The sequence below is a fragment of the Polynucleobacter meluiroseus genome (assembly GCF_900205755.1).
GTDB lineage: Bacteria > Pseudomonadota > Gammaproteobacteria > Burkholderiales > Burkholderiaceae > Polynucleobacter > Polynucleobacter meluiroseus.
The window spans coordinates 280,405-338,075 of sequence record NZ_OANS01000001.1; the positions used below are offsets into that span (position 1 = coordinate 280,405).

Below are 57,671 nucleotides of genomic sequence, written 5' to 3' on the forward strand. Positions count from 1 at the left end.
GGAGCAATTATGGGAAAAATTATCGGAATTGACTTAGGAACCACGAATTCGTGCGTTTCCGTTGTTGAAAACAATGCACCTAAGGTTGTTGAGAACGCCGAGGGCGCGCGTACAACCCCATCCATCATTGCCTATGTGGAAGATGGCGAAGTCTTAGTGGGTGCTCCTGCTAAGCGTCAATCAGTCACCAATCCACGCAACACCATTTACGCCGTCAAGCGTTTGATGGGTCGTAAATTTACTGATGCAGAAGTGCAAAAAGACATCGGTCTCATGCCTTATAAAATTATTCAAGCTGACAATGGCGACGCTTGGGTTGAGGCGCGCGATAAAAAAATGGCGCCACAGCAGGTTTCCGCTGAAATTTTGCGCAAAATGAAAAAAACCGCTGAAGACTACCTCGGCGAAGAAGTAACAGAAGCCGTGATTACGGTTCCAGCTTACTTCAATGACAGTCAGCGCCAAGCTACCAAAGATGCTGGCCGTATCGCTGGTTTAGATGTCAAGCGAATCATCAATGAGCCAACTGCTGCTGCTTTGGCTTTTGGCTTGGACAAGCAAGACAAGGTTGATCGCAAGATTGCAGTCTATGACTTGGGTGGCGGTACATTCGACGTATCCATTATTGAGATTGCTAACGTGGATGGCGAGAAGCAGTTTGAAGTGCTCTCCACCAACGGCGATACCTTCTTGGGCGGTGAGGATTTTGACCAACGCATCATCGATTGGATCATTGCAGAGTTCAAAAAAGAACAAGGTGTTGATCTGAGTAAAGACGTATTGGCCTTACAGCGTCTGAAAGATGCCGCCGAGAAAGCCAAGATTGAACTGTCTTCAGCACAGCAAACAGAAATTAACTTGCCTTATGTGACTGCAGATGCAAGCGGTCCTAAGCATTTAAATTTGAAGCTGACGCGTGCCAAGCTCGAGTCTTTGGTAGAAGAGTTGATCAAGCGTACTGCTGGTCCTTGCCTTACAGCCATTAAAGATGCGGGTGTGAACGTTGCCGATATCGACGACGTCATTTTGGTTGGTGGTCAAACACGTATGCCCGCAGTGCAGGACAAAGTAAAAGAGATTTTTGGTAAAGAGCCACGTAAGGACGTGAATCCTGATGAAGCCGTTGCAGTGGGTGCAGCAATTCAAGGATCCGTTTTATCAGGTGATCGCAAAGACGTATTGCTTTTGGATGTAACACCATTGTCCTTGGGTATCGAAACCTTGGGCGGTGTCATGACCAAGATGATTCCAAAGAACACGACTATTCCTACTAAGCATTCACAGGTGTATTCCACTGCGGAAGATAATCAGCCTGCAGTCACGATTAAGTGCTTTCAGGGTGAGCGTGAGATGGCTGCTGCCAACAAGCTACTGGGCGAGTTCAATCTAGAAGGAATTGCCCCTGCCCAACGCGGTATGCCACAAATTGAAGTAACTTTTGATATTGACGCCAATGGCATTTTGCATGTCACCGCAAAAGATAAAACCACTGGTAAAGAAAACAAAATTACGATCAAGGCCAATTCAGGTTTAACCGAAGAAGAAATCCAGCGCATGGTGAAGGATGCCGAAGCCAATGCGGATGAGGATAAGAAAGCTTTGGAATTGGTTACCGCTCGCAATATTGCCGATGCCTTAGCGCACTCTACTAAGAAGACATTGGAAGAGCATGGCGCTACCTTGGACGCCTCTGAAAAAGAAGCGATTGAGGCTGCCTTGAAAGAACTTGACGAGACCATCAAAGGCAACGATAAGTCGGCAATTGAAGCCAAGACCGAAGCCTTGGGTAAAGTCAGTCAGAAGCTAGGCGAAAAGGCTATGGCTGCTGAGCAAGCTAAAGCAGGTGGCGGTGCCGCACCTGGTGGCGCTCAAGCTGCTGCGCCAGATGCTGATGTAGTGGATGCCGACTTTAAAGAGGTTAATGACAAGAAGTAATCGGTATTATCTGAAAAGTTAGTTTTTGCAGTAATTTCACAACAAGTCGGCCACGTGCCGACTTGTGTCATTGAGGTGGTTGAGAGGAATAGTTGTGGCTAAAGGTAAACGCGATTTTTACGAAGTGCTTGGGGTTGCTAAAAGTGCAAGCGATGTTGAGCTAAAAGCAGCCTATCGGAAGCTGGCCATGAAATACCATCCCGATCGCAATCCTGACAGCAAAGATGCCGAAGCGCAATTTAAAGAAGTCAAAGAGGCCTATGAAACACTGACCGATGCAAATAAGCGCGCAGCTTATGACCAGTACGGCCATTCCGGGGTCGATCCTTCCATGGGGGGATTTGGTGGCGGAGGCGGATTTGCCGATGCTTTCGGTGACATCTTTGGTGATATTTTCGGACAAGGCGGCGGCCGCCAGGCTGGTCCACAGGTTTATAAGGGCGCTGACCTGCGCTACAACATGGACATTAGCTTAGAGCAGGCTGCTGAGGGCTATACCACCCAGATTCGTGTGCCGAGTTGGAGTAATTGCAAGCCATGTGCCGGTAGCGGTGCTGAGGCGGGAACCAAGGTAGAAAGATGCGGTACCTGCGATGGCCATGGCCAAGTCCGAGTGCAGCAAGGTTTCTTCTCGATGCAACAAACTTGTCCTAAGTGCCGTGGCACGGGCGAGCATATTCCAAAACCCTGCAAAACTTGTCACGGCAGCGGAAAATTAAAAGAGCAAAAAACATTAGAGATCAAGATTCCTGCTGGCATAGACGATGGCATGCGTGTGCGCTCGGTAGGTAATGGAGAGCCAGGAATTAATGGCGGGCCGTCGGGCGATCTATATGTTGAGGTTAGAGTGAAGCCGCACCCAGTTTTTGAGCGCGACGGTAGCGATCTCCATGTGCAAATGCCCATTTCATTCGCTACGGCAACGATTGGTGGAGATATTGAGGTACCAACTCTAACGGGTCGAGTGGAATTCCCTATTCCTGAGGGTACTCAGACCGGTAAAACTTTCCGTCTGCGCAACAAGGGTATTAAAGGTTTACGTTCAGCCGTGATTGGCGATCTCTTGGTGCATGTCGTGGTTGAAACCCCAATCAAGCTGACCGACGAGCAAAAAAATCTATTGAGTAAATTTGATGAGAGTTTGAAAGTGGGGGGTGGCAAACACAACCCTCAGCAAAAAGGTTGGTTTGAGGGAGTAAAAAGCTTCTTTCATTAACCAGCGAAGCAATGTTCTGGGCTAGGAAATTTTCCGGACTTGACAGAGCGAATGTAAGTTTTAATTGCGGATTCTATGGAGGGACTGCCATCCAAAAAGTTTTTTACAAACTTGGGAGGCTTGCCTGGGCTAATGCCGAGCATATCTGGCAACACCAAAACTTGACCAGAGCAATCTGGGCCTGCCCCAATGCCGATGGTAGGAATGGATAGTGACTCAGTAATTTGCTTACCCAGCGAAGACGGAATGGCTTCCAAGACTAGCATTTGTGCGCCAGCCGCTTCGCAAGCGAATGCCTGCTCTCGCATTACGGTGGCCGCATCTTTGGACTTACCCTGCACATGGTAGCCACCTAAGAGATGAACTGATTGGGGTAATAAGCCGAGGTGTGCACACACAGGGACACTCCGTTTTACTAAGTAATGAATAATCTCGGTTTGCCATTCGCCGCCACCCTCAAGCTTCACCATATCGGCGCCGGCACGCATTAACTCTGCCGCAGAATCTAATGCTTGCACGGGATCGCCATAACTCGCAAAAGGTAGATCCGCAATCAAAAAGGAAGCGGTATTGGCGCGCGCAACACAACTGGTGTGATAAACCATTTGCTCAATAGTGACGGGAGTAGTACTGCTATGACCCTGAATGACATTACCTAGAGAGTCGCCAATGAGAATGACATCGATGCCGCAGCGATTTAAAAGAGCCGACATAGTCGAGTCATATGCCGTCAACATGGTAATTTTTTCGCTCTCCGCATGCATGGAGAGGAGCTTAGAAATAGTGATTGGCTTTTCGCCTTGCAGATAACCCATACGCAGAGTGTAATGAATTACTGTGGTGCTTGGCTATAAGCCTTTTTCTCAGTAGAGGCGCAATTTCGGCAATTGAGAACTTCGATGCGCTGGTGAGCCACTTTAGGTAAATAGCTTTTCAGTTCGCCGAAATGAGGTAAAAAGAAATCTGGGGCGATTTCAAGAAGCGGTAGCAGCACAAAAGAGCGCTCCGTCATGCGGGGGTGCGGAAGGGTCAATTCGGTATCGTCCTGAGATACGCCTTCAAAATACAGAATATCTAGGTCTAGCGTGCGGGGTGCGTTGGCATAAGGGCGCTCACGGCCAAACTCTTGCTCTACGGCCTGGCAAACATGTAAAAGGCCGTAAGGGCTTAATTGAGTCTCAATTTCGATTACGGAGTTGATGTAGTCACCCCCCAAAGCATCGACAGGGGCACTTTGATAGAAGCAGCTCTTAGCAATAATCTGCAACTCGCAGCGGAGTGCAAGACAGACGATTGCGTCAGTGATGAGTTGTCGCGTATCGCCAATGTTGCCACCGAAACCAATAAAAGCTTGAGCCATGAACTATCCAAATCAAAAAAAGAACTCTATTTGCGTACTTTACTGAATATTCCTCGAGTCTGCTTAGCTCGATGCCCTTTCAGGGGGCGTCACTATTTTGGCTTTTCTGCGCCGCCGTCTTTTCGGGGCCGAACTCGGAATACTAGTGTCATTTTTGATCGAGGCCATTAAGGCATCTTGCCCGGCAGTATCAGATTCGATAAAGTCGGTCCACCACTCGCCTAAGGCAGGAATCTGCTCACCTGTGGCGCAGCGCAGTAATAAAAAGTCGTAACCTGCCCTAAAGCGGGGGGACTCAATCAAGCGATAAGGGTAGCGCCCCACGCGTCTTTCAAAACGCGGTTGCATTGCCCAGATTTCTCGCATATCACTTTCAAAACGGCGCTGAATGACCATGCCCTTGCTTTGGGTGGCAATTGTGGTATCCATCGCGTCCTGTAAAGCGGGAATATTAGCCATTCCCTTAGCCATATTCTTTTTCCAGTTGAGTAAGAGGTCTGGCCACAATAGGCTGGCAAATAGGAAGCCGGCCGAAACACTTTTACCTGCCTGAATGCGTTGATCCGTATTAGAGAGCGCTATTCGAACAAAGTCATTCGCTGCTTTAGAGTCGGAATGGCTATCTAAAATATGGTCTAGTAGAGGCAGGACACCGTGGTGAAGACCAGCATTTCTCAAACCTTGAATTGCCGACCAGGAATAGCCTGACATCAGCAGCTTGAGCATTTCATCAAAAAGACGTGCCGTAGGTACATCATGAATTAATTGACCTAGTTGGGCGATAGGCTCTTGTGTCGCGGCATCCAAAGCAAACCCCGTTTTAGCGGCAAAACGAATGGCTCGTAACATGCGTATTGGATCCTCACGATACCGCTTGCTTGGATCACCGATCATTCTTAAAACCTTTTTTTGCATGTCGGCCATGCCACCGTGATAGTCAAGCACCGTTTCTGAAGCGGGGTCGTAATACATGGCATTAATACTGAAATCGCGCCGCGCCGCATCTTCATGTTGAGTGCCCCAAACATTATCGCGCAGAATGCGGCCAGTTTCGGCTAGATGCTCACCAGCATTTTCAAGCAGGGCCCTAAATGTAGACACTTCGATAATTTCAGGAGCGCCTTTGCCAAAAAAGGTCACGTGAACAATTTGAAAGCGACGGCCGATGAGGCGGGCTTTGCGAAAGAGTTTTTGTACTTGCTCGGGGGTGGCATTAGTTGCGACATCGAAATCTTTTGGGCTAATACCCAAGGCTAAATCGCGCACCGCACCCCCCACGATAAAGGCTTCGTAGCCTGCCTGCTGTAGGGTTTGCGTTACCTTGACAGCATTTTTGGAAAGTAATTCCGGATTGATTCTGTGCGCCTTTTTGAGGATGCGCTTGGGAGCATGGAGATTGTGAGCCTGACCATGGCGCGCCATGGGGTCCCGACGCAAAATTCGATGTATCAACTTAGCGATCATGCAAATAGTTCCAAAATGGGCCAACGACGCTTAACCGCTTCGGCGCGGAGTTGCGGATCAGGATTGGTGGCAATCGGATTACTTACCTTTTCTAGTAGCGATAGGTCGTTCATTGAGTCAGAGTAAAAATAACTACAAGAAAGCTGCTCCAAGGACAGATTTTGTGTCTGCAACCAATCATTCACCCGAGCTATTTTTCCTTCGCGAAAACTAGGTAGGCCCGTAACTTCGCCAGTAAAGTCGGCAAAAGGATCATTTCCCAGGGTTGCGGGTTCAGTCGCTACCAAGTGGACTATGCCAAAACTCTCGACAATGGGTCGCGTGACAAAACTATTGGTAGCCGTCACTACGCAGCAAAGGTCACCTGCATCTTGGTGGCGTTTAACTAGATCTAAGGCTTGGGGGCGTATTTGTCCTGTTATCACTTCTTTCATAAATGCATCATGCCACTCTTTGAGTTGAGCGCGAGAATGCTCTGAAAGAGGTTTTAAAGCAAAGCGTAAGAACTCATCAATATTGAGCTTGCCATCTTTATATTCTTGATAAAAACGGGCATTTTGTTCGGCATAAAATTGGCCATCAACCACCCCAATTCGAGCCAAAAATTGCCCCCACTCATAATCACTGTCGCAGGGTAGGAGGGTTTGATCAAGATCAAAAAGTGCTAATTGGGTCATTAAATGTATTTTATTTGGGTTGTAAAAGCTCACGCACCAGCGGTAAGGTTACTGCCCGCTTGGTTTCTAGTGAATAGGCATCTAAAGCATCGATTAAAGCCATTAAATTGGGCATATCACGATGAAAGCGGTTAAGTAGCCAAGGTAAAACATCCGGAGAGAGCATCAGGCCACGCGCTAGCGCCGCGTGCTCAAGCGCTTGTATTTTCTCATCATCTTCTAAAAGATGGGTTTGAAAGACTAAGCCCCAGCCCAATCTTGTGCGGACATCTTCTCGTAATTGCAAGGCGCTAGGAGCGGCATTGCCAGCGATAAAAAGATGGAGATTTTGACTGGCCACCACCACATTGAAAATACGAAATAGTGACGCTACTTGTGCTTCGCTGATGCCATCAACATCATCAATCGTAATGATGGCACTCATTTTGTTTGAGCTTAGAGTCGCCAAACTCTGTTCCAAATCTTCCCACGAGTTCGTCTCGGCAGGTGTCAAAGCATAGTGCTCAAGACCGGCTTCTGCAGCTGCATTAGTCAATGCGTTCAAAAGATGAGAGCGGCCGGACCCTTCCGGACCCCACCAGTAAAAGCAGCGTTGATTTAGGGGATTATCTGCAGCGCTGGCATCTTTAGGCATTGTCCAGTTGCTCACTAAGGTTTGCAGTGTGCCGTGCAAAGCTCGGTCATTACCAGGCAGGAAATTGTCTAAACTCGCTTTGGGTGTGCAAGTCAAGTCGAGCGCAAGTTGCCTCGGAAGCAAGGAGTTATTCATTCATACCTGATGATTATTTTTTATACCAGACGCTTTGGGTATAGCACGACCATGAGTACTTAATTAGAACCAAACTAATGGCGCTGAAAGGAAGTGCAAGTAACACTCCAAAGAAGCCAAACAGCTTACCAAATAATAATAGGGCGAAGATGAGTGCAACCGGGTGAATACCAATTCGCCCTCCGACCAATTGGGGCGTTAAGTAAAAGCCTTCAATTAACTGTCCAAGGCCATACACAATCAAAACGCCTACTATGTGAATGTCAAAACCAAACTGCAGGATCGCAGCCAAAAAAGCTAAAGAGAAACCTAACGCAATACCGATGTAAGGAACCAAGATCATGATTGCCGTAAACACCCCGATGGCAACCCCTCCTTTAATGCCCACCAGAATCATACCAACACCATAAAAAACGGACATGATCGAGATCACAATTAATTCCCCGCGCAGATATTGCGAGAGGAGATCATCCGTTTGTAGCGCTAACCGTTGCAATGTTGCTTGAGCACGTAGGGGCGCCAAAGTTTTTACCAATCGAAAAAATACATCCCACTCAATCAGTAAGTAAAACATCGCGAACAGAATCACTACTGAATTTGCGAAGACTCCGAGAATGGAGTTACCTGATTGCAATACGGTATCGAAAGCGGATGAGAATAAAGAGTCGGCATTGTCATTAATGTGCTCAGTAATTTTTTCAGTTGCGCCTGTCTTGAGCGTTTCCCAGTCTAAGTGGAGGTGAAATTGCTCTAATTGAGGCCCTAACCAAGTTTGGATTGTTTCAATCCAGATGGGTAATTGAGTTTTAAAGAGCGGAATCTCCGTTTTGAGAAGGCCAATAAAGAGGCTTAGGATGCCAAAAAAAACGCCCAACCCAATAACCATGGCAATTACCGCTGCCGCCTCAGGGGGTAGGCGACGCCTCTCAAGCCATACGCAAAAAGGGCGTAAGACGTAAGCCAGAATGAAGGCAAATAGAAAAGGAGTAAAAATTTCGGTCATTTCTCTGTGATCCTCTAGAATTCAATGATTCTACTGATCCAGCATTACTTTTACTAATCTTCGAAATTTTCCATGACCTCATCCATTAATCCCCCTTCCTCAGGACTCTCCTATCGCGACGCGGGCGTCGATATTGACGCTGGTGACGATCTAGTCGACCGCATTAAGCCATTAGCTAAGAAAACCATGCGTGAGGGGGTTTTAGCAGGAATTGGGGGGTTTGGAGCTCTTTTTGAGGTGCCTAAGCGTTTCAAAGAGCCAGTTCTGGTCTCGGGTACTGACGGAGTGGGAACCAAGCTCAGATTGGCTTTTGAGTGGAATCGCCACGATACGATCGGCCAAGATCTAGTGGCAATGAGTGTGAATGACATTTTGGTGCAGGGTGCCGAACCCCTGTTCTTCTTGGATTATTTTGCTTGTGGCAAATTGAGTGTCGATACCGCGGCTACGGTAATTAGCGGTATTGCCCGAGGTTGTGAGTTGGCGGGTTGCGCCTTAATTGGTGGCGAGACAGCAGAAATGCCCGGCATGTATCCCCCTGGTGAATACGATTTAGCGGGATTTGCGGTGGGTGCGGTAGAGAAGTCCCAAATCATCAATGGCGCATCGATTGTTCCAGGTGATGTAGTGGTGGCGATTGGCTCTAGTGGTGCTCACTCCAATGGCTACTCTTTGGTGCGAAAAGTCATTGAGCGTGCTGGCGCTAAGCCCAGCGATGACCTGGGCGGTCGTCCCCTTGGCGACGTTGTGATGGCACCCACAGAAATTTATGTCAAACCGATCCTGAAATTAATTTCTCAAATTTCGGTTAAGGGCATGGCGCACATTACGGGCGGTGGTTTAGTGGACAACGTGCCTCGGGTACTTCCTGAAAATATTCAGGCCGTATTGCACCGTGATAGCTGGGAAATGCCAGAGCTATTTCGTTGGCTGCAAATGAAGGGCGGAGTTGCTTACGCAGAAATGATTCGCGTCTTTAACTGCGGCATTGGTATGGTAGTGATTGTTGCTGCTGATCAGGCTGAGGCTACTGCCCAACTCTTGAAGGCTGAGGGATTGAGCGCTTGGACAGTGGGTGAGGTTGTTGAGCGTCCCGAAGGAGCTCCTCAAACCATCGTCATTTAAGTGCTGCGACCTGCTCCTGCAGGCACAGCTTGCAATGTTCTAATGCAGCTTGTAATTCAGAAGGGTCAAAGGGGTCGAAGATATTGCGACCAGCGATTGCTCTGAGCCAAGTTAACTGTCTTTTGCCTAACTGACGGGTTGCAGCTAAGGCCTTGTAACGCATCTGTTCCAGGTTGGTATCGCCTGCGAGATACTCCCATACTTGCCGGTACCCAACCGCCCGAATTGCGGGCAAATCGGCGTTGAGCTTGGTATTAGTGCGCAGCTTTTCTACTTCTTCAAGCAAGCCACCAGATAGCATTTCATCAAAGCGATTCTCTAGTTGCAGATGTAATCTTGCGCGATCATTTGGTTCTAATGAAACCAAATTAATCCACTCGGGAATCGCTGAGCCCTCTCTGCCATCTGCGCTAGGCGAGGCTGCGAATAAACTCGACATCGGTTTGCCAGTGATTTCATAGACTTCTAGGGCGCGTTGCACACGCTGGGAGTCATTAGGCATCAAGCGTTCAGCCGTGATGGGGTCGACTTGGGCCAACAGGGTATGCATCGCAGGCCAACCCACTTTTTTTCCTTCATCGTCTAAGCGCGCACGAATCTGTGGGTTAGCTGGGGGCAAAGAAGATAGACCGTGTACCCAGGCGCGCCAATACAGCATGGTGCCTCCAACGACTACGGGGATATGGCCCCGAGCCCGAATTTCAGCGCAGAGACGATTGGCATCAATAGCAAAGCGCGCGGCGGAGAAGCTTTCATGCGGCTCTAAGATGTCTATTAAATGATGTTTGACCGCGTTTTGTTCGGCGGAACTCGGTTTGGCACTCCCAATATCTAACCCGCGGTAAACGAGCGCGGAGTCCATGCTAATTAATTCTACTATCGTGCCAAGGGATTTAGCGTGCTCAGCCACTAACATAGCAAGTTGGGTTTTACCCGCCCCTGTAGGCCCCACAATGCAGAGGATTGGAGGACTGTTAAGGAGATCGGTTAGCCCTTGCGAGGATTCTGAATGCATCCTCTCATTATAAGAAGCAAAAGTTTCAAACCTTGGTATTGAGCCTGTTAATATCTTTGCAACTTACAAATGGAGTCTCAGTTGATTGATACCCTGACGCAATTCGGTGATCTTCTATTACACCTTGATCACCATCTCGATGTTGTGATTCAACAATATGGTTATTGGGCTTACGGTTTGTTATTTGCAATCGTCTTTGCTGAGACAGGATTGGTGGTTGCACCTTTCTTGCCCGGTGATTCGTTGCTGTTTATTGCGGGCGCATATTGTGCAACTGAGCAGTTTAATTTTTGGACTCTATGTATCGGGTTGTTAATTGCCGCTGTCGCTGGTAATACCTTAAATTATTTCATTGGGCGTTGGATCGGAGTACGAATTTTCGCGAGTCAATCTCGCTGGATTGATCAAGCAGGACTACGTAAAACTCACGCTTTTTACGAAAGACATGGCGGCAAAACAATTATTGCAGCCCGCTTCTTGCCAATCATTCGTACCTTTGCTCCATTTGTGGCGGGTATCTCTGAGATGAATTTTTCTCGCTTTCAATTCTTTAACATCACGGGCGCTGCGCTGTGGGTCTTTGGCTTGGTGACCGCTGGATACTTTTTTGGCAATATGCCGTTGATTCGCCAAAACCTGAATGTGATTGTTTTGGTGGGAGTTGGTGCGGCAGCGCTGCCAATCGTTTTGGCTGGCTTATACAAGGTCATCCGAGGCAAGCAGAAGTAATTTACCCACCAAGTGCAGTCGATTTAGTGGAGCTTGGTTTGACTTTCTAGAGTGGCGATATGCTCACGAATTTCAGCAGCGTCTTCTGCCCCCGGCACCTCTTTAAGATACTGCAACATATCGGCGATAGCGGGGCGTACATATTCCAGTTGAGCGAAGATCAAGCCGCGATCACGAATCTCTTCAAATGAATTGGGGAGCAATATCACCAAGCGTTCCTGCACCCCTAGCAGACGATCCCAACGCTCGTGCTCCGAGTAAATCATTTTCAAATTTCTCATAAAGCGCGAAAGAATTTCACGTGGGCTCGAGGCTCGCAAGAAAATGTTCAGCGGCAGACTCAGTTCACCACGATAGCCTTTAGCATCGAGGTAGGGATCAAGCATTTCCTGTAATTGATTTTTGGAGAGCGACTCACCAGTCAGGGGATCCATAATGATTTCACCCTGTTGTAAAGAGATCCGCATCATAAAGTGGTTCGGAAAGGAGACGCCACGAATTGGCAGATTGATTTGTTGCCCCAATTCCATCATGAGTATCGCTAAGGAGATTGGTATACCGCGACGATTTTCCAGCATTTGATGAAGGTAGGAGTTGTCGGGGTCATAAAAATCATTCTGATTAGGCCCAAATCCCAATTCGGTATAAAAGAAGTGCCTCAGCATTTGCAGGCGCTGCATTGGCGAAGTGTCTGGCGTGATCCGCTCCTTCAACTTATTGCTTAATTGATCTATTCGATCTAGTACACCTTGCACATCTAAGCTAGGGTAAGCATGCTGGGCGACAGCGATTGCCGCCTCAGTTAAGGGGAAGTGGTCATCCTCAGCTACTAGGGAGGTAAAGTAATCAAGTTGTTGTGTTGGCATACTGACTATTTTGCATGACGCAGAAATTTTTGCCAGCGAATTCCAACTAAATAAAGGGCGGAAAAGTAAATTATTGCGCCCGCACCCAGCCAAGCGGCTAAAAGGCCAATGCGCAGCCAAGGCGTCGCTTGCAATGCAATCCAGTCAGAGGCACTAGCCGCATAAAACAGAAGAAGTGAAAAGGGAATTAGGGCTAAAAAAAGCTGCCCTAAATATTTTGCCCAAGCGGCATTGGGTAGTGCACCGCGCTGGTGTAACCCGATCCAAAGTAAAGCTGCATTTAGGCAGGCCCCGACTCCAATAGATAGAGCGAGTCCAGCGTGCCCTAGCCAAGGCACAAAAATAAGATTGGCTAATTGCGTAGCTACTAATACAAATAAACCAATTTTGACAGGCGTACGAATATCTTGTCTTGAATAAAAGCCGGGCGCCAAAATTTTGACCAGAATCAAGCCAACCAAACCAACGCCATAGGCGGCTAATGCACGCTGTGTCATCAATACATCTAGCGCGGTAAATTTGCCATAGTGGTAGAGCACGGCCGCAAGAGGTTCGCCAAAGATAAATAGCGCTATGGCGCAAGGCGCGGCAAGCAAGAATGTCAGTTGCAAACCCCAAATCAAGAGCTCTCCCGCATGCACCAAATCATTTTTAGCATTGGCTTTGCTGAGGCTGGGAAGTAGAACGGTCCCAAGCGCTACCCCCAATAGCGCCGTCGGAAATTCCATGAGTCGATCTGCGTACGCTAACCAAGAAACGCTCCCGGCAGGTAGTCGTGAAGCGATATTGGTATTAATAATGAGGGAAATTTGCGCTACTGAAACAGCAAAAACCGCAGGACCCATGAGACGCATGACCCGTCTCGCATCAGGATTATGAATTGCTGATTTGATGGCGCCAGGTAATAGGCCAACTTTAGGTAGGTAGCCTAAGCGTGCCAGTACCGGAATTTGAATCACTAGCTGCAATACCCCGCCTACGAGCACACCAACACTAAGCGCATAAATAGGTTGATCTAGATGGGGCGCTAAAAAGATGGCGCTTACGATCAAGGCTAAATTGAGTAAAACCGGGGTAAACGCGGGCAAAGCAAAGCGCTGGAAAGTATTTAGAATCCCCGCCGAGAGGGAAACCATCGAAATCAAGCCAATATAGGGAAACATGATCCGTGTCATCACCACGCTGGCGTCGTAGGCAGGTCCACCCTTAAAACCTGTGGCAATCACCAGAATAAGCAGGGGCGCGCCGATAATGCCTAGGAGTACTGTCAGTAATAAAGCCCAAAATAAGAGGGTGGCGACCGCATTAATGAGGATTTGGGACTGTTTGTGGTTACCGGTAGTGGAAATTTCTCCCAAAATGGGCACAAAAGCCTGGGAAAAGGCCCCTTCAGCGAAGAGTCGCCTCAACAGATTAGGGATTCGAAAGGCGACGTTAAAGGCATCAGTCCACTCAGAAGCACCAAAACTACGGGCAATTAAGGTTTCCCGCAGTAAGCCCGTAATACGGGAGAGCATGGTTAGGGCGCTAATCTTGGCGGCAGCAGAAAGCAGGTTCATGGGCTAATTTTCCCCTATTTATCAAGCGACTGGGCTTTTTCGGTCCTTTAATGTAAAATCTTGTGTTTTGGTGAGTCGAAACACTTCTGTGGCGTTCTCACGCAGATTTTTATTTAATCGTATTTTGTTAATTTATAGAACAAGGTTTAAAGATGGCCAATACCGCACAAGCGCGTAAACGCGCACGGCAGGCAGTAAAACAAAACGAGCACAACTCCAGTTTGCGTTCAAAGCTCCGCACCTCCATTAAGGCGGTACGTAAGGCGATTGAAACTGGCGACAAGGATGCAGCCGCTAAAGTTTTCGCAGCTACGCAAGCCACTATCGACAAAATTGCCGATAAAAAAATTGCTCACAAAAATACTGCAGCTCGTCAGAAATCACGTCTGTCAGCAGCAATTAAGTCGATGGCAGCATAAGACGTTTTTTTGATTTAGGCGGGTTATTCATTAAACCGCTTAAGCCCGCTCCTTAGAGCGGGTTTTTGTTTGTAGATCTAGGTAAGTGGTTTGGGGTCATACTCACACGCTTCTTCGATAGCGAGCTGGTTATCTTTGGCGAAGTTCATCACAAAGTCCAGTGCCCGCGGATCAAGATCCCCTAATCTAGTATCGACAACAACGCATTTCACATTAGCAATGAGTACTGGTCTAACATAGGGCGAGTAGGTAAAGCGGGGGTCACCATCATCATCTGATGGTCGAAATGAGGACATTACTCCACATAGACGCTCAGACCAATCGCTGGGCCTGAAGGTCTTGCCAGAAGTGGTAACACCTTGAATGAAAAGTGTTTTATGGTTCAAGTGGTTGTAAAAAATCGCGGTATTAGAGAATAATTACTAAGCTTAACAGCGTAGGAAGGCCCTAATATGAATATTAGTTTCAATCTCATGCATTGAATGGCGCAAACAGACATGCAGGCTAACACTTTCGAAAAAAACGAACTATGACGTCTTTAGCAAAGCCTCAGGTGCCAGGCCAGATTAAGCATTACTTAGAGTTTGCCGACCTCACTCGTGAAGAATATGACTATCTTCTGAACAGGTCCGTATGGCTTAAGAACCAGTTCAAGCGCTATGAAACTTGGCATCCACTACACGATCGCACTTTAGCGATGATCTTTGAAAAGCATTCCACTCGGACGCGTCTCTCGTTTGAAGCGGGCATACACCAGCTGGGCGGCCATGCAGTTTATCTAAACACCAGAGATACCCAACTGGGGCGTGGCGAGCCAGTGGAAGATGCTGCGCAGGTCATCTCACGGATGACCGACATTATCATGATCCGCACGTTTGGACAGGAGATTATTGAGCGCTTTGCGGCCCATTCACGAGTTCCCGTAATTAATGGCCTCACTAATGAGTACCACCCCTGCCAGGTGCTGGCAGATATCTTTACCTTTGTTGAGGCACGCGGACCCATACAGGGTAAGACGGTGGCTTGGGTTGGGGATGCCAATAATATGGCCTATACCTGGATACAAGCCGCTGAAACTTTAGACTTCCAGCTGCACTTTTCCGCTCCCGAAGGTTATCAGTTAGACAACGCGCGCTTATCGCCCGCAGCCTTAAACCATTTGACGATTTACGCTGACCCTAAAGCCGCTTGCAAAGACGCCGACTTGGTTTCAACTGACGTGTGGACCAGTATGGGTTACGAAGCTGAAAATGCTTCTCGCATGACTGCCTTTAAGGATTGGATGGTGTCTGAGGAGTTGATGGCATTAGCTAAGCCCAATGCCCTTTTTATGCATTGCTTACCAGCGCACCGCGGCGAAGAGGTTTCTGCTGGGGTAATAGATGGCCCGCAAAGCATTGTGTGGGATGAGGCCGAAAACCGCTTACACGTCCAAAAAGCCTTAATGGAATACCTGCTGTGTGGGCGAATAGATTAATTTGTTTGATTGCATCTTTAACTAAATAGAAACTATGTCTGATATCAATAAAGTAGTACTAGCGTATTCTGGCGGCCTTGACACTAGCGTCATTCTGAAGTGGTTACAAGATACTTACCAATGTGACATCGTCACCTTTACCGCTGACCTTGGTCAGGGTGAGGAACTTGAGCCAGCCCGGGCCAAAGCGCTGCAGTTTGGCATCAAGCCAGAGAATATTTATATCGATGATTTACGCGAAGAGTTTGTGCGTGATTTTGTATTTCCGATGTTTCGCGCCAATACGATTTACGAAGGTGAATATCTTTTAGGCACCTCCATTGCACGGCCTCTGATCGCCAAGCGCCAAATTGAAATTGCTCGCCTTACTGGTGCTGATTCTGTCTCGCACGGTGCAACTGGCAAAGGCAATGACCAAGTCCGTTTTGAATTAGGTTATTACGCCTTAGAGCCTGGAATTAAAGTGATTGCCCCTTGGCGTGAATGGGATTTGCTCTCCCGCGAAAAATTAATGGCCTACGCTGAAAAGCACGGCATCCCAGTGGAGATGAAGCATAAGCAGGGTGGATCACCCTACTCAATGGATGCCAATCTGTTGCACATTAGCTATGAAGGCCGTCATTTAGAAAATCCCAACGCAGAAGCCGAAGAGTCTATGTGGCGTTGGACCGTTGCACCCGAACAAGCTCCAAATACCCCGGAAATTATTGAAATTGAATTTCGCGCTGGTGATCCTGTAGCGATCAATGGCAAAGCCTATAAACCGCATGAGCTCTTGGCTGAGCTCAATCGTATCGGTGGCATGCATGGCATCGGCCGTTTAGACTTAGTAGAAAATCGCTTCGTTGGTATGAAAAGCCGTGGCTGTTACGAAACGCCAGGCGGCACCATTTTGCTTAAAGCACATCGCGGCATTGAGAGTATTACCTTAGATCGTGAAGTGGCGCATTTAAAAGATGACTTGATGCCCCGCTATGCCAGCCTGATTTACAACGGCTACTGGTGGGCCCCTGAGCGCGTGGCATTACAAACCTTAATTGACCATACACAGCAAGCAGTAAATGGTACGGTGCGTTTGAAGCTTTACAAGGGATCAGTCGCAGTAATTTCTCGCGACTCAGCAAACACCTTGTTCGATCAAAACATCGCAACCTTCGATGATGATGGCGGCGCGTACAACCAAGCTGATGCTGGCGGATTCATTAAGCTCAATGCCCTGCGTATGCGCATTGCGGAAACAGCCAGACGCAAGCGCGCTAAATAATCTATTTAACAGAAAGACAACACATGCAATTTGATAACGTATCTGTAGGCAAAAAAGCCAATGTATTTTTTGACGGTAAGTGCATTTCTCATACTGTGACTTTGCCTGACGGCACCCGTAAATCTGTTGGCGTGGTGTTGCCCAGCACCTTAAGATTCGATCTCAGCACCAAAGAGATCATGGAAGTGGTTGATGGAAATGCCTTCGTTAGCATCAATGGAGCCCCTGAGCAGGAATTTAATGCAGGGCAAAGTTGGGAAGTAGAAAAAGGCGGATACTTTATTATTCGCGCTGAATTACCTGTGCATTACGTTTGCCACTTCGAGTAAACCTTGGCAACTTAGTAGTTACTAAACCACCTTCGGGTGGTTTTTTATTTCCTAGGCAAGCCTTGAATAATCATCCCAGGTACGATCACGCGCTCGGAGAACCACCGTTTATTCATCTCTAAGGCAAAGCGGATTGGGGCTTGAGGACAGTGATTGGTAGTGGTCTCTGACTGCATTTCATCAACATTAACTATCTTGCCATCGTCAGCAATAAAGGCAATCGATAATGGAATCTTGGTGTTATTCATCCAAAAGCAATGGCCAGCTTTTTGCTCAAAGACAAATAACATCCCTGAATTCACGGGCATGGTTGTTCGATTCATGAGGCCCACTTCGCGAGCCTTCGGTGTGTCAGCTAACTCGGCTTGAATGCGGTAAATTCCGGTCTTTAGCTCGATGGTAGGAAGCCCACTATTTTGCTGGGCAATTGCCAAACTGGAAAATAGACCGAGGATTGCGGCAATGAAAAAAGTGCAATATTTAAAGTTTGCTGAAGGCATAGTGGCGAAGAAAATTAGTAAAGATTAAAAGTGAGACTTTAAAGAGTCGACATTGATTCTAAGATAAGGCGAAATTGCAGACGAAAAAAAACCCAGGAACAAATCCTGGGTTTTTTACGATGATCTAGTATCGATCAAGCACCTTGGATATTGGTAGCTTGTTTGCCCTTAGGACCTTGGGTAATATCAAACGTTACCTTTTGGTTTTCTTTGAGGGTTTTGAACCCAGGCATTGTAATTGCGCTGAAATGCGCAAACAACTCTTCTTCACCATCATCAGGTTTGATAAAGCCAAAACCTTTTGCATCATTGAACCACTTTACAATTCCGGTCGCCATGCGAACTCCATTACATAAACTTAAAACAACCGTGATGAGGGTGAATACTTTTTAATCAGTCTCGCTCTACAACACGCCTAAATATAGGCCTTAAGAAAGACCTATCACTTCATTGTTAGCCGTTTATTGCTAGGTGTCAAGGGGTCGCATACCGATAGATACCCTAAAGAACCCTTTTTTTATGGAAAATTGCCCCAATATAGGATGGATAGCCCTTAGTTGATGGTTTTTCACAACAAGACCCCAAAAACCAAGTTTACTTATCTGTGTTTAGAATGTTTAGCATGAGTCGCGCAATTAAACCCCCCTTAGTCGGTAATCCAAATAACCCCCAAATTGAAGACACCATTCTTCTCGAGAAGCAGGCCGAGAAAACTAAGGCGCCTTCGATGCACAAGGTTTTGTTATTAAATGATGATTACACCCCAATGGAGTTTGTTGTTATGGTGATTCAAGAGTATTTTAATAAGGACCAAGAGACCGCAACAAGAATCATGTTGCAAGTTCATTTGGTTGGTAAAGGAGTGTGCGGAATATTCACGCGCGATGTGGCTTCAACAAAAGTGCATCAAGTTATCGAGCTTTCCCGCCAAGCGGGTCATCCACTACAGTGCACTATGGAGGAAGTATGATTGCCCAGGAATTAGAAGTAAGTTTACATATGGCCTTTGTTGACGCAAGAGCCGCGCGTCATGAATTCATTACGGTAGAGCATTTGCTCTCCGCCTTGTTAGATAACGCAACGGCTGTCGAAGTGCTTAAGGCATGTGCGGTCAATATTGCCGAGCTACGCACTCAGCTTAAAAACTTCATCAACGACAACACCCCGGTAGTCCCCGGTAATGAGGAAGTGGATACGCAGCCTACATTGGGCTTTCAGCGGGTAATTCAACGCGCCATCATGCATGTGCAATCGACATCCAATGGTAAGAAAGAGGTTACGGGCGCAAATGTGCTCGTGGCAATTTTTGGCGAAAAAGATTCGCACGCAGTGTATTTCTTGCAACAACAAGGCGTTACGCGTTTAGATGTAGTGAACTTTATTAGTCACGGTGTTCGTAAGGACCAAGCTGAGCAGGTCAAGCCTGTAGACCCAGCGCAAGAGACCGAAGAAGCGGCGGCTGGTGGTAAAGAGAGTCCTCTTGAGCAATACACCCAGAATCTTAATGTGTTGGCTAAACAGGGCAAGATTGATCCATTGATTGGCCGAGACGGCGAGGTAGAACGTGTCATTCAGGTGCTTTGTCGTCGCCGTAAGAACAATCCATTGCTGGTCGGTGAAGCTGGAGTGGGTAAAACCGCGATTGCTGAGGGACTTGCTTGGCGTATCGTCAAAGGAGATGTTCCTGAAATTTTGGCCGATGCTACCGTCTACTCTTTAGATATGGGCGCCTTACTTGCGGGTACAAAATATCGAGGCGACTTTGAGCAGCGCTTAAAGAGTGTTTTGAAGTCGTTAAAAGACCATGCCCATGGCGTGTTATTCATTGATGAAATCCATACCTTGATTGGCGCAGGCGCTGCATCGGGTGGAACTTTGGATGCGAGCAACTTACTTAAACCCGCCTTATCCAATGGTCAACTGAAATGTATTGGAGCAACAACGTTTACGGAGTATCGCGGTATCTTCGAAAAAGATGCGGCGCTGTCACGCCGTTTCCAAAAGATCGACGTTGTTGAGCCTACTGTTGACCAGACCGTGCAAATTCTGCGCGGCCTAAAATCCCGCTTTGAAGAGCACCACAGTGTGAAGTATGCGGCCGCTGCTTTAGTCGCCGCCGCTGAATTGTCGGCAAGATACATTAACGATCGCCATTTGCCTGATAAAGCGATTGATGTCATCGATGAAGCGGGTGCTGCGCAACGCATTCTGCCCAAGTCTAAACAGAAGAAAACCATTGGACGTCCAGAGATCGAAGAGATTGTGGCAAAAATTGCGCGTATACCGCCCCAATCAGTTACGGTGGACGACCGCAGCAAATTGCAAACTTTGGATCGCGATATTAAGAGCGTTGTCTTTGGTCAAGATCCCGCTATTGAAGCCTTGGCTAGCGCCATTAAGATGACGCGTGCAGGGCTTGGCAAAATTGACCGCCCAATTGGCTCGTTCTTATTCTCAGGCCCTACTGGTGTTGGTAAGACCGAAGTAGCTAAGCAGTTGGCTTATATTTTGGGAATCGAGCTTTTGCGTTTTGATATGTCTGAGTATATGGAGCGTCATGCCGTGAGCCGTTTAATTGGGGCGCCTCCCGGCTATGTTGGCTTTGATCAAGGGGGCTTGCTTACTGAGGCCGTTAACAAGAAACCGCATTGCGTTCTTTTGCTCGACGAAATTGAAAAAGCGCATCCAGATATCTTCAATATTCTCTTGCAGGTAATGGATCATGGCACCTTGACGGACAACAATGGCCGTAAGACTGATTTCCGGAATGTCATCATTATCATGACTACGAATGCGGGTGCTGAAGCCATGCAGAAGTCCACTATGGGCTTCACCAATGTTCGTGAGTCTGGCGATGAAATGGCGGATATTAAGAAGTTCTTTACTCCTGAGTTCCGCAATCGTTTGGATGCGATTGTCTCGTTCAAAGCCTTGGATGAAACCATCATCATGCGGGTGGTCGATAAGTTCCTCATGCAACTTGAAGAGCAGTTACATGAGAAGAAAGTCGACGCCACCTTCAGCACTGCCTTACGCGCGCATCTAGCAAAACATGGCTTTGATCCGCTGATGGGCGCTAGACCAATGCAACGCATTATTCAAGATACGGTTCGTAAAGCTTTAGCTGATGAATTGCTGTTTGGTAAGTTAGCGCAAGGTGGATCGGTTGCTGTAGACATTGATTCTGATGGCAAGGTGAAGTTGGATTTTCATGGAGTTCCACCGGCCAGCGACGTGAAGAAAATTGATGTCGCTCCAGCTGAGGAAATCTAATTTTTAAGGCGTATAGAAGGGAAATAAAAAACCAGCCTCGGCTGGTTTTTTATTGATCTCATGCCCTGCCGGTGCTCCCAAATCCTCCGGCACCCCGGCTGCTCTCAGTAAATTCTTCGACGACTTTAAGCTCAACTTGTTGCACTGGCATAACCACTAGCTGAGCCAAGCGTTCCATCGGTTCAAGCCTAAAGGAAGTGCTGCCTCGATTCCACGTGCTCACCATGAGTTGACCTTGATAGTCGGAGTCAATTAGGCCGACTAAGTTGCCCAAGACAATACCGTGCTTGTGGCCTAGACCAGAGCGGGGCAGGATAAATGCCGCGTAGCTGGGATCCTCAACGTAAATTGCCAGACCGGTAGGCACCAGAATAGTTTGGCCTGGGGCAATTTCGATGGCTTCATCAATACAGGCGCGCAAATCCAGCCCTGCACTACCGGGGGTGCCATAACTAGGGAGCTGATCACGCATACGCTCATCGAGAATTTTGACTTGAAGTGCTTGCATCACGTTTTCCTAATACAGTTTGAATGTAGTTTATATTTTTTTAGCTACCAGCTGAATCAGCTGGCGTGCTAGTTCAAGCTTTTGCGCCTGCGCAAATTTCTTGCTACCGCGTTCATCAATGACGAGTAATTGATTGAGATCGCTTCCAAAGGTATCGGGACCAATGTTGCCAACGATCATTGGAATGCCCTTACGCTGGCGCTTCTCATCGGCATAATTTGCAAGGTTGTCCGATTCAGCAGCAAAGCCAACGCAATAGGGATGAGGTTTGCCAGACTTTACTTTGGCGGTTTTGGCCACATCAAACAAAATATCTGGATTAGCCACAAATTCCAGTGTTGGGGCTTTAGTGCCTTGGCGTTTTATTTTTTCTTTAGCGGGCTTGGCAATACCCCAATCAGCCACTGCCGCTACAGCAAAGAAGATATCGCAATCGGTTGCACCCAAAGCAGCAGCATGCATTTCTTGCGCACTCACGACATTGGTGCGGATAATGTTTCCAGTTGCCTCAAGGGGGGTGGGTAAATCACATGGACCTGCTATCAAATGAACCTGTGCGCCCGCCTCTAGAGCTGCACGGGCAATGGCAAAGCCCATTTTTCCGGAGCTAAGGTTGGTAATTCCGCGCACTGGATCGATTGCCTCGTAGGTAGGTCCAGCAGTAATTAAAACGCGCTTTCCAGCTAATATTTTCTTCTGAAAAAAGGCAATCACCTGCTCCAGAATTTCTGCCGGCTCTAGCATGCGGCCAAGACCAATTTCTCCACACGCCTGAAAACCACTAGCAGGGCCCAGCAAGGCAACTCCGTCGGAAGTTAAGCGTTGCACACTTCTTTGGGTGGCAGCATGGTCCCACATCTGCTTATTCATGGCAGGAGCCAGCATTAAGGGGCAATCTCTAGCGAGGCAGAGGGTCGTTAATAAATCGTCAGCCAAACCTAAGGATAGTTTTGCCATCATGTCAGCGCTGGCAGGGGCAATCAGTATGGCATCGGCGGCTCTAGAGAGCTCGATATGCGCCATATTGTTAGCAATGCTCTTATCCCACTGACTCGTGTAGACCGGATGACCTGTGAGGGCCTGCATCGTCACGGGTGTCACAAATTGCTGGGCAGCTTCGGTCATAACGACTTGTACGCTGGCACCCTCTTGAATGAATAAGCGCGCTAGCTCAGCTGATTTATAGGCAGCAATGCCCCCAGAAATGCCAAGGACGAGTTTCTTATTTAAGAGTGATTGCATACGGCTAGATTAATCGGGTTGAGGCGATTTGCCAAATGACTTGCGCACTTCAATCAAAATAATCAGCGCAGCCCCAACGCTAATAGCGCTATCAGCGATGTTGAAGGCTGGCCAGTGCCAATTGCCATAATGAACGTCAATAAAGTCTACTACCGCCCCGTAAAGAATGCGATCCAAGACGTTGCCAAGGGCTCCCCCCAAGATCAGGCTAAGAGCCCAAGTGAGTATTGAGTCATTTTGATTTTTGCGCAAAAGATACAGGATATAAACCGACGCACCTAGACCGAGGAGTGTAAAAAACCAGCGCTGCCAGCCTGAACCCTGGGCTAAGAATGAGAAAGCAGCCCCAGGATTAAATAACAATAACCAGTTTAAAAATGGTAAGACCACTTCAGGAGTACCGTACTGCAAATGGCTTAATGCCCACCATTTGGTCAGTTGATCCAAAAAGAGTACCGACGAAGCTAGCAATAATGGGCGTATAAATAAGCGATTCATTAGCAGCGGCAACTTTCTTTTTAGGCGAACAAGCGATGTTCACCATCGCCAAATAGGTTGCTCACGCAGCGCCCACACAATTCGGAATGCTGCGCATTACTCCCGACATCCTTTGCGTGGTGCCAGCAGCGAACGCATTTTTTAAACTGGCTAGCGCGTACCGCAACTTCTAATGCGCCTGTACTTTCAGCTACTGAAGCGCTTGAAGTGATCGTGACAAAGCGTAAATCATCCCCTAAAGACTTAAGTAATGCAAAGTCTGCCTTGGGCAATTTGATTATCAACTCGGCCTGTAAAGAGGAGCCAACGTGACCCGCTTCACGTTCAATTTCAATCGCCTTCGTTACTTCAGAGCGCATCTCCCGGATGCGCTGCCATTTAGCGAGCAAGTCCGCTGCGTGAGGAATTTCTGGGAAGAGGCCGAATTCTTCCATGAAGATCGATTCAGATATTTTCTCGTTTGCGCCTTGTGATAGATCTTGCCACGCTTCTTCAGCAGTAAAGGAGAGGAAGGGAGCCAACCACTTTAAGAGATTACGGGTGATGTAAAACAGGGCGCTCTGTGCTGCTCGACGCTCGGCTGAGTTAGGGGCGCTGGTGTACAGGCGATCTTTAAGAATATCTAAATAAAAGCCACCTAAATCCTCAGAGCAGAATGACAGAATGCGTGCAACAGCAGGCTGAAATTCGTAAGTCTCATAGTGGGCCTTAAGCTCGCCTTGCAATTGATTTGCTAAAGCTACAGCATAACGATCAATCTCTAACCATTGATCAACAGGAACGGTATCTTTGCTAGGATCAAAGTCAGAAAGATTGGCTAATAAAAAGCGCAAAGTATTGCGAATCCGACGATAGCTCTCTACTACACGTTTCAAAATCTCATCGGAGATGGTCATCTCGCCAGAGTAGTCCGTAGAGGCGACCCACAGGCGAATAATTTCAGCGCCTAATTTGTCGGCAACTTGCTGAGGAGCAATCACGTTACCGACGGACTTGCTCATCTTGCGACCTTGCCCATCCACGGTAAAGCCATGGGTCAAGAGTGCTTTATAAGGGGGCTTGCCATCAAGCATTGAGCCAGTGAGTAGAGAAGAATGAAACCAGCCACGATGCTGATCAGAGCCCTCTAAATACAAGTCGGCCAAACGCCCCTCAGGAAGTTCAGACTCCGCCCTGAAAAGCTCATGCCGATGAGAGCCTCGAATCACATGCCAATGAGTAGTTCCTGAATCAAACCACACATCAAGGGTGTCACGATTCTTTTCATACTGAGAAGCTTCATCGCCGATCAGCTCACTCACTTCCAGCTTTTGCCAAGCCTCGATGCCATTTTCCTCAACTCGTTTAGCTATTTCTTCGAGTAACTCTTGGGTGCGAGGGTGGGGCTCACCACTTTCTTTGTGCACTAAGAAAGCCATCGGTACACCCCATTGGCGTTGACGTGACAAGGTCCAATCAGGTCGATTGACAATCATGCTGCGTAAACGTTGTTGGCCCCAGGCAGGAAAAAACTCGGTCTTTTCAATTCCAGCTAAAGCAGTCTCACGCAGTGAGGCACTACCGTCGGTGGGCTTTTTATCCATGCTCGCAAACCATTGCGAAGTCGCGCGATAAATAATCGGCGTCTTATGGCGCCAGCAATGCATATAGGAGTGGCTGTAGGATTTATCCCGTAACAAACTACCTGCTTCACGCATTGCAGCGACAATTTTTGGATTGGCTTTCCAAATAAATTCATTAGCGAATAACGGTAGCCACGATGCATACACGCCATTGCCCATAACGGGATTAAGAATGTCCTTATCAGCAAGTTGATTTGCCTTGCAAGACTTAAAGTCTTCCTCACCATAGGCGGGCGCCGAATGCACAATGCCCGTGCCGGTATCGAGTGTCACGTAATCCGCGGTGTAAACGGGTGATAAGCGTTTGTAGCCGTCATGCAATGGCGCTAGAGGGTGCCAAAAGGAAATGTTAGCCAATTGACTGCCTAGACAGGTAGCAAGGACAGTTCCCTCAAAACCATAGTCACTCAAGCAAGTAGCCACGCGGTCTTGCGCCAATAGGAGCAGCTGGTCACCAACATCAACCAAGGCATAACTGAGTTCTGGATGAACGTTTAAGGCTTGGTTAGCTGGAATGGTCCAAGGTGTCGTGGTCCAGATCACGATCTTTCCAGGCTTGGCTGGTAACGCACTTAATCCAAATGCGGTTGCTAGCTGAGGAAGCTGGGCTTCATCAAACGCAAAACCTACGTCGATCGCTAAATCGGTTTTGTCTTGGTATTCCACTTCGGCTTCAGCGAGTGCAGAACCACAATCAAAACACCAGTTCACGGGTTTTAATCCCCTAAAGACATAACCTTTGTCCCAAATTTTTCCAAGGGCCCGAATCTCATCGGCCTCATTTTGAAAATTCATAGTGAGGTAAGGGTTCTGCCAATCGCCGAGCACGCCTAAACGCTCAAAATCTTTTTTCTGTTTCTCGATTTGTACCAAGGCATAAGCACGCGCCTTTGCTTGCACTTCTTGAGTAGATAAATTCTTTCCAAATTCTTTTTCAATCTGAATCTCAATTGGCATGCCATGGCAGTCCCAGCCTGGGACGTATACAGAGTCAAAGCCCATAAGCCAGCGGGACTTCACAATCATGTCCTTCAGAATTTTATTCACAGCGTGACCAATATGAATGTCACCGTTGGCATAAGGAGGGCCATCGTGCAAAATAAACTTTGGCTGATGAGCATGTGTGGCACGAATCTTTTCGTAGAGCTTATTTTTTTGCCATTGCGCTACCCACTGCGGCTCGCGCTTAGCTAGGTCTCCACGCATTGGAAAGGGGGTCTCTAAAAGATTGACGGGGTAGTTATTTACTTTTTCAGACATATTCTTTTTTCTTGAAATAATTTCTAGCATGCGCCGCATCAGATGCAATCGCTTGAGTGAGCGTGTCGAGGTCAGCGTATTTCGCCTCATCACGAATTTTTTCCAATAACTCTACGGTAATAATTTTTCCATAGACCTCTTGGTTGAAGTCAAAGAGATGGGTTTCCAAAAGGACGCGACCTTGGTCTTCCACGGTAGGCCTGACTCCCAAGCTAGCCACAGCAGGAAGAGGGTTCTCACTTAAGCCAATGACTTGGGCAGTAAAAATCCCGCTCGTAGCAGGTTTGCGATGGTGTAGATGGTTGGCAACGGCTAGGTTTAGAGTGGGAAAGCCCAGTTGTCGCCCCAGTTTTTGTCCGTGAATCACATGCCCTGAAATTCCATAAGGGCGTCCTAGCAACTTGGTCACTAGTTCCATGTTGCCATTTGCGAGAGCATCGCGTAAGGCAGAGCTAGAAATGCGTTCACCATCTTCAAGAACGGTATCAATGCTGGAAACCTCAAAGCCATATTGTTCACCGGCTGCTTTGAGACTGGCGAAATTACCCACTCGTTTTGCGCCATAGCAAAAATCATCACCGATCAAGACCCACTTAGCATTGAGTTGCTTTACTAAAATTTCGGATACGAATTCATCGGCACTCAATCGTGCGAAAGCGGAATTGAAATGCTCCACCACTACGCGATCGATACCGACTTTGGCAAAGGCGGCTAATTTATCGCGTAAATTCAGAATGCGGGGAGGGGCTTGCTCTGCCGAGAAAAACTCCTTGGGGTGGGGTTCAAATGTGAGAACGCAACTCTCCAAGCCTCTTTCTTGTGCCCCAGACTGAAGTTGTTTTAAAAGAGTGCGGTGACCCCTGTGCACGCCATCGAAATTACCGATGCTTAGGGCACAAGCAGGTCTTACGGAAAACTGGGTGGAGCCACGGAATACGTTCACTAATCGCTTTCAGGATAGCCATCAATTATATTGTGGACATGCAATCTATCGTCACCTTAATCTCCGGCCGCGGAACTAATTTCGAGGCAATCGTCAAAACAGCTCAAAAAGAGCAATGGCCAGTCCAATTTGCGGGGGTCATTGCGAACCGCGCTGCGGCTGCAGGCCTTGATTTTGCTCGCTCGCAGGGCATACCTGCTTTCTTTATCGAGCACCAAGACTTTGCTACGCGGGAGTTGTTCGATGCAGCCCTAATCGAGAAAATCGATGAACTAGGGGCTGATTTGGTCGTTTTGGCTGGTTTTATGCGAATTTTGACGCCTCACTTCATTCGCCATTACGCCGGTCGCTTGATCAACATCCACCCAGCGCTGCTTCCCGCTTTCCCTGGTTTACACACCCATGAACGCGCTTTAGAGGCTGGAGTGACCGAGCATGGGGCCACCGTACACTTTGTAACCGAAGGTGTCGACGAGGGCCCAATCATCTGCCAAGCCTCTGTTCCTGTGCTTGCAGGGGATAATGCAGACACGCTCGCGGCCCGTGTTTTAGCCGCAGAGCATCAGATTTACCCGCGGGCCGTAAAATGGTTCCTTGATGGACGATTGCGAATAGAAGGTAAGCAAGCGAAGCTTTTTCCCGAAGAGCCGCAATTAATAAAATTATGAGTAAAGAACGTTCACCCCGTGGCGCCAATGCTGGCTCCAAAACAACTACCCGCTTAGCGCCACACAAAAGCTATGCGGCCAAAACTAAAGACCCTTTGCGCCGTCCCGAGCGTCGCAACGCTAGCGGCAATTTAATTGCCCCAGTAGGGCAAAAAAACTTTTCCAATGCGAAGGCATTACCCCAGCACGCCCTTCATCTAGAGCGTTTGCTTCCCGAATTGCTGAGCTTTGAGCAGCCGGCTGACCGCGTGGTGAGCCGCTACTTTCGTGCTGAACCGCAGTTGGGTAATCGCGACCGTGCACTCATTGCTGAAAGCGCTTTTGCTATTTTGCGTCGTAAAAATGAGTTCTCTCAGTTTGCTTCCAGTGGGGAAGGCTCTCAGCCGAGACGCTTAGCCCTATTGGGTTTGCTGTCGGCCCTTTCTGAGGGTGGACTGGGATCTGCTAACCGCATGGAAAGCGCGATTGCAGACTTAGCCCACGTCCTCAAGCCAGGCGAGTATGAATGGCTTCAGCGTTTTGCCACGATTGATCCAGCGACTTTAAGTCCGCTCGTGCGCAACAACTTACCGGAGTGGTTATGGGATGCGTTTGGCACCTATCCCGGTGAAGACTCACGTGAAGCACTAGCAAAATGCCTGATGCGCCCCGCATTATTAGATTTGCGCGCCAATACGATGAAGACCACGCGCGAGCAATTACTTGCCGAGATGAATGCCCTCGGAGGTCGTTATCAAGCAATTCCAACGCCGTATTCACCAGATGGCGTGCGCATTATGGGTAAGCCTGCCTTACAAAATACGGTAGGTTTCAAGGCAGGTATGTTTGAGGTGCAAGATGAGGGCAGTCAGCTGCTATCCTACTTGCTAGCCCCCAAGCGCGGCGAAATGGTAGTGGATTTTTGTGCTGGTGCTGGTGGCAAGACTTTGGCGATTGGGGCGCTCATGCGCTCTACAGGACGCCTGTATGCATTAGATACATCAGAGCGTCGCTTAGCCAATTTGAAGCCAAGGCAGGCCCGTAGCGGCCTCTCCAATGTCCATCCGGTATGGATTGATAGTGAGAATGATGCCAAGATCAAGCGTTTGGCTGGCAAGATAGACCGAGTGTTAGTAGATGCCCCTTGCAGCGGCATGGGAACACTGCGTCGTAACCCAGATCTGAAATGGCGTCAGACTCCTACGGGAATTTTGGAGCTGAACGAAAAGCAAACCAATATTTTGGCCTCTGCTAGCAGGCTCCTTAAGCCGGGTGGCCGCCTGGTTTATGCCACTTGCAGTTTGATGCCTCAAGAAAACCAAGCGATTGCAGAGGATTTTCTGGCAAAACACCCTGATTTTGAGGTGATACCAGCGGCACAGGCTCTTAAGTCCCTGTTTCCTAAGGATGTATTGCCTTTGGGATGCAGCCCGGACAATCCTTGGTGGCAGTTGTGGCCCCATATTCACGATACCGATGGCTTCTTTGGAGCGATCTTTCAAAGAAAAGCAGCCGTCATAGAAAAAAAGCTACCGGCTGAAGAATGCGCGCCCGATGCAGAGAAGCCCAAAAAGACCAAGAAAGCCCTAAAATAGCGGTTTACCCCTGTTTAGGAATTTCTTTTGAATGCAGCTTTGAGTTTTAGCATTGACCCTTTTGTGAGTTGGTTGGCCAACGGTTATTTAGCTTGGTCTTGGTGGCAAATTTTGGTCTACACCCTAGTGGTGACCCATATTACGATCGCCGCAGTGACAATCTACCTGCACCGATGCCAAGCGCACCGCGCTTTAGAGTTGCACTCGATACCTTCGCACTTCTTCCGCTTTTGGCTTTGGCTAACTACCGGAATGGTGACAAAAGAATGGGCAGCTATTCATCGCAAGCATCACGCTAAGTGTGAGACTGTAGATGATCCCCATAGCCCTCAAGTGCTGGGTATTCATACCGTCCTCTCACGCGGCGCTGAACTCTATAAAACGGAGTCCCGCAACCTAGAAACTTTATCGAAGTTTGGGCATGGCACACCATCAGATTGGTTAGAGCGCAATCTGTATTCTCGGTTTACTTGGCAAGGCGTGGCTCTGATGCTGATTGTGGATGTCTTTCTGTTTGGTGCCATTGGCTTAACTGTTTGGGCAGTGCAAATGTTGTGGATCCCGATTACCGCCGCTGGCGTGATCAATGGGATTGGACATTTCTGGGGCTACCGAAATTACGATTGTGAAGATGCCTCTAGAAATATTGTTCCTTGGGGAATTTTGATTGGCGGCGAGGAGCTCCATAACAATCATCACACCTTCGCTACCAGCGCAAAGCTATCTAACAAATGGTACGAATTTGATATTGGCTGGTTTTATATTCAAACCTTGAGCCTGGTCGGATTGGCTAAGGTCAAGAAGACTCAGCCTAAACCAGTTCTAGCTCATTTACGCCCAGCCGATCAAAACACGCTGGAAGCAATCATTGCCAACCGCTACGAAATCATGGCGCGCTACAGCAAGACCTTACGTGATTTCTTTAGCCACGAGGCGCAGCATATGCAAGTCTTGGCTGCCCACTTGAACGATGCGCGTACTTGGCTTTGTAAAGACGAGTCTCGTCTAAGTGAGGAAGAAAAACTCAAGCTTGAAGAGTTGATTGCTACGAATGCCCAACTGCGTAAGATGGTAGAAATGCGCCGCGACTTGCAAGCCATTTGGGGGCGCTCCAACGCGTCTGGTGAGCAATTGCTAGCTCAGTTGCACACTTGGTGCCAACAAGCCGAGGATAGCGGTTTAAATAGTTTGAAAGAGTTTTCGCTCAGATTGCGACGCTACGCATAAGTAAGCAAGAACAGGCAATAAAAAACGCGCTGATGTAGCGGGTTTTTTATTAGCAAAGTAAATAAATTACTTTAGCTTCGTTTCTTTGTAAGCAACGTGCTTGCGAATAGTGGGATCAAACTTCATGATCTCCATTTTCTCAGGCTTGGTACGCTTGTTTTTGGATGTGGTGTAAAAGTGACCAGTACCAGCTGATGACTCTAATTTGATTTTCTCTCTACCGCCCTTAGCCATTTCAATGCTCCTTAAATTTCGCCGCGTGCACGGAGATCGGTCAATACGGCATCAATACCGTTTTTGTCGATAACGCGCAAACCAGCATTGGTTAAGCGCAAGCTAATCCAACGGTTTTCAGATTCAACCCAGAAACGGCGATTTTGCAAATTAGGCAAAAACCGACGCTTCGTTTTATTGTTTGCATGGGATACATTGTTGCCAACCATCGGCTTCTTCCCAGTGACTTGGCAAACTTTTGCCATGACGTGACTCCATTAATTGCGAAAAAAGAAGATTGTATCAGGCGTAAGCTATTTTGGGCTAGTCCTTATTCACTTACTTCTAGATGATTTTATCTTTTAGAGCGTCGGAGGGTGAAAAATATTGCATTAAGTAAGTGATTACTCATCCGTATAACTATCATTCATAAGCCCAGCCTCTAAAAAAGAGAAAAAACCGCTGCCACTAACGATGCAGTGGTCTAGAAGTGGGATATCGACTAATTGAAGCGCAGAACTCAATGTTTTGGTTAATTCCTGATCCGCTCTGCTGGGCAGTGGGCTGCCACTGGGGTGATTGTGGGCGACGATCAGGGCACTTGCATTCCTAGAGAGTGCTTCTTTTAAGATCTCTCTGGGATAAACCGCGGTTTGGGTAATGGATCCCCTAAAGAGCTCCTGACACTCAATTAAGCGAAAGCGGGAATCTAGGTAGAGACAAAGGAAGACCTCGTGCGGTAGCCGCCCAATTTTGGCTTGCAAGTACTCTTTTACTTTGGCCGGGGAGGAGAAAATCGAATCCTGCGCAAGACCCTCTTCTAAGCTGCGCTTGACCAATTCATAAGCCGCTTGAATTTGTGCCCATTTCGATAGGCCCATTCCTTGAATGCTCACAAACTCTTCGGGTGTACACGACATCAGCCTGGGAAGGCTGCCAAATTGATGAATGAGGTCCTTTGCCAATGCCACGGCTGTTTTGCCTTTGATGCCCACCCGCAGGAAGATGGCTAACAACTCGGCATCAGTGAGTGCTTGAGCCCCTAAAGCACGTAATTTTTCTCTTGGCTGCTCCATTTTTGGCCAGGCTGTTATGGGGGAATGCACGCTAGCGTCAGGCCTAGATACAATAAGCTTATGACTACGCTTACGGTTTTGCCCAACTCCTTCTTGACCTTGAACTACCGCCTGACTTTGCCCAGCGGGGAGGACTACATCAACACGTTTATTGATCGACCTGCTACGGTCTTGATAGGGTCTGGACAATTTGCGCCTTGTTTTGAGAAAGTATTGATTGGTTTAGCGGTAGGTGAAAAAAAGAGCGCATTACTTTCGCCCAAAGAGAGTTTTGGCGAGCGCAAAGAGGATTTAGTCCAATGGGTCTCCCTGAAAGCGCTCAAAGAAGGGCGCGACGAGGATACGGAATTTCATCCCGGTGATGTCATCGAATTTAATGCGCCTAGTGGCGCTCAGTACGCTGGCGTGCTGCAGTCGATTGACGATGAGGGTGCGTGGTTTGATTTCAATCACCCTCTGGCTGGAAGGGCTGTTACCTTCGAAGCTGAAATTGTGGCTATTCTTTAAATCATGAGCAATCCAAATCCAGTAGCAGATCCAGCTGAAATCTTGATGGCGCAGCCGCGGGGCTTTTGTGCGGGCGTTGATCGAGCTATCAACATTGTTAATGAGGCCCTCATTCGTTTTGGTGCACCAATTTATGTGCGCCATGAAATTGTTCACAACGCCTACGTAGTGAATGAATTGCGTGAAAAGGGCGCAGTGTTTGTTGATGAGCTCGAGCAAGTTCCTAAAGGGGGCATTGTGGTGTTTAGTGCCCACGGGGTGTCTCAAGAGGTGCGCAAGGATGCCGAAGAACGTGGCCTGCAGGTCTATGACGCGACGTGCCCCTTGGTCACCAAAGTGCATCTGGAAGTGGTAAAGATGTGCAAAGAAGGCTTTACTGTACTGATGATTGGACATGCTGGACACCCGGAAGTCGAGGGTACGATGGGCCAAGTCCAAGCAGGTATTCACCTGATTGAAAAAATTGCCGACATCAACGATTTGCCGTTTGCTGCGCATGAAAAAATTGCCTTTGTTACGCAAACCACCCTCTCAGTAGATGAAACTAAAGAAATCGTTGAGGCACTAACGCAGAAGTTTCCGAATATTGTTCAGCCCCGCAAACAAGATATTTGTTACGCCACGCAAAATCGCCAAGATGCAGTGAAATTTATGGCGCCTCAGGTTGAGGTAGTTATTGTGGTGGGAAGTAAGGCGAGCTCGAACTCGAATCGCTTGCGAGAATTGGCTGAAAAGCTTGGTGTACCTGCTTACATGGTCGATGCCCCAGAGCAACTGCAGGCGGAATGGTTTGTCGGTAAGAAAAGAGTCGGCTTAACTGCGGGCGCTTCAGCCCCCGAAAGTCTTGCGCTTTCGATCGTTGAAAAAATTCAAGAGTTTGGTCCTCGGCAGATTCGCAATCTTGAAGGCATCGTTGAAGATGTCACCTTTTCTCTCCCAAAGAACTTGGTTAGTTAATAAAAAAGGGGCCTCTAAGAGCCCCTTTTACTAAACTGCCTGCTTGAGAAGTTCTCTCAACATGCCGCTCATTTGACGAATTTCATCATCCTCAACATTGAGCGCGGGCATAAAGCGCAATAAATTTGGTCTTGGCGAGTTCAGCAAGACGCCATCAGGGCTGCGATTTCGGCCTAGCTCGACTAACTTAGCGCCGATATCTTTACCTAGAATGAGGGCGCGTAGCAAGCCCATACCGCGCTCTCCACCAAGGCCAAACTCTTGGGAAATGGCCAAAAGTTCAGAGCGCAGTAATTCACCTTTGGCTTGTACAGCTTCTAAAAATCCCGGAGCAATGAGTTGCTCAATCACGCTGGCACCCACCGCAGTCATCAGTGGGTTACCGTTATAAGTACCTCCTTGATCGCCTGGCACAAAGCAGGCCGCTGCCTCTGTTGCCAATAAAGCAGCTAGGGGAACGCCACCACCGATGCCTTTACCTAAGGACATGATGTCTGGTTCAATACCAAAGTTTTGGTAGGCAAAGAGTTTGCCAGTGCGACCACAGCCTGCCTGGACTTCATCCACGATGAGAAGAATATTGTTTTCTTTAGTGAACTTGCGTAATGCCTGCATAAATTCTGTTGTTGCTGGGATCACGCCACCTTCGCCTTGAACGGGCTCCAACATCACGGCCACAGTTCTTTTGGTGACCAGTTTTTGCACCGATTCCAGATCATTCAAGTCGGCCTTAAGAAATCCAGGCACTTGAGGGGCAAACATCGTGTCCCAACCTTCCTTACCCGAGGCGCTCATGGTGGCTAAGGTGCGACCATGAAAGCTGTGATCAAAGGTGATGATTTCAAAGGCGCCAGACTTGTTAATTTGACCCCATTTACGGGCTAACTTGATCGCGCCTTCATTCGCTTCAGCGCCGCTATTGGCAAAGAAGACCTTCTGAAAGCAACTATTGTCTGTCAATAAATTAGATAAACGAATCATCGGTTCGTTGTAAAAAGCCGGACTTGGACTAATCAGCTGATGGGCTTGGCTATTAAGCGCTGCAATCATTCCAGGATTGCAGTGGCCTAGACAATTCACAGCCCAACCTTGCAGAAAATCCAAATAGCGCTTGCCGTTATTGTCGGTTAACCAAGAGCCTTTGCCCTCGACCATAATGAGTTCTGGCCGTGGGGTGATGTACATGACTGAATGGGAGTCTACGTTGTGGGCTGGCTGGTTCATGGCAGTAGGCAAAGTAATGAATGTGGAGGTTTGATTATCGTGCTTTGTGAAGGAATGGGTTTAATTGGCAACGAGATCCGCGGCACTGGTAAACGAGTCCGCAAAAAACTCGTCCTCAGGCAGGCGGCAGATTGACGAGAAATCCTGGCGGGCTGCATTGACCATGATGGGGGCGCCACAGCTATAAACCTGAAAACTTGCCATGTCAGGGTGATCCGCCATTGCAGCCAAGTGAACAAACCCACTGCGACCAGACCAGTGATCTTCAGGTAAGGCATCAGATAAGACGGGAATGTAAGTCAGGTTAGGCATTTCAGCTTCCCACAAGCGGCACAACTCATCCATGTAGAGGTCACTTGAACGTCGGCCACCCCAGTAAAGATGAATGCTGCGATCGATTTGCTTAAGGCGCATTTGCTCAATGATTGCCTTGATAGGGGCAAAGCCAGTGCCAGCCGCTACAAAAATGATGGGTTTCTTAGAGTCTTCTCTTAGAAAAAAACTCCCCATTGGACCTTCAAAACGCAATATGTCTTTTTCCTTGAGTGACGGCTCCACGGCGCCAAAGACAAAATCGGTGAAGATGCCGCCGGGGGTGTGTCTGACATGCAGTTCTAGTGGACCCTCTTGGTCCGGCGCGGTTGCAATGGAATACGCCCGTCGTTGACCATCTTTTAATAGAAACTCAATATATTGACCAGCTAGAAACTGAAAGCGTTCAGAAGCTGGTAGCTGCAACTTGAGAATAGCGACATCGCTACTGGGCTTCAGAATGGTATTTACTCGGCAAGGCACCTTCCGAATGGCAATATCGCTATTTCCTTGTACCTCTCGTGCCTCAATGAGTAGATCAGATTGAGGATGGGCGCAACAAAAAAGAATTGCGCCAGCAGTCTCGTCGGCGCGGCTCAAGGCCCCTTCACTATGTTCACCGTGGATTACCTGACCCTCTAGGATTTTCCCCTTACACGAGCCACAAGCACCGTTTTTACAGCCATAGGGCAAGTTGACGCCCTGATGAAAGGCTGCCTCAAGGAGAGTCTCATCTGCACCTACGGTAAATTGTTTGCCGCTCGCTTTGAGCGTAACTAGGTAAGACACTCTCATTCCTTTCAATAAATCGTTACGATGTGGTCTATGCGTTCTTTTGGCAAATCCCGAATTCTGATTATTGGCTGTGGAGACATTGGCTTACGTGTCGCCAAGCAGCTTTCTCGTAGTCATCATGTATTCGCATTAACTTCCCAAAAAGAACGCTTTCCAGAATTAAGGGATCACAGTGCAACGCCTATTTTGGGAAATCTAGATCATCTAGATAGCTTATGGCGTTTGCGCGGTCTTGGAGAAACAGTAATTCATTTAGCGCCGCCCCAAAATATGGGTAATCGTGATAGCCGAACTCGCAACCTTTTGCACATTTTAGCCCAAGCCCCCCATTCTGTTGGGCGACTCATTTATGTGAGTACAACGGGAGTATATGGCGATCATCGTGGCGGCTATGTATCTGAAGTGACACCTGTCAATCCGCAAAGTGAACGCGCTAAGCGCCGCGTCGATGCCGAGCAGACCTTGCGCTTATGGGCTCCGGCTCATGGAGTTGCTTTAACTACTTTACGTGTGCCAGGCATCTATGCTGAAAATCGACTTCCGATTGAACGCATTCAGTCGGGCACCCCAGCCTTATTGCCCGCTGAAGATGCTTACTCCAATCACATCCATGGTGATGACTTAGCAAGGATAGTGTGTGCGGCGGTCTATCACGGCAAACCTCAGCGGGTGATTAATGTCTGTGATGGTGGTGAAACAAAGATGGGCGATTACTTTGATGTGGTTGCTGATGCATTTTCCCTCGATCGGCCGCCACGTATGCCCGCCGTTGATTTGCAAAAACTAGTAAGTCCGATGCTCTGGTCTTTCATGCGCGAATCGCGGCGCGTCACGAATTCGCGTTTAAGTGAACTCAAAACACCCCTGCGCTATCCTAGCGTAGCGGCTTTTCTGAAAACTATTTCCAAGAATCCTTCAGACCCACAGCGCGATTAAACACAGGCTTCCCAGGTAGGGAGTCAACGCTATCAGCAACAAAGTAGCCATGCCGCTCAAACTGAAAACGCTCCTCGGGCTGCACATCTTTCATGCAAGGTTCTAAATACGCAGTCCATGTTTGTTTGGAGTCAGGATTGATGACATCCAGAAAATTTTTGTCACCGCTGTCGGGGTGTGGCTCATTAAAGAGGTGATCGTAAATGCGTACCTCAGCTGAAATAGCCTCTGCAGCACTGACCCAATGGAGGTTGCCTTTGACTTTGTAGTTATTTGAGCCAGGGGTGCCGCTTTTACTATCGGGAAAATAATTCGCGTGCACTGCAATGACCTTGCCATCGGCGTCTTTGTCGTAGCTAGTACATTCAATAACGAAACCATTACGCAAACGCACTCGTCCGCCTAGCTGATCGCCAATAGGGGGATAAAGTCTAAAGAAGCCTTTAACTGGCTCTGGCATGAAGTCGTCCGCCTCAATCCATAGCTCACGCGTGAAATGAAACTCTCTGGTACCAAGCTCTGGATGCTGAGGGTGGCGCGCCGCCGTGCAAGGCTCTCTCGCCGCGTCATCAAAGTTGTCAATGATCAGTTTGAGCGGCTTGAGTACCGCAGTAGCACGCGGCGCTTTGGGTTCAAGATCATCGCGGAGCGCTTGCTCTAGGGTGCTCATGTCGATCCAGCTATCGGCTTTAGAGACCCCAATGCGCTCACAGAAAAGCCGAATACTCTCTGGGGTATAGCCCCTGCGCCGAATTCCGACAAGGGTAGGCATGCGCGGATCGTCCCATCCGGAGACACGCCTTTCTTCGACCAACTGCAATAGCTTGCGCTTGCTAGTGATGGTGTAAGTCAGGTTCAGGCGGGCAAATTCATACTGATGCGGCAGTGGGTCTTTAAAGACCCCCGCATCTTTAAGCGCGCTGACGATCCAGTCATACAGGGGTCGATTATTTTCAAACTCTAAGGTGCAAATAGAGTGAGAGACATTTTCTAAGGCATCTGAAATGCAGTGCGTGAAATCATATAAAGGATAGATGCACCATTGATTGCCCGTTCTGTGATGCTCAACATGCCGAATGCGATACACCACAGGGTCGCGCATCACAATATTGGGATGCGCCATATCAATCTTTAAGCGCAGAACATGTTGGCCGTCTGCATACTGGTTGGCACGCATCGCACGAAACAGATCAAGGTTTTCTGCGACAGTGCGGTTGCGGAAAGGGCTATTTTTGCCAGCCTGTCCAAAATTACCCCGATGGGTATGAATATCTTCCGCGCTTTGGCTATCAACGTAGGCCTTGCCGTTTTGAATGAGGATTTCTGCAAATGCATAGATTTGCTCAAAATAATCACTGGCGTGATACAGATGCACGCCCCAATCAAAACCGAGCCACTTTACAGCCTCCAAAATACTATCAGCGTATTCAATATCTTCTTTGGCTGGATTGGTGTCGTCAAGGCGGAGATTGCAGCGTGCGCCGCCCGCTTGTTTGTTGTAGTCAGCAGCTAAGCCAAAATTCAGACAAATACTTTTAGCGTGACCAATGTGAAGGTAGCCGTTTGGTTCCGGTGGAAAACGTGTAATCACAGCTGGAATTACTTCCCCCTGTAAATTCGTACGCCCTATAAAGGTGCCACCAGCTAAATCATGATCAATGATTTGACGCAGGAAGTTAGAGGGCTCGCTAACGGAGGTATTGGAATTTTTTGTAGTTTTGCTATCGTCGGACATACTCGCATTGTAGAGAAAAGCCCGATCCACAAAGAAAAAAGCCCGCATACTGTCGCGGGCTCAATTCTTTAGTGGGCAAGGTATTAATCCTCTACAAAGGCCTCTTCGCGGGTCTTCTTAACCGCTGGCAAGGCGACGATGACTACTAGCAAGAGCGCAGCAATCAGCAATCCCAAAGACAGGGGGCGTGTGATGAAGGTTGTAAAGTCACCGCGGGACAGGAGCAGGGCACGCCGGAAGTTCTCTTCCATCATTGGCCCCAAGATAAACCCAAGAAGCAAGGGCGGGGCTTCGCAACCCAATTTGGTAAAAAGATAGCCCACAATGCCAAAAGCAGCAGTGATGTATACGTCAAATACCGTGTTGTTTACTGTGTAGACACCAATACAACAAAATACCAAGATAGCGGGATACATGTAACGGTAAGGAATTTTAAGTAACTTCACCCACATACCAATCAAGGGCAGGTTCAAAATGATCAGCATCATATTACCGATCCACATCGAGGCAATCAGACCCCAAAAGAGCGCTGGATTACTGGTCATTACCTGTGGACCTGGTTGGATGTTGTGAATGGTCATCGCCCCCACCATTAAAGCCATTACCGCGTTGGGTGGAATGCCTAAGGTCAGCAAAGGGATAAACGAAGTTTGTGCTGCAGCATTGTTAGCAGACTCTGGTCCGGCCACACCCTCAATCGCACCCTTACCAAATTCATGACTATATTTGGAAGACTTCTTTTCTACAGAGTAAGCGCCAAAAGCAGCTAAAGCAGCTCCCCCACCGGGCAGAATGCCCAAAATGGAGCCGATAGCGGTGCCGCGCAAGATAGATGGAATCATGCGCTTCACATCTTGCTTGGTTGGAATCATCGAGGTCACTTTATTCAGGAAGCCCTCATCCTCACCCTTTTTCTCGAGATTACCCATAATCTCCGCAAAACCAAATACCCCCATGGCGACACTTACAAAACCGATACCATCGCTCAGTTCTGGGATATCAAAGGCATAACGAGAAACGCCAGAGTTCACATCAGTTCCAATGAGACCTAACAACAACCCGAGCACAATCATGCCAATTGCTTTAATTAAGGAACCCGAGGCCAGCACTACGGCACCAATCAAACCCAACACCATCAGCGAAAAATATTCCGCAGGCCCAAATTTAAACGCTAGTTGAGAAAGCGGTGCGGCGAAGGCTGCCAGCACCAGCGTTGCAACGCAACCCGCAAAGAAAGAGCCCATGCCCGCGGTAAAGAGGGCGACGCCAGCCCTACCATTTCTGGCCATTTGATAGCCATCAATGGCCGTGACCACCGACGACGTTTCCCCCGGAATATTGAGCAAAATTGCCGTAGTCGACCCGCCATATTGGGAGCCATAGTAAATACCGGCCAACATAATTAGCGCTGCCGTTGGAGGCAAAGCGTAGGTTGCTGGCAGGAGCATGGCAATAGTTGCAATGGGACCCAAACCAGGAAGAACGCCGATTAAAGTGCCTAAGATGCACCCAATAAAGCAGTACATCAGATTCTGTAGAGTAAAAGCTGTATCGAAACCGAGCGCTAAATTGCTAAATAAGTCCATTTTGAGTGTCTCGATTCGTTATTGTAAAAAGAAAGGGAGCAGTGGAAATTGCAGCTTGAGGCCTAAAACAAAGACAACATAGGTTGAAATTGCCAATACAGTGGCATTAACTAAGGTGCCCCTCCAGCTAAATTCATGACTAGCACTAGCTGACATAAACACTAAAACTACGATCGCAACCGCAAATCCCATAATTGGCAATAACACTCCGTAAAGCACTACCGAACCCGTAATCAAGCCAATCACTTTCCAATTGAATTGTGGAATCAATTCCACGAAAGCAGTAGCTTGCATAGACTTTACGAGAATGAAAAGGCCAATCACGGTCATGAGAATCCCCAAATAAAAGGGAAAATATCCAGGACCCATTTTGGCGGGGGTGCCCATGGGATATTGCAATGCGATGATGGTAAAAAATAAGCCAACCACCATATACATGATCCCGGCACCAAAGTCTTTCTGATTGCGGATTTTCAAGCTATGCTCCTAATGGAATGGCTTTGAGGGCCAATTAATTTATCTATGGAATTGTATGACAGTACTGGGTCGGTTTTACTAGGGTTTGCCCTTGACAGGTGCCAATGCGATAATCGTTTCTATGAAAGTTTCTCAAATTCGCCAGGCCTATCTCGAGTTCTTCGCAGCTAGAGGCCACCAAATTGTTCCCTCCAGCCCAGTGGTACCAGGTGATGACCCTACTCTCCTGTTTACTAATGCGGGTATGAATCAATTTAAGGATGTCTTTTTGGGGTTCGATAAGCGCCCTTATCAGCGAGCTACTTCAGCACAAAAATGCATCCGTGCTGGCGGTAAACATAATGACTTGGATAATGTGGGCTACACCGCCCGCCACCACACCTTTTTTGAAATGCTGGGTAATTTCTCTTTTGGGGATTACTTCAAGCAAGACGCCATTCAATTTGCTTGGGACTTATTAACGCAAGTTTTTAAACTGCCCCCAGAAAAGTTACTCGTTACTGTGTATGCAGAAGATGATGAAGCTTACGAGATTTGGAATAAGAAAATTGGCGTGCCTAGCGAACGCATTATTCGTATTGGTGACAATAAAGGCGCACGTTACGCTTCAGATAATTTTTGGATGATGGGCGATACCGGCCCGTGCGGCCCTTGTACAGAAATTTTTTACGATCATGGCGAACATATTCCTGGAGGCCCACCCGGTAGTCCGGATGAAGATGGCGACCGCTTCATCGAAATCTGGAATAACGTCTTCATGCAATTTAATCGTGATGAAGCCGGCACGATGCACCCTTTGCCTAAACCGAGCGTCGATACTGGGATGGGTCTTGAGCGTATTGCGGCCGTCCTACAGCACGTGCATTCAAATTACGAAATTGATCTTTTTGTCAATCTAATATCAGCGGCAAAGCAGGCGGTTGATGCTGCTGGCGGAGAAAACTGTAATCCTGCCAGCCCCTCTTTGCGAGTGATTGCGGATCATATTCGCGCGTGTAGTTTTATTGTGGTCGATGGCGTCATCCCTGGAAATGCTGGTCGCGGCTACGTTCTGCGCCGGATAGCGCGCCGCGCAATACGGCATGGTTACAAACTGGGCGCTCGCAAGCCTTTTTTCTATCAGCTCGTACCCGCCTTAGTTAAAGAGATGGGTGATGCTTATCCAGAATTACGCGCAGCACAAGATAAAGTGAGTGAAGTACTCAAGCAAGAAGAAGAGCGCTTCTTTCAAACCATTTCTAACGGTATGGAGATTCTGGAGAGTGCTCTTGCTGGAGGTGCTCAAACATTGGATGGCGATACCGCCTTCCGTTTACATGACACATTTGGCTTTCCTTTGGATTTAACTGCGGATGTTTGCCGCGAGCGTGAAGTTGCAGTTGATGCCGCTGGATTTGAAATCGCCATGCAAAAACAACGCAATCAAGCTAGAGCCGCTGGTAAATTCAAGATGGTTCAAGGCTTGGAATACTCGGGTAAGCCGACCCTTTTTCACGGCTACGACACAGAGAAATTTGAAGGCTCCACAGTACTGGCTTTATATGTTGATGGCACTTCAATGTCGTCGATCAAAGCCGGAGAGGCGGCAGTAGTGGTGTTAGATAACACCCCTTTTTATGCCGAGTCCGGCGGTCAGGTAGGGGATCGCGGCGAGTTGTTTAATGAGCTTAGTCATTTTGCTGTGGAAGATACCTTTAAGATTCAGGCAGAGGTGTTTGGTCATCAAGGTGAACTCATTGAGGGGACGCTTGCAGTTGGCGACACGCTCAACGCGACCGTTGATCATCAACAACGAATCGACATCATGCGTAACCACAGTGCTACCCACTTGTTACACAAGGCATTACGCGAAGTACTGGGAGACCATGTGCAGCAAAAAGGATCCTTGGTAGATGCAGGTAAGACACGCTTTGACTTTACCCATCAAGCGCCCGTAAGTGCAGAGCAAATTCGTGCGATAGAGAATTTGGTCAACGCGGAGATTTTGCTCAATACTGCCACCTCTGGAAAAGTGATGTCATTAGAGGATGCTCAGCAGACCGGCGCCACTATGCTCTTTGGCGAAAAGTACGGTGATGAAGTGCGCGTCCTAGAAATTGGTAGCTCTAAAGAGCTTTGTGGGGGCACGCACGTTGGTCGCACGGGAGATATTGGCCATCTCAAAGTGACTTCAGAGAGTGGTGTAGCTGCAGGTATTCGTAGAGTGGAAGCAGTGACAGGCCGCAATGCATTGCAGTTTGTACAGGGCCTAGAAGACAGCTTGAACGCAGCAGCCAGTGTCCTGAAAACACATCCTGCCGACCTAGTGAATCGGGTAACTCAACTACAGGAAAGTTTGCGCTTAGCTGAGCGAGAGTTAGATAAAGTGAATTCAAAATTAGCAGCTAGCCAAGGTGACGAGTTGGCAACGCAAGCGATTGATATTCATGGCCTGAAAGTGTTAACTGCTCGCTTAGATGAGGCTGACGCTCAAGCGCTGCGGGAAACGATGGATGCCCTCAAAGGCAAACTCAAAACCGCCGCCATCGTGCTCGCTTCAGTTCAAGGAGACAAAGTAAGCTTAATCGCGGGCGTTACCGCAGATTCGATTCAGAAAATCAAGGCTGGTGACCTAGTAAATTTTGTAGCTCAGCAGGTCGGCGGTAAGGGTGGTGGCAAGCCAGAAATGGCAATGGCTGGTGGCAATGACGCCTCGCAATTGGATACTGCATTAGCAAGCGTCAAAGACTGGATTGCGAATCAATGAACAACACTATCGCTTTTAATCTAGAAGTGGATGCCATCGGTATGACTTGCCCATTGCCAATCTTGCGTACAAAGAAGGCATTGTCCACAATGCAGTCAGGTGAAATATTGAAGATCAAAGCGACAGACGCTGGCGCTGCTCATGACTTTCCTGCATTTGCAAAACAGACTGGCAACGAACTGCTCTCGAGCAGTACTGAGGGTAACGTTTTAATCTTCTTTATGAAAAGAAGATAAGCCTCAGTAAATTACTTAAGGAAGACTCGGCTCTTAAGGTACTCTGCAAAATCGGCGCTGAGCTCGGGGTGACGCAGTGCAAATTCAATCGAGGCTTTGAGGTATCCGAGCTTGCTGCCGCAGTCATAGCGTACGCCATCATATTCATAGGCAAAAACAGGCTGCTCTTTTAACAGTGAGGCAATCGCATCCGTGAGCTGAATTTCTCCACCAGCACCAGGTTTGAGATTGCGAATATGTTTAAAAATATCTGAAGAAAGAACATAGCGTCCAACGACGGCTAAGTTAGAGGGCGCGTCTTGAGGCTGTGGTTTTTCAACAATGCCGTCAAGGCGATAAATGCCTTTGCTGACCTCAGGGCCAGACACAATGCCGTAAGAGCTGCTTTTGGAGGGATCAATTTTCTCAACCGCAACAACAGATCCGTTCTGCTTTTTAAAGACATCCACCATTTGCTGGATTACGGCTGGTTTCCCATCCAATAAGTCATCCGCCAAAATAATAGCGAAAGGCTCATCGCGCACGAGTTTTTCAGCGCAAAGTACTGCGTGACCCAAGCCTAAAGCCTCTGGTTGTCTGACATAAACGCAGTCAACGTGACTTGGTTTCACGCTGCGGACGATTTCAAGCAAGGCAGTTTTATTCTTCGCTTCGAGCTCGGCTTCTAATTCATAAGACTTATCAAAGTGATCCTCAATAGCGCGCTTGCTACGACCAGTCACAAAAATCATTTCCGTAATACCAGCGGCAATCGCTTCTTCCACTGCGTACTGAATGAGCGGCTTATCCACGACATTCAACATTTCTTTTGGACTCGCCTTCGTGGCAGGCAAAAAGCGTGTGCCTAAACCGGCAACAGGAAAAACTGCTTTGGTAACCACATTGGTATTCAGGGACATTTTGAAGTTCACTTTCTTGTTATTTCAATCGCTCTAATTGCGCAATCAACTTTGCATGACTCTGCTCAAATCCGGCGAGCCGTTGCTTTTCTTGGACAACTACTTCCTCGGGCGCCCGAGCTACAAAACTTTCGTTACTTAGTTTACTGTGTGCTTTGGTAATCTCACAAGAAAGTCGCTCAATTTCTTTGCTTAAGCGTGTCTTTTCTGCCGCTACATCCACCTCAATCTTGAGTAGTAGTTTTATACTGCCAACCAAAGCGATTGGGGCATCAGGTGCCTCTTTTTCAAGACTCGCTTCGTCTTGGTAAATTTTCACTTCAGATAATTTTGCAAGGGCAGTTAAATACGGGCTGACTTCCTTTAAGAAGGCTTCGGAACCACTGATCCATAAGGGAACTTTGAGGGCGGGGGAGACTTGCATTTCACCACGTAGATTTCGGCAGGCATCCACAATGGCTTTTACTTCAGCAACCCATGCCTCACTAGCTTCATCGATCTTATCTGTTTGCGCAACTGGATAAGGTTGCATCGCAATGGACTGTTTAGGCTGATCCAATAGCGCTTTGCCAGTCATTGGCCCGACGGTTTGCCACAACGTTTCTGTAATAAAAGGAATCAGTGGGTGCGCCATACGCAGGATAGTTTCCAAGACACGTAAGAGGGTGCGGCGGGTTGCGCGCTGTTGCGCGGGAGTGCCTGTTTGGAGTTGGACTTTGGCTAGCTCTAAATACCAATCGCAGTATTCATCCCAAATGAACTGATAGATGCTGGTGGCGATGTTGTCGAAACGATAGTTCTCAAAGCCCTTCGCAACATCGGCTTCTGTCTTTTGCAAAATAGATACGATCCATTTGTCAGCAGGGGAGAAGTCAAGCTCACCTTCCGGACCGCATTGCGCATCGCAGGGAGCGAAACCATTCTCCGCTGGGGTACCAGGGCAATTCATCAACACAAAGCGTGTGGCATTCCAAAGCTTATTGCAGAAATTGCGATACCCTTCACAACGCTTTTGGTCGAAGTTGATATTGCGACCTAAAGAGGCGAGCGAAGCAAAGGTAAAGCGGAGAGCATCGGTACCGAATGCAGGAATTCCTTCAGGAAACTCTTTCTTGGTTTTCTTGCCGATGCTCTCGGCTTGCCTGGGATTCATAAGGCCAGAGGTTCTCTTGGCAAGCAGTTCCTCGAGCGTGATGCCATCGATTAAATCAATCGGATCCAAAGTATTGCCTTTGGATTTACTCATCTTTTGCCCTTCGGAGTCGCGCACTAAACCATGCACATATACCGTATGAAAGGGTACCTTCCCAGTGAAATGACAGGTCATCATGACCATGCGCGCCACCCAGAAGAAAATGATGTCAAAACCCGTCACCAATACTGAAGAGGGTAAGAAATGCTCAAGCGCGGGCGTTTTTTCAGGCCAGCCCAAGGAGCTAAAAGGAACTAGCGCCGAGCTAAACCACGTATCTAAGACATCTGGGTCGCGCATGAGCTTGCCTGAATAGCCAGCCTGCGTTGCCTTAGCTTGAGCCTCTGTTTCAGAGCGCGCGACAAAAATCTGGCCCTCTTCGCCATACCAAGCCGGAATTTGGTGGCCCCACCAAAGTTGGCGTGAGATACACCAATCCTGAATATTCTCTAGCCATTGGGTATAGGTGCTGATCCAGTTTTCCGGAATGAGTTTGATATCCCCTTTGACCACCGCATCTAGCGCTGCACCCGCAATGGATGAGCCTGGCTGATATTGATTATCCGGACTGGGTTTAGACATCGCTACAAACCATTGATCTGTGAGCATAGGCTCAATGATGGTTTGGGTGCGATCTCCCCTAGGAACCATTAACTGGTGAGGCAATACTTTTTCTAGCAGTCCAGCGCTCTCTAAATCTGCAACGACTTGTTTGCGAGCAACAAAACGATCCATACCTTGATATGCAATTGGAGCGCTCTCATTAATCTTCGCATCTAGAGTGAGAATATTGATGAGAGGTAATTGATGCCGCTGACCAACTGCATAGTCGTTAAAGTCATGGGCTGGGGTTACCTTCACTACACCAGTACCAAAGGCGACATCGACGTAATCATCTGCAATGATCGGAATCTGGCGATCACACAATGGCAGGTTAACGAATTGACCAATGAGGTGTTGATAGCGCTCATCAGTAGGATTGACCATGACCGCAACGTCGCCTAGAAGGGTTTCCGGGCGGGTAGTAGCAACAGTTAAATGACCTGAGCCATCCGCAAGTGGATAGCGGATATGCCACATAAAGCCAGATTCTTCTTCACTTACTACCTCTAGATCGGAAACAGCAGTACCTAACACGGGATCCCAATTAACCAAGCGTTTGCCACGATAAATTAAGCCTTGTTCATGCAGCGTGACGAAGACTTCCACCACCGCTTTGGACATCTTGCTATCCATCGTGAAATATTCTTTCGCCCAATCAATCGAGGCGCCCAAGCGTCTAATCTGACGTGTGATCGTAGATCCAGAGGTTTCTTTCCATTCCCACACTTTTTCTAAGAACTTTTCACGACCCAAGTCATGGCGAGAGATTTTTTGGGCATCGAGTTGGCGCTCGACCACAATTTGGGTGGCAATGCCAGCGTGGTCAGTACCCGGTACCCACAAGGTATTTTTGCCAGACATGCGGGCATGACGGATCAGGCCATCCATGATGGTTTGGTTAAAAGCATGTCCCATATGTAAGGTGCCGGTGACATTGGGAGGGGGTAGCTGAATCGAAAACCCTTCTTTGCCCTCGTCCATAGAGGCGTCAGCGATACCGCGGTGCTCCCATTCTGGGCCCCAATAAGCTTCTATTGGTGCAGGTTCGTAGGATTTAGCGAGGTGATCTGCAGGGCTAGCATTTCCGGCAGGGCTGGTCACTGGTGTTTTAGGGGTATTAGAAGCATTTAGCATAAGAGGCAAATTATAATTGGGACGATGTATACAGACTTGCTCGCAAACCTCAATCCAGAACAGGGTGAGGCAGTAACCCTTCCTCCCGTCAACGAACATGGTCAAGCCCAATCCGCTTTGATCTTAGCAGGGGCGGGTAGCGGTAAGACACGTGTACTGACTACCCGGATCGCCTGGTTGATTCAAACCGGTCAAGTATCCCCTATTGGCGTCCTAGCCGTCACCTTTACCAATAAGGCTGCTAAAGAGATGATGGTGCGTTTAAGTGCCATGCTTCCAATTAATACGCGTGGCATGTGGATTGGCACCTTCCACGGCTTATGCAATCGTTTATTGCGGGCTCATCACAAAGAAGCGGGTTTGCCGTCTACCTTTCAGATTTTGGACACGCAGGATCAACTTTCCGCTATTAAGCGCCTCCTCAAGGGCCTAAAGGTGGACGATGAGAAATATCCCCCCAAGCAATTGCAATACTTTATTGCGCATGCCAAAGAGCGTGGGCAGCGAGCCCGTGAGCTAGCTGTGGGAGATGATTTCCAAGCCAAGATGGCGCAGTTATATGAGGCCTATGATGCGCAGTGCCAGCGCGAGGGAGTGGTGGATTTTGCCGAGCTCTTGCTCCGCAGCTATGAATTACTCAAACATAATGAGGCGATTCGCACTCATTACCAAGAGCGTTTCCGTCATATCTTAATTGATGAGTTTCAAGACACTAACGCCTTGCAATACGCCTGGTTGAAATTACTCTCTGGGCATGACGGCAGCCCTGTGAACGTCAGCGGCGCTGGCACTAGTGCCGTTTTTGCGGTTGGAGACGATGACCAAAGTATTTACGCCTTCCGCGGCGCCGATGTTGAAAACATGCGTCTTTATGAGAAACAGTTTCATCCTCTAATGGTGAAGTTGGAGCAGAACTATCGCTCGCATGGACATATCTTAGATACCGCCAATCATCTCATTGCAAACAATTCTGAGCGCTTAGGAAAAAACTTGCGCACGGATGCCGGACATGGTGAATTAGTCCGCATTTACGATGCTCCAAGTGATCATGCCGAAGCGGCTTGGCTCATCGAAGAAATTAAAGCATTGGTTAGCAGCGGTATTAAGCGTACCGAGATTGCCTTGCTCTATAGAAGTAACGCGCAATCACGCATTATTGAGCACGCCTTGTTCTCCGCGGCTATTCCATATCGGGTCTACGGCGGCTTGCGCTTTTTCGAGCGCGCTGAAATTAAGCATGCCCTAGCCTACCTGCGTCTCTTAGAAAATCCTAACGATGACACCTCTTTTTCGCGCGTGGTGAACTTTCCAACCCGCGGCATTGGTGCGCGCTCAATTGAAGCTGTACAAGATGCTGCACGAGCACAGCAATGCTCTTTATATTTAGCCTGTTCCACATTGGATGGAAAAGCTGGCTCGGCGCTTGGAGGCTTCGTACGCCTAGTGGATCATATGCGTGAAGCCACACGTCACAACACCTTGCCTGAAACCGTTGAATTCGTAATTCAACATAGCGGCTTGATCCAACACTACCTTTCGGAGCGCGAAGGACAAGACCGCGTAGAAAACTTACAAGAACTCATTAACGCTGCTACTGCCTTCATCGCTGAAGAAGGTTACGGGCAGGATGCTGCCGCTGCTATGTTGCCTGGAGAAAATAGTCCAGGCGCAGTAGAGGTCTCACCACTGGCCGCCTTTTTATCTCATGCCTCATTAGAAGCAGGTGACAACCAAGCGCAAGCGGGGCAAGATGCAGTGCAATTGATGACGGTCCATTCTGCTAAGGGGCTTGAGTTCACCTCGGTATTTATTACTGGGCTTGAGGAAGGCTTATTTCCGCACGAGAACAGTATTAATGAACTCAATGGCCTAGAAGAAGAGCGCCGTCTAATGTATGTTGCCATTACACGCGCTAAGGAGCGCTTGTATCTCTCCCATACCCAATCCCGCATGCTGCATGGCCAAGTGCGCTACAACATGCCATCACGTTTCTTAGAGGAGTTGCCAACCGATTCCTTGAAATGGCTCACTCCAAAAGCGAAGGATGCGCGTTGGGGTGGCGGTAATTCAGGGCGAAGTTCTGGTTCTACTTGGCAGGATGTTTACACCCGCCAACGCGAATCAGAATCCAATGATTTCTTTGACTCAGGCAGTGAGCGTGAGAGACCGGCTAAACAGTTGGGTCGCGTTGGTTCGGCTGCTACATCGGTTCGCAGGATGGCGTCACCGCCAAGAGGAAACTATCCCTTCACCATTGGGCAAAATGTCTTTCACACCAAGTTTGGCGAGGGGCGTGTAACCAGCTTAGAGGGTAATGATGCTGATGCACGTGCGCAGGTGAATTTCAAGCGACACGGTGTGAAGTGGTTACAACTCAGTATTGCCAAACTGGCGGCTGTAGACTAAACCAAGAGCGTGCTGGTTTCGTTCTCGGCAAGGCAGGCCTTCCAGGCGGCAAAGAAGGAGCAATGCATGACAGTTAAGCTCAGCAAAGTGATGGGGGTGTTTAGGTAGGAGGCAACTTGAACCAAGTCCAGTGCCTCAAAAAATGCGCCGATCGAGAAGGGTATGGCAACTAAAGCCACACCTAAGATCAGTAAGTACACCAAAAAGGCACCACGGTTTGCCCAGCAAGCCAGCCAGCTTGAAAATAGGGCTTGAGGTACAGACATGTCAGACCAGGCCACTAGCACTGGTGAGAACCACATCAGCATGCCAATCGGCACGTACAACAAGCTGCCCATACAAAAGATCAAATACAACTGATTCATTGCTTCAGGACTAATCGGTTTATCGCTTGTTACGAGCGGTATGAGAAGTTCCACGTCTACTAGAAAACTTAAAATGAAACTGAGTACCAGTATGAGGGCGGTGTACACCAACCCCAGTTGCAAGATGCGCCTACGAATTAACGGCGAGGCTTGTAGTGCCGCTAAGTAAACGGATGGACGTATCCGCTCTTTTTGGATCGCTTGACGACAGGCCGTCATAAAACCCACTGATAAGGTGGGCGTAAAAAGTAATACGATAAAGACCCCGATGATAGGGACAAGTACCGCGAGTTGCGCAGCCAAAACATACATGAATACCAGCATTAAAAAGCCAAGGGGATTTTGCTTAAACAGCCAAATTCCTTGACGTATCCAGATATAACCTTCTTTGGCTGCAACGACGTGTAGTTTCATAGTGCTTTGCGACTTAAAAGAATCTGTTCGAAATGAGTAGGGTCATGCGGAGTCAGCATCTGCGCGTTGCGTGGCAAATAAAAATCCCATAACCGAGAGATCCAAAAACGCAGCGCAGCTGCACGCAACATCAATGCCCAACTAGCTTGTTCGTCATTTGTCAGTGGGCGTACCGCTTGATAGGCATGCATGAGTGCTGTGAGGCGCTCTTCATCTAAATCTCGGCGATTTTCTGCCAAGCACCAATCATTGGCAGTCACTGCTAAATCAAATAAGAACTTATCGGTTCCAGCAAAATAAAAATCAAAGAAGCCGCCTAGGCGTTCTTCACTTGAATGGTCGCCGCTTGGATGATCGAATAGGACATTATCTCTAAAGAGATCACAATGACTTGCCCCTTGGGGAAGTAAGGCATAGCTGGCCGATTGAAAAAAACCGGCTTGTGTTGCCAGCTCGCTACTCAATAAAGTTTTTTGTTCTGCATCTAAATGCGGCAGGATTTGAGGCACGGTCTCTTGCCACCAAGGCAGGCTGCGAAGATTGGCTTGCTCTTGAGGAAAATCAGCACCAGCCAAATGCATTTTTGCCAACATCTCTCCCACCAAAGCACAATGCCGTGGGCTTGGTTTTAATTGAGATGCGCCGGGTAACTTCGTCACAATTGCCGCCGGCTTGTTCTTCAGGGAAAACAAGATTTCCCCGTTTTTATTCTCGATTGGCCTAGGAACGGGGATGCTTTTATTGGCTAGGTGGCGCATCAGCTCCAAATAGTAAGGAAGCTGCTCTGCAGAGAGTCGCTCAAAGATGGTTAAAACGTATTCCTGATTTTTGCCATCTTGAATCGTATCGAGGAAGAAATTGGAATTTTCAATCCCTCCATGAATTCCCCTGAGATCACTTGCTCGGCCAATATTGAAGTCGCGCGTGATCCAGTCAGAGATCTCTCCAAGCTCGACGGGTGTAAATACGGCCATTAATTAAAAGGGAATGCTGACGCTGGGAACGCTGAGAAGGCTACCTTCCCCTGATTGAGCGCCTGGCTTGACTGAATCAGGTGGGGACATCTCATAGGTGGTGTATTTGGTTTTTACTTCCACCTGAGTCGGGGAGTTTGCATCTTTATATTCAGTGATTTGCGTCCCAGTGGATGCTTTATGTTGAAAGGTTGGAGTTCTGCCTTGTGGAGAGTTTGTCACTTGGGATGCATTCACTGCAGGCGCCAGTGGCTGATTATTGATCTGTTGCAGCTCTGCGGGACTGAGAGCCTGACTATTTTGTTGAGCGTGCGAAAATTGCACCGAGTTTAATCCAAGAATAGCTAAAAACCCAACAAGAACAAGGGTTTGGCTTCGATAGAGGCGGGATACACGAGTTAAATAATTCATATTTTTACCTTTTTAAGGGAATCTTAGACTGGATGTCGATCCATTCTAGCGAGCAGTAAGCAACTAGATTGTACGATTGCGGTATGACTAAACATAGACTCTTGTTGGTAGACGGTTCTAGCTACCTGTATCGCGCCTTTCATGCCATGCCCGATCTGCGCAATGGCGCTGGCGAACCCACTGGGGCCATTTATGGCATGGTCAATATGATGCGGCGCGCGCGGACAGAGATTAAGGCCGACCATATCGCCTGTATTTTTGATGCCAAAGGTAAGACCTTCCGGGATGAAATGTACTCTGAATACAAGGCGAATCGATCCGCCATGCCCGAGGATCTAGTTAAGCAGATCGAGCCCATTCATGCCCTAGTTAAAGCCTTAGGGTGGCCTGTGCTGATGGTTTCTGGGGTAGAAGCGGATGATGTGATCGGCACTTTGGCCAGCCAGGCTACTGAGGCAGGTTGGGAAACGATTATTTCTACCGGGGATAAAGATCTAGCCCAGTTGGTTAATCCCTCTGTGACCTTAATTAACACGATGACCAATGAAACCTTGGATATCGAGGGCGTCATCACTAAATTTGGGGTGCCCCCCGAGCGCATAGTGGATTATTTATCCATCATTGGCGATACGGTGGATAACGTTCCAGGGGTGCCAAAAGCAGGTCCCAAGACTGCCAATAAATGGCTGGCGGAGTTTGGTGACTTAGATAATCTGATGGCGCATGCGGATGAGGTAAAGGGGGTTGTTGGTGAAAACTTGCGCAATAGCTTGGAGTGGTTGCCGCAAGCGCGCCAACTCATCACCGTAAAAACAGATTGTGACTTGGCTGCACACCTTCCTGGATTAGATGACTTGCATGAAAAACCTGAAGACTCTACTTTATTAAGAGATTTATTTGAGCGTTATGCATTCAAAACGTGGTTACGTGATGTAGAAAGGCAGCTTGTGGCCGATGGCGCTCCATCCTCGGGTAGTGCTAATCAAATCGACGGCGGCTTTGACTTAGCTGGTAGCCCACTTAGCACTCAGGCCAATGACAAGCCCTTGCGCAGCATTGCTTCAGCACCGACGAAAGCCTTGTCCATTGCTACATCCGAGTTGCATGATGCGATGGCAAAAAATTATGAGTGCGTTGTAGATGAAGCTGCTTTGGAAAAATGGCTACAAAAGATTCAAGCGTCTGAACTCACTGCAGTTGATACTGAAACAACGGGACTAGACGCTCTCAAAGCGGAGTTAGTGGGAATTTCTTTATCGGTAGCCCCTGGAGAAGCTTGTTATATCCCCGTAGCCCATCGCAACGGTGAAACGCAATTGAGTCGTGAGTTCGTTCTAGCAAGCATGCAAGCTTGGCTTGAGAGCGCGGCACATTCTAAGGTGGGGCAAAACCTCAAATATGACGCTCATATTTTTGCAAATTACGGCATTACCTTAGGTGGCATCCAATTTGATACCCTGCTCGAATCTTATGTGCTGGAATCACATCTTCCTCACAATATGGATAGCCTAGCCGAGCGCCATCTTGGCATGAAAACCATTCGTTACGAAGAGGTCTGTGGCAAAGGCGTTCACCAGATTGGTTTCGATCAAGTTGATTTACAGATTGCCACCGATTACGCCGCAGAAGATGCAGATATTACTTTGCGTCTGCACCTCGAGTTGTGGCCCCAAATTGAAGCGAACCCAGGATTACTTTACGTTTATCAGCAGATAGAAATGCCCGCTATGCGCGTCCTAGGAATTATGGAGCGCAATGGTATTCGCATTGACTCCGCTTTGTTGGCGAAGCAGGGCCAACAAGTCGGCAAAAGATTGCTTGAACTAGAGGGCGAGATTCACAAACTGGCTGGCCAGCCTTTTAATATTCAGTCACCTAAGCAGATTGCAGAAATTCTGTTTGGGCAGCTTGAGTTACCCGTAGTGAAAAAGACCCCCTCTGGAGCTCCCTCAACGGACGAAGAGGTTCTACAAAAGCTGGCTGAGGACTACCCCCTACCGGCAAGGATCTTGGACTACCGGAGCCTGGCGAAGCTGATGTCAACCTATATTGAGAAGCTGCCCAGAATGGCAGATCCTAAAACAGGGCGCGTGCACACTAATTTTTCTCAGGCAACTGCGGTAACAGGGCGCTTAGCTTCAAGCGATCCCAATTTGCAAAATATTCCAGTGAGAACGGAAGAGGGGCGCCGTATTCGCGAGGCCTTTATTCCGGCTGAGGGTTGCAAGCTTTTATCAGCTGACTATTCGCAGATTGAGTTGCGCATCATGGCGCATATTGCTGAAGATGAAAATCTACTCGCCGCATTTGCCGAAGGCAGAGATGTCCACCAGGCAACTGCGGCAGAAATTTTTGGCACCCCATTAGAAGAAGTCAATTCTGAGCAACGGCGCTATGCCAAAGTCATTAATTTTGGTTTAATTTATGGGATGAGCGCGTTTGGTTTGGCTAGCAATTTAGGGATTGAACGCTCGGCAGCGCAAAGCTATATTGCCAAGTACTTTGATCGTTACCCGGGAGTTGCGCAATATATGGAGCGCACCCGTCAAGAGGCCAGAGAGAATGGCTATGTGGAAACGGTCTTTGGTCGGCGCCTTTGGTTACCCGAGATTAAAGGCGCCAATGGTCCGCGTCGTCAAGGTGCAGAGCGGGCGGCGATTAATGCCCCTATGCAAGGGACGGCTGCTGACCTCATTAAGTTGGCGATGGTTGCTGTGGAGAATTGGCTTGAAAAAGAGCAATTAAAGACACGCATGATTTTGCAGGTTCATGATGAGTTGGTATTTGATGTGCCATTCGATGAGCTTGAACTTCTGCAAGCACGCCTACCTGATTTGATGTGCCATGTCGCCCAACTAAAGGTTCCACTCCTAGTCAGCATTGGGATTGGCGATAATTGGGAAGAGGCACACTAAAAGTGGTGATCACGCTAGAGGAAAAACAATGACAGCTAAGAATTCAAAACCCGCTACAGCGGCTTGTGCAGACGACAGAAGAAGTTTTATGAAAACCTCGGCTTTTGCCGCTGCAGGCCTCGGCATCGGCTTAGCGCCAGCTTCTCAGCCTGTATTTGCTGCAGCGATTAAAACGGACTTTCAGGGTCTGCAAGCTGGTGAGCAGATGATTCCAGTAGGTGACTTTCAGATGCCAGCGTATGTTTCGCGTCCCGCAAAAGCACAGGGTGCATTGCCCGTCGTCATTGTGGTGAGTGAAATCTTTGGTGTCCATGAACATATCGCAGACATTACGAGACGTTTTGCAAAGTTGGGTTATCTAGCAATTGCCCCAGAATTTTTTACGCGCGCTGGGGACCCTAGTGCCTATGGAACGATTGCTGAAATATTTACCCACATCATTTCCAAGACGCCAGATGCAGAGATACTCAATGATTTGCAAGCCGCTGTGGTGTGGGCTGGCAAGAATGGCGGTGATCTGAAAAAAATTGGTGTGACTGGATTTTGCTGGGGTGGCCGCATTACTTGGTTGGCTGCGACTTTGCCACAAGTGCGAGCTGGCGTGGCCTGGTATGGCCGCGTTGTGGGCAACAAGACGGAAGGCAACCCCCTCCATCCAATTGATATTGCCGCTGCTTTAAAGGCGCCTGTACTGGGTTTGTATGGTGCAGCAGATGAGGGGATTCCAGTGGCTAGTCTCGAGCAGATGCGGGCGGCCCTACTAGCCGCCGCACCCACCAATCCCGCTGCCAAGGCATCTGAAATCGTGATTTATCCTGATGCCCCGCATGCTTTTCATGCGGACTACCGAGCCAGTTATCGAGAGGGTCCTGCTCAGGATGGTTGGAAGAAGTGCCTTGCTTGGTTTAAGAAAAATGGGGTAGCGTAAGCCGTATGTCAGTTCTACAAAGTATTGTATTGGTCACTGCATCAGCAGGCGTACTTAGCGTATTAGTGGCAGCCAGTTTTTCCTTGGCGCTGCTTGCCAAGATGGTGAATAACATGGTCAGCGTGTCGGTCGGCATCTTACTGGCCACGGCATTTCTCCACTCTTTGCCTGAAGCGTTTTCGATGGAAGGGGCTACGCCTCAACTATTGTTTGCAACCTTGTTAGCAGGATTGCTTGGTTTTTTCTTGCTCGAAAAAATTTCCTTGCTAAGACATAGTCATCATCACGAAGGTGACGGACACCATCACCATCACGGTCACGATGCCGAAGTAGCTGGCCGCAGTGGCTGGATGATTTTGGTGGGCGACGGACTGCATAATTTTGTTGATGGCGTGTTGATTGCCGCAGCGTTTATGGCCGACTACAACGTAGGTATATTTACTGCACTAGCCATTATTGCCCACGAGATTCCTCAAGAAATCGGCGACTTCATTGTGTTGCTCAATGCTGGGTTTAGTCGTTTGCGCGCCCTAGTCTATAGCAGTATTTGCGGCTTATCCGCTGTTCTAGGGGGTGTGTTGGCGTATTTCTTTTTAGAAAAAGCCCACGCTGCCATGCCCTATTTATTGGTAGTGGCATCCAGTAGCTTTATTTACATTGCAGTGAGTGACCTTATTCCGCAAATGCATCGACGCCCTCATTGGGCTGAGTCGCTGCGTCAAATAGCGTTAATTGCCTGCGGTGTGGGGTTTGTCATCCTGCTGTCATTCGCCCACTAAAGCCAATGGCTTTTAGCGTTCGATTGGCCTAGCAGGATCAGCGCACCATTCACTCCAACTGCCGGCGTATAGCTTAGACCCCTTTAGGCCAGCGATTTCCATAGCCAGTAAGTTATGGCAAGCCGTTACTCCGGAGCCGCATTGGTGAATTACTTCAGATGCCTTAATAGGCCCTAAGAGTTCAACAAACCCCTTCAAGAGTTGCTCGGGTGTTTTGAACGAGTGAGCGGATAAATTATTCTTAAAACAGTGATTGAGTGCTCCGGGAATATGACCACCTACGGGATCCAGCGTTTCATTTTGACCTTGAAAGCGATCATTCGCACGCGCATCCAAGAGTATATTTTTTGGATGATGCAAGTTCTCAAGCACTTGGTCTAGCGTGACCAAACCAGCGTACGGCATCGCTTGAATGGCTTGTGAAGTTTTGGTTGGCGCGAGCGGCACGGTACCGATAGGGCCATTCCAAACATCCAAGCCCCCATTGAGAACTTGCACATTGGCATGACCAGTGGCTTTAAGCATCCACCATAAGCGACTGGCATAAATAGAACCCTGTTGATCGTAAGCAACCACTAAGGAGTTGTTCTCGATACCGAGGCGGGATTTAGTCTCAGCCCAAGCTTCAGGGCTCGGCAGGGGGTGGCGACCGTTGAATCCAGACTTCTCTCCGGATAAATCTTTATCCAGATCAACATATATAGCGCCTGGAATATGCCCTTCCTCGTATGCTTTTTTTCCAGCATGGGGATCAGTTAAATCAAAACGGCAATCGCATAGCACTACATCTACGCCACTATTGAGAATTTCTTCTAACTGATTGGCGGTGATGAGCGGTGTCATGGCGATTTAGATTTAAGCGAGTGGGGATTCATGATGCATCTTGAAACTGCATCACTCGGCGATACCATTCATGAAAATGCTGCATCCCATCTTCCATCGGGCTTTGATAGGGCCCAACTTCATTAATGCCACGCGCCAAAAGTGCGGCACGCCCAGCATCCATGCGTTCAGCGATTTCATCATCCTCAATACAGGTTTCCATATAGGCAGCCCGCTCGGCCTGAACAAATTCACGTTCGAATAAGGCGATCTCTTCTGGATAGTAGAACTCCACAATATTGCGAGTCTTGTTAGGTCCCAATGGATGCAAGGTAGACACGCACAGCACGCCGGGGTACCACTCCACCATCACATTCGGATAGTAAGTTAACCAGATGGCACCGTGACGCGGTGTTTTACCTTTGAATTGGCGCAGAACGGCTTCATGCCATTGGCTGTAGACGGTCGAACCAGGCTTCTCGAGGTTCTTATGAATGCCCACAGTTT

Annotated in this window: 54 protein-coding genes (1 of these 54 running past the window's edge); 22 read left to right on the forward strand and 32 right to left on the reverse strand. The window is 48.3% G+C overall.

The window, feature by feature from the left end; translation table 11 throughout:
• Positions 1-9: 9 nt before the first annotated feature.
• On the forward strand, positions 10-1,935 hold the full coding sequence (gene dnaK / locus CP950_RS01440; protein ID WP_096672074.1) for a molecular chaperone DnaK: 1,926 nt from the start codon (positions 10-12) through the stop codon (positions 1,933-1,935).
• A 94-nt stretch (positions 1,936-2,029) separates the two neighbouring features.
• Positions 2,030-3,151: a molecular chaperone DnaJ gene (gene dnaJ / locus CP950_RS01445; protein WP_096672075.1), complete on the forward strand. Its 1,122-nt coding sequence runs from the start codon at positions 2,030-2,032 to the stop codon at positions 3,149-3,151.
• Here the strand turns inward: dnaJ and panB are convergent.
• The 6 genes from panB to CP950_RS01475 form a co-directional block, all read right to left on the reverse strand.
• Positions 3,148-3,966: a 3-methyl-2-oxobutanoate hydroxymethyltransferase gene (gene panB, locus CP950_RS01450; protein WP_096672076.1), complete on the reverse strand. Its 819-nt coding sequence runs from the start codon at positions 3,964-3,966 to the stop codon at positions 3,148-3,150. The two genes, dnaJ and panB, sit on opposite strands and share 4 nt — an antisense overlap.
• A gap of 17 nt (positions 3,967-3,983) precedes the next feature.
• Positions 3,984-4,511 carry a 2-amino-4-hydroxy-6-hydroxymethyldihydropteridine diphosphokinase gene (folK, locus tag CP950_RS01455; RefSeq protein WP_096672077.1) on the reverse strand — a complete coding sequence of 176 codons (528 nt, stop codon included), beginning with the start codon at positions 4,509-4,511 and terminating at the stop codon, positions 3,984-3,986.
• A gap of 63 nt (positions 4,512-4,574) precedes the next feature.
• Positions 4,575-5,975, reverse strand: coding sequence for a polynucleotide adenylyltransferase PcnB (gene pcnB / locus CP950_RS01460; protein WP_096672078.1), 1,401 nt, complete (start codon positions 5,973-5,975; stop codon positions 4,575-4,577).
• Entirely contained in the window at positions 5,972-6,652 is a 681-nt protein-coding gene (locus CP950_RS01465; protein WP_096672079.1) for a histidinol-phosphatase, read from the reverse strand. Before CP950_RS01465 ends, pcnB begins: the two co-directional genes overlap by 4 nt.
• A 10-nt stretch (positions 6,653-6,662) precedes the next feature.
• Entirely contained in the window at positions 6,663-7,421 is a 759-nt protein-coding gene (gene hda / locus CP950_RS01470; RefSeq protein ID WP_096672080.1) for a DnaA regulatory inactivator Hda, read from the reverse strand.
• Positions 7,422-7,434: 13 nt separating this feature from the next.
• On the reverse strand, positions 7,435-8,424 hold the full coding sequence (locus tag CP950_RS01475) for an AI-2E family transporter (RefSeq protein WP_096672081.1): 990 nt from the start codon (positions 8,422-8,424) through the stop codon (positions 7,435-7,437).
• A gap of 72 nt (positions 8,425-8,496) precedes the next feature.
• Here CP950_RS01475 and purM point away from each other — a divergent pair, with 72 nt between their 5' ends.
• Positions 8,497-9,549, forward strand: coding sequence for a phosphoribosylformylglycinamidine cyclo-ligase (gene purM / locus CP950_RS01480; protein WP_096672082.1), 1,053 nt, complete (start codon positions 8,497-8,499; stop codon positions 9,547-9,549).
• Here purM and miaA read toward each other — a convergent pair.
• Positions 9,542-10,564: a tRNA (adenosine(37)-N6)-dimethylallyltransferase MiaA gene (gene miaA, locus CP950_RS01485; RefSeq protein ID WP_096672083.1), complete on the reverse strand. Its 1,023-nt coding sequence runs from the start codon at positions 10,562-10,564 to the stop codon at positions 9,542-9,544. The genes purM and miaA overlap by 8 nt on opposite strands.
• A gap of 84 nt (positions 10,565-10,648) precedes the next feature.
• On the opposite strand from miaA, the gene CP950_RS01490 reads away from it, so the two are divergent.
• Positions 10,649-11,293, forward strand: a complete 645-nt coding sequence (locus CP950_RS01490) for a VTT domain-containing protein (protein ID WP_165766401.1) — start codon at positions 10,649-10,651, stop codon at positions 11,291-11,293.
• Between the two features lie 23 nt (positions 11,294-11,316).
• Here the strand turns inward: CP950_RS01490 and CP950_RS01495 are convergent, their stop codons facing one another.
• Entirely contained in the window at positions 11,317-12,159 is an 843-nt protein-coding gene (locus CP950_RS01495; RefSeq protein WP_096672085.1) for a SirB1 family protein, read from the reverse strand.
• A 5-nt stretch (positions 12,160-12,164) separates the two neighbouring features.
• Positions 12,165-13,718, reverse strand: coding sequence for a murein biosynthesis integral membrane protein MurJ (gene murJ, locus CP950_RS01500; RefSeq protein WP_096672086.1), 1,554 nt, complete (start codon positions 13,716-13,718; stop codon positions 12,165-12,167).
• 152 nt (positions 13,719-13,870) lie between these two features.
• On the opposite strand from murJ, the gene rpsT reads away from it, so the two are divergent.
• Positions 13,871-14,137: a 30S ribosomal protein S20 gene (rpsT, locus tag CP950_RS01505; RefSeq protein ID WP_096672087.1), complete on the forward strand. Its 267-nt coding sequence runs from the start codon at positions 13,871-13,873 to the stop codon at positions 14,135-14,137.
• 77 nt (positions 14,138-14,214) lie between these two features.
• Here the strand turns inward: rpsT and CP950_RS01510 are convergent, their stop codons facing one another.
• The gene (locus tag CP950_RS01510; RefSeq protein WP_096672088.1) at positions 14,215-14,523 is read right to left on the reverse strand and encodes a DUF3579 domain-containing protein; all 309 of its coding nucleotides are present in this window, start codon (positions 14,521-14,523) and stop codon (positions 14,215-14,217) included.
• A 143-nt stretch (positions 14,524-14,666) separates the two neighbouring features.
• On the opposite strand from CP950_RS01510, the gene argF reads away from it, so the two are divergent.
• The 3 genes from argF to ppnP are packed head-to-tail and all read left to right on the forward strand — an operon-like array spanning position 14,667 to position 17,207.
• Positions 14,667-15,614, forward strand: coding sequence for an ornithine carbamoyltransferase (gene argF / locus CP950_RS01515; protein ID WP_096672089.1), 948 nt, complete (start codon positions 14,667-14,669; stop codon positions 15,612-15,614).
• 34 nt (positions 15,615-15,648) lie between these two features.
• Positions 15,649-16,878, forward strand: a complete 1,230-nt coding sequence (locus CP950_RS01520) for an argininosuccinate synthase (protein WP_096672090.1) — start codon at positions 15,649-15,651, stop codon at positions 16,876-16,878.
• A gap of 23 nt (positions 16,879-16,901) precedes the next feature.
• Positions 16,902-17,207 (forward strand): pyrimidine/purine nucleoside phosphorylase, encoded by a 306-nt coding sequence (gene ppnP / locus CP950_RS01525; protein WP_096672091.1) that lies wholly within the window; start codon positions 16,902-16,904, stop codon positions 17,205-17,207.
• A 44-nt stretch (positions 17,208-17,251) separates the two neighbouring features.
• Here the strand turns inward: ppnP and CP950_RS01530 are convergent, their stop codons facing one another.
• A complete protein-coding gene (locus CP950_RS01530; protein WP_096672092.1) occupies positions 17,252-17,707 on the reverse strand; it encodes a DUF192 domain-containing protein in 456 nt (151 codons plus the stop codon).
• 134 nt (positions 17,708-17,841) lie between these two features.
• A complete protein-coding gene (locus CP950_RS01535) occupies positions 17,842-18,045 on the reverse strand; it encodes a cold-shock protein (RefSeq protein WP_096672093.1) in 204 nt (67 codons plus the stop codon).
• Between the two features lie 284 nt (positions 18,046-18,329).
• Here CP950_RS01535 and clpS point away from each other — a divergent pair, with 284 nt between their 5' ends.
• Both clpS and clpA read left to right on the forward strand, forming a co-directional pair.
• Positions 18,330-18,677, forward strand: a complete 348-nt coding sequence (clpS, locus tag CP950_RS01540; protein ID WP_243391879.1) for an ATP-dependent Clp protease adapter ClpS — start codon at positions 18,330-18,332, stop codon at positions 18,675-18,677.
• Positions 18,674-20,980 (forward strand): ATP-dependent Clp protease ATP-binding subunit ClpA, encoded by a 2,307-nt coding sequence (gene clpA, locus CP950_RS01545; RefSeq protein ID WP_096672095.1) that lies wholly within the window; start codon positions 18,674-18,676, stop codon positions 20,978-20,980. The genes clpS and clpA overlap by 4 nt, the downstream gene beginning before the upstream one ends.
• Before the next feature lie 58 nt (positions 20,981-21,038).
• On the opposite strand, the gene dut is transcribed toward clpA, so the two are convergent.
• The 5 genes from dut to CP950_RS01570 are packed head-to-tail and all read right to left on the reverse strand — an operon-like array spanning position 21,039 to position 27,053.
• Positions 21,039-21,488, reverse strand: a complete 450-nt coding sequence (gene dut / locus CP950_RS01550; RefSeq protein WP_096672096.1) for a dUTP diphosphatase — start codon at positions 21,486-21,488, stop codon at positions 21,039-21,041.
• Positions 21,489-21,518: 30 nt separating this feature from the next.
• Positions 21,519-22,730, reverse strand: a complete 1,212-nt coding sequence (gene coaBC / locus CP950_RS01555) for a bifunctional phosphopantothenoylcysteine decarboxylase/phosphopantothenate--cysteine ligase CoaBC (RefSeq protein ID WP_096672097.1) — start codon at positions 22,728-22,730, stop codon at positions 21,519-21,521.
• A 9-nt stretch (positions 22,731-22,739) separates the two neighbouring features.
• Positions 22,740-23,228: a signal peptidase II gene (lspA, locus tag CP950_RS01560; RefSeq protein ID WP_096672098.1), complete on the reverse strand. Its 489-nt coding sequence runs from the start codon at positions 23,226-23,228 to the stop codon at positions 22,740-22,742.
• A gap of 20 nt (positions 23,229-23,248) precedes the next feature.
• Positions 23,249-26,128, reverse strand: a complete 2,880-nt coding sequence (gene ileS / locus CP950_RS01565) for an isoleucine--tRNA ligase (RefSeq protein WP_419185567.1) — start codon at positions 26,126-26,128, stop codon at positions 23,249-23,251.
• The gene (locus tag CP950_RS01570; protein ID WP_096672100.1) at positions 26,103-27,053 is read right to left on the reverse strand and encodes a bifunctional riboflavin kinase/FAD synthetase; all 951 of its coding nucleotides are present in this window, start codon (positions 27,051-27,053) and stop codon (positions 26,103-26,105) included. The genes ileS and CP950_RS01570 overlap by 26 nt, the downstream gene beginning before the upstream one ends.
• 38 nt (positions 27,054-27,091) lie before the next feature.
• On the opposite strand from CP950_RS01570, the gene purN reads away from it, so the two are divergent.
• From purN to CP950_RS01585, 3 genes are read left to right on the forward strand one after another with little or no spacing between them, the layout of a single operon-like run.
• Positions 27,092-27,721 carry a phosphoribosylglycinamide formyltransferase gene (purN, locus tag CP950_RS01575; RefSeq protein WP_096672101.1) on the forward strand — a complete coding sequence of 210 codons (630 nt, stop codon included), beginning with the start codon at positions 27,092-27,094 and terminating at the stop codon, positions 27,719-27,721.
• Positions 27,718-29,295 carry an RsmB/NOP family class I SAM-dependent RNA methyltransferase gene (locus CP950_RS01580; RefSeq protein ID WP_207760173.1) on the forward strand — a complete coding sequence of 526 codons (1,578 nt, stop codon included), beginning with the start codon at positions 27,718-27,720 and terminating at the stop codon, positions 29,293-29,295. Before purN ends, CP950_RS01580 begins: the two co-directional genes overlap by 4 nt.
• 51 nt (positions 29,296-29,346) lie before the next feature.
• On the forward strand, positions 29,347-30,522 hold the full coding sequence (locus CP950_RS01585) for a DesA family fatty acid desaturase (RefSeq protein ID WP_165766402.1): 1,176 nt from the start codon (positions 29,347-29,349) through the stop codon (positions 30,520-30,522).
• A 66-nt stretch (positions 30,523-30,588) separates the two neighbouring features.
• On the opposite strand, the gene rpmG is transcribed toward CP950_RS01585, so the two are convergent.
• From rpmG to radC, 3 genes are all read right to left on the reverse strand, one after another.
• Positions 30,589-30,756 (reverse strand): 50S ribosomal protein L33, encoded by a 168-nt coding sequence (gene rpmG, locus CP950_RS01590; RefSeq protein ID WP_015421876.1) that lies wholly within the window; start codon positions 30,754-30,756, stop codon positions 30,589-30,591.
• 11 nt (positions 30,757-30,767) lie between these two features.
• A complete protein-coding gene (gene rpmB, locus CP950_RS01595) occupies positions 30,768-31,001 on the reverse strand; it encodes a 50S ribosomal protein L28 (RefSeq protein WP_088526345.1) in 234 nt (77 codons plus the stop codon).
• Positions 31,002-31,139: 138 nt separating this feature from the next.
• A complete protein-coding gene (gene radC / locus CP950_RS01600; protein ID WP_336437092.1) occupies positions 31,140-31,829 on the reverse strand; it encodes a RadC family protein in 690 nt (229 codons plus the stop codon).
• A gap of 42 nt (positions 31,830-31,871) precedes the next feature.
• On the opposite strand from radC, the gene CP950_RS01605 reads away from it, so the two are divergent.
• Together CP950_RS01605 and ispH are read left to right on the forward strand one after the other, a co-directional pair.
• Positions 31,872-32,318 carry an FKBP-type peptidyl-prolyl cis-trans isomerase gene (locus CP950_RS01605; RefSeq protein ID WP_108720880.1) on the forward strand — a complete coding sequence of 149 codons (447 nt, stop codon included), beginning with the start codon at positions 31,872-31,874 and terminating at the stop codon, positions 32,316-32,318.
• Positions 32,319-32,321: 3 nt separating this feature from the next.
• The gene (ispH, locus tag CP950_RS01610) at positions 32,322-33,275 is read left to right on the forward strand and encodes a 4-hydroxy-3-methylbut-2-enyl diphosphate reductase (RefSeq protein WP_096672103.1); all 954 of its coding nucleotides are present in this window, start codon (positions 32,322-32,324) and stop codon (positions 33,273-33,275) included.
• 30 nt (positions 33,276-33,305) lie between these two features.
• On the opposite strand, the gene CP950_RS01615 is transcribed toward ispH, so the two are convergent.
• Positions 33,306-34,499 carry an acetylornithine transaminase gene (locus CP950_RS01615; RefSeq protein ID WP_096672104.1) on the reverse strand — a complete coding sequence of 398 codons (1,194 nt, stop codon included), beginning with the start codon at positions 34,497-34,499 and terminating at the stop codon, positions 33,306-33,308.
• A 60-nt stretch (positions 34,500-34,559) separates the two neighbouring features.
• Complete coding sequence (locus CP950_RS01620; RefSeq protein WP_096672105.1) at positions 34,560-35,600, reverse strand: CDP-6-deoxy-delta-3,4-glucoseen reductase; 1,041 nt, start codon at positions 35,598-35,600, stop codon at positions 34,560-34,562.
• A 36-nt stretch (positions 35,601-35,636) separates the two neighbouring features.
• On the opposite strand from CP950_RS01620, the gene CP950_RS01625 reads away from it, so the two are divergent.
• The gene (locus tag CP950_RS01625) at positions 35,637-36,542 is read left to right on the forward strand and encodes an SDR family oxidoreductase (protein WP_096672405.1); all 906 of its coding nucleotides are present in this window, start codon (positions 35,637-35,639) and stop codon (positions 36,540-36,542) included.
• Here the strand turns inward: CP950_RS01625 and CP950_RS01630 are convergent.
• The 3 genes from CP950_RS01630 to CP950_RS01640 form a co-directional block, all read right to left on the reverse strand.
• Positions 36,505-38,277, reverse strand: coding sequence for a glutamine--tRNA ligase/YqeY domain fusion protein (locus tag CP950_RS01630; protein ID WP_096672404.1), 1,773 nt, complete (start codon positions 38,275-38,277; stop codon positions 36,505-36,507). The two genes, CP950_RS01625 and CP950_RS01630, sit on opposite strands and share 38 nt — an antisense overlap.
• An 83-nt stretch (positions 38,278-38,360) precedes the next feature.
• Positions 38,361-39,863, reverse strand: a complete 1,503-nt coding sequence (locus CP950_RS01635) for a tripartite tricarboxylate transporter permease (protein WP_096672106.1) — start codon at positions 39,861-39,863, stop codon at positions 38,361-38,363.
• Positions 39,864-39,881: 18 nt separating this feature from the next.
• Entirely contained in the window at positions 39,882-40,340 is a 459-nt protein-coding gene (locus CP950_RS01640) for a tripartite tricarboxylate transporter TctB family protein (RefSeq protein ID WP_096672107.1), read from the reverse strand.
• Positions 40,341-40,461: 121 nt separating this feature from the next.
• Between CP950_RS01640 and alaS the strand changes: the two genes are divergently transcribed.
• On the forward strand, positions 40,462-43,086 hold the full coding sequence (gene alaS, locus CP950_RS01645) for an alanine--tRNA ligase (RefSeq protein ID WP_096672108.1): 2,625 nt from the start codon (positions 40,462-40,464) through the stop codon (positions 43,084-43,086).
• Positions 43,083-43,322 (forward strand): sulfurtransferase TusA family protein, encoded by a 240-nt coding sequence (locus CP950_RS01650; RefSeq protein WP_419185554.1) that lies wholly within the window; start codon positions 43,083-43,085, stop codon positions 43,320-43,322. The genes alaS and CP950_RS01650 overlap by 4 nt, the downstream gene beginning before the upstream one ends.
• Before the next feature lie 11 nt (positions 43,323-43,333).
• On the opposite strand, the gene galU is transcribed toward CP950_RS01650, so the two are convergent.
• Together galU and CP950_RS01660 are read right to left on the reverse strand one after the other, a co-directional pair.
• A complete protein-coding gene (gene galU / locus CP950_RS01655; RefSeq protein WP_096672109.1) occupies positions 43,334-44,221 on the reverse strand; it encodes a UTP--glucose-1-phosphate uridylyltransferase GalU in 888 nt (295 codons plus the stop codon).
• A gap of 19 nt (positions 44,222-44,240) precedes the next feature.
• Positions 44,241-47,150: a valine--tRNA ligase gene (locus CP950_RS01660; protein ID WP_096672110.1), complete on the reverse strand. Its 2,910-nt coding sequence runs from the start codon at positions 47,148-47,150 to the stop codon at positions 44,241-44,243.
• A gap of 24 nt (positions 47,151-47,174) precedes the next feature.
• Between CP950_RS01660 and CP950_RS01665 the strand changes: the two genes are divergently transcribed.
• Complete coding sequence (locus CP950_RS01665; protein ID WP_096672111.1) at positions 47,175-49,556, forward strand: UvrD-helicase domain-containing protein; 2,382 nt, start codon at positions 47,175-47,177, stop codon at positions 49,554-49,556.
• Here the strand turns inward: CP950_RS01665 and CP950_RS01670 are convergent.
• The 3 genes from CP950_RS01670 to CP950_RS01680 are packed head-to-tail and all read right to left on the reverse strand — an operon-like array spanning position 49,553 to position 51,720.
• Entirely contained in the window at positions 49,553-50,335 is a 783-nt protein-coding gene (locus tag CP950_RS01670) for a BPSS1780 family membrane protein (RefSeq protein ID WP_096672112.1), read from the reverse strand. The genes CP950_RS01665 and CP950_RS01670 overlap by 4 nt on opposite strands.
• Positions 50,332-51,309 (reverse strand): homoserine kinase, encoded by a 978-nt coding sequence (locus CP950_RS01675; protein ID WP_096672113.1) that lies wholly within the window; start codon positions 51,307-51,309, stop codon positions 50,332-50,334. The genes CP950_RS01670 and CP950_RS01675 overlap by 4 nt, the downstream gene beginning before the upstream one ends.
• Before the next feature lie 3 nt (positions 51,310-51,312).
• Positions 51,313-51,720 carry a hypothetical protein gene (locus CP950_RS01680; RefSeq protein ID WP_096672114.1) on the reverse strand — a complete coding sequence of 136 codons (408 nt, stop codon included), beginning with the start codon at positions 51,718-51,720 and terminating at the stop codon, positions 51,313-51,315.
• A gap of 83 nt (positions 51,721-51,803) precedes the next feature.
• Here CP950_RS01680 and polA point away from each other — a divergent pair, with 83 nt between their 5' ends.
• The 3 genes from polA to CP950_RS01695 are packed head-to-tail and all read left to right on the forward strand — an operon-like array spanning position 51,804 to position 56,342.
• Complete coding sequence (gene polA / locus CP950_RS01685) at positions 51,804-54,635, forward strand: DNA polymerase I (RefSeq protein ID WP_096672115.1); 2,832 nt, start codon at positions 51,804-51,806, stop codon at positions 54,633-54,635.
• 28 nt (positions 54,636-54,663) lie between these two features.
• Complete coding sequence (locus CP950_RS01690; protein ID WP_096672116.1) at positions 54,664-55,563, forward strand: dienelactone hydrolase family protein; 900 nt, start codon at positions 54,664-54,666, stop codon at positions 55,561-55,563.
• A 5-nt stretch (positions 55,564-55,568) separates the two neighbouring features.
• Entirely contained in the window at positions 55,569-56,342 is a 774-nt protein-coding gene (locus tag CP950_RS01695; RefSeq protein WP_096672117.1) for a ZIP family metal transporter, read from the forward strand.
• A gap of 12 nt (positions 56,343-56,354) precedes the next feature.
• On the opposite strand, the gene CP950_RS01700 is transcribed toward CP950_RS01695, so the two are convergent.
• Positions 56,355-57,185 carry a sulfurtransferase gene (locus tag CP950_RS01700; protein ID WP_096672118.1) on the reverse strand — a complete coding sequence of 277 codons (831 nt, stop codon included), beginning with the start codon at positions 57,183-57,185 and terminating at the stop codon, positions 56,355-56,357.
• A gap of 28 nt (positions 57,186-57,213) precedes the next feature.
• Positions 57,214-57,671 carry the end of an aromatic ring-hydroxylating oxygenase subunit alpha gene (locus CP950_RS01705; RefSeq protein WP_096672119.1) on the reverse strand. It continues 652 nt past the right edge of the window, so 458 of the gene's 1,110 nt are visible here — the last part of the coding sequence; its start codon lies beyond the right edge, outside the window; its stop codon occupies positions 57,214-57,216.

Excerpts from the sequence above, each read along its gene's own strand:
- dnaK (WP_096672074.1), top strand. The coding sequence starts at position 10 with ATGGGAAAAATTATCGGAATTGACTTAGGAACCACGAATTCGTGCGTT.
- panB (WP_096672076.1), bottom strand. The coding sequence starts at position 3,966 with ATGGGTTATCTGCAAGGCGAAAAGCCAATCACTATTTCTAAGCTCCTC.
- folK (WP_096672077.1), bottom strand. The coding sequence starts at position 4,511 with ATGGCTCAAGCTTTTATTGGTTTCGGTGGCAACATTGGCGATACGCGA.
- pcnB (WP_096672078.1), bottom strand. The coding sequence starts at position 5,975 with ATGATCGCTAAGTTGATACATCGAATTTTGCGTCGGGACCCCATGGCG.
- CP950_RS01465 (WP_096672079.1), bottom strand. The coding sequence starts at position 6,652 with ATGACCCAATTAGCACTTTTTGATCTTGATCAAACCCTCCTACCCTGC.
- hda (WP_096672080.1), bottom strand. The coding sequence starts at position 7,421 with ATGAATAACTCCTTGCTTCCGAGGCAACTTGCGCTCGACTTGACTTGC.
- CP950_RS01475 (WP_096672081.1), bottom strand. The coding sequence starts at position 8,424 with ATGACCGAAATTTTTACTCCTTTTCTATTTGCCTTCATTCTGGCTTAC.
- purM (WP_096672082.1), top strand. The coding sequence starts at position 8,497 with ATGACCTCATCCATTAATCCCCCTTCCTCAGGACTCTCCTATCGCGAC.
- miaA (WP_096672083.1), bottom strand. The coding sequence starts at position 10,564 with ATGCATTCAGAATCCTCGCAAGGGCTAACCGATCTCCTTAACAGTCCT.
- CP950_RS01495 (WP_096672085.1), bottom strand. The coding sequence starts at position 12,159 with ATGCCAACACAACAACTTGATTACTTTACCTCCCTAGTAGCTGAGGAT.
- murJ (WP_096672086.1), bottom strand. The coding sequence starts at position 13,718 with ATGAACCTGCTTTCTGCTGCCGCCAAGATTAGCGCCCTAACCATGCTC.
- rpsT (WP_096672087.1), top strand. The coding sequence starts at position 13,871 with ATGGCCAATACCGCACAAGCGCGTAAACGCGCACGGCAGGCAGTAAAA.
- argF (WP_096672089.1), top strand. The coding sequence starts at position 14,667 with ATGACGTCTTTAGCAAAGCCTCAGGTGCCAGGCCAGATTAAGCATTAC.
- CP950_RS01520 (WP_096672090.1), top strand. The coding sequence starts at position 15,649 with ATGTCTGATATCAATAAAGTAGTACTAGCGTATTCTGGCGGCCTTGAC.
- ppnP (WP_096672091.1), top strand. The coding sequence starts at position 16,902 with ATGCAATTTGATAACGTATCTGTAGGCAAAAAAGCCAATGTATTTTTT.
- CP950_RS01530 (WP_096672092.1), bottom strand. The coding sequence starts at position 17,707 with ATGCCTTCAGCAAACTTTAAATATTGCACTTTTTTCATTGCCGCAATC.
- CP950_RS01535 (WP_096672093.1), bottom strand. The coding sequence starts at position 18,045 with ATGGCGACCGGAATTGTAAAGTGGTTCAATGATGCAAAAGGTTTTGGC.
- clpS (WP_243391879.1), top strand. The coding sequence starts at position 18,330 with ATGAGTCGCGCAATTAAACCCCCCTTAGTCGGTAATCCAAATAACCCC.
- clpA (WP_096672095.1), top strand. The coding sequence starts at position 18,674 with ATGATTGCCCAGGAATTAGAAGTAAGTTTACATATGGCCTTTGTTGAC.
- dut (WP_096672096.1), bottom strand. The coding sequence starts at position 21,488 with ATGCAAGCACTTCAAGTCAAAATTCTCGATGAGCGTATGCGTGATCAG.
- coaBC (WP_096672097.1), bottom strand. The coding sequence starts at position 22,730 with ATGCAATCACTCTTAAATAAGAAACTCGTCCTTGGCATTTCTGGGGGC.
- lspA (WP_096672098.1), bottom strand. The coding sequence starts at position 23,228 with ATGAATCGCTTATTTATACGCCCATTATTGCTAGCTTCGTCGGTACTC.
- purN (WP_096672101.1), top strand. The coding sequence starts at position 27,092 with ATGCAATCTATCGTCACCTTAATCTCCGGCCGCGGAACTAATTTCGAG.
- CP950_RS01580 (WP_207760173.1), top strand. The coding sequence starts at position 27,718 with ATGAGTAAAGAACGTTCACCCCGTGGCGCCAATGCTGGCTCCAAAACA.
- rpmG (WP_015421876.1), bottom strand. The coding sequence starts at position 30,756 with ATGGCTAAGGGCGGTAGAGAGAAAATCAAATTAGAGTCATCAGCTGGT.
- rpmB (WP_088526345.1), bottom strand. The coding sequence starts at position 31,001 with ATGGCAAAAGTTTGCCAAGTCACTGGGAAGAAGCCGATGGTTGGCAAC.
- CP950_RS01605 (WP_108720880.1), top strand. The coding sequence starts at position 31,872 with ATGACTACGCTTACGGTTTTGCCCAACTCCTTCTTGACCTTGAACTAC.
- ispH (WP_096672103.1), top strand. The coding sequence starts at position 32,322 with ATGAGCAATCCAAATCCAGTAGCAGATCCAGCTGAAATCTTGATGGCG.
- CP950_RS01615 (WP_096672104.1), bottom strand. The coding sequence starts at position 34,499 with ATGAACCAGCCAGCCCACAACGTAGACTCCCATTCAGTCATGTACATC.
- CP950_RS01625 (WP_096672405.1), top strand. The coding sequence starts at position 35,637 with ATGCGTTCTTTTGGCAAATCCCGAATTCTGATTATTGGCTGTGGAGAC.
- CP950_RS01630 (WP_096672404.1), bottom strand. The coding sequence starts at position 38,277 with ATGTCCGACGATAGCAAAACTACAAAAAATTCCAATACCTCCGTTAGC.
- CP950_RS01635 (WP_096672106.1), bottom strand. The coding sequence starts at position 39,863 with ATGGACTTATTTAGCAATTTAGCGCTCGGTTTCGATACAGCTTTTACT.
- alaS (WP_096672108.1), top strand. The coding sequence starts at position 40,462 with ATGAAAGTTTCTCAAATTCGCCAGGCCTATCTCGAGTTCTTCGCAGCT.
- CP950_RS01650 (WP_419185554.1), top strand. The coding sequence starts at position 43,083 with ATGAACAACACTATCGCTTTTAATCTAGAAGTGGATGCCATCGGTATG.
- galU (WP_096672109.1), bottom strand. The coding sequence starts at position 44,221 with ATGTCCCTGAATACCAATGTGGTTACCAAAGCAGTTTTTCCTGTTGCC.
- CP950_RS01660 (WP_096672110.1), bottom strand. The coding sequence starts at position 47,150 with ATGCTAAATGCTTCTAATACCCCTAAAACACCAGTGACCAGCCCTGCC.
- CP950_RS01665 (WP_096672111.1), top strand. The coding sequence starts at position 47,175 with ATGTATACAGACTTGCTCGCAAACCTCAATCCAGAACAGGGTGAGGCA.
- CP950_RS01670 (WP_096672112.1), bottom strand. The coding sequence starts at position 50,335 with ATGAAACTACACGTCGTTGCAGCCAAAGAAGGTTATATCTGGATACGT.
- CP950_RS01675 (WP_096672113.1), bottom strand. The coding sequence starts at position 51,309 with ATGGCCGTATTTACACCCGTCGAGCTTGGAGAGATCTCTGACTGGATC.
- CP950_RS01680 (WP_096672114.1), bottom strand. The coding sequence starts at position 51,720 with ATGAATTATTTAACTCGTGTATCCCGCCTCTATCGAAGCCAAACCCTT.
- polA (WP_096672115.1), top strand. The coding sequence starts at position 51,804 with ATGACTAAACATAGACTCTTGTTGGTAGACGGTTCTAGCTACCTGTAT.
- CP950_RS01690 (WP_096672116.1), top strand. The coding sequence starts at position 54,664 with ATGACAGCTAAGAATTCAAAACCCGCTACAGCGGCTTGTGCAGACGAC.
- CP950_RS01695 (WP_096672117.1), top strand. The coding sequence starts at position 55,569 with ATGTCAGTTCTACAAAGTATTGTATTGGTCACTGCATCAGCAGGCGTA.
- CP950_RS01700 (WP_096672118.1), bottom strand. The coding sequence starts at position 57,185 with ATGACACCGCTCATCACCGCCAATCAGTTAGAAGAAATTCTCAATAGT.